Origin of the sequence: Pelomonas aquatica (assembly GCF_026712205.1) — a bacterium.
Classification (GTDB): Bacteria; Pseudomonadota; Gammaproteobacteria; order Burkholderiales; family Burkholderiaceae_C; genus Pelomonas; species Pelomonas aquatica.
The window spans coordinates 109,081-162,782 of sequence record NZ_JAPPUW010000003.1; the positions used below are offsets into that span (position 1 = coordinate 109,081).

General features: G+C 71.1%; 58 protein-coding genes, 1 tRNA gene and 1 riboswitch (2 of these 60 only partly in view). Of the genes, 31 read left to right on the forward strand and 28 right to left on the reverse strand.

The genetic code is table 11. The features are described from left to right. On the reverse strand, positions 1-365 hold the start of the coding sequence (gene hrcA, locus NYP07_RS04220) for a heat-inducible transcriptional repressor HrcA (RefSeq protein ID WP_268147783.1). It extends 643 nt beyond the left edge of the window; only the first 365 of its 1,008 coding nucleotides appear in the window; the start codon lies at positions 363-365; its stop codon lies off the left edge, out of view. Positions 366-545: 180 nt separating this feature from the next. Here hrcA and NYP07_RS04225 point away from each other — a divergent pair, with 180 nt between their 5' ends. The 6 genes from NYP07_RS04225 to NYP07_RS04250 are packed head-to-tail and all read left to right on the forward strand — an operon-like array spanning position 546 to position 7,338. Next, a complete protein-coding gene (locus tag NYP07_RS04225; protein WP_268147785.1) occupies positions 546-1,412 on the forward strand; it encodes an NAD kinase in 867 nt (288 codons plus the stop codon). Positions 1,413-1,430: 18 nt separating this feature from the next. Further along, entirely contained in the window at positions 1,431-3,113 is a 1,683-nt protein-coding gene (recN, locus tag NYP07_RS04230; protein ID WP_268147787.1) for a DNA repair protein RecN, read from the forward strand. Beyond that, positions 3,110-4,027: an RNase adapter RapZ gene (gene rapZ, locus NYP07_RS04235; RefSeq protein WP_378990445.1), complete on the forward strand. Its 918-nt coding sequence runs from the start codon at positions 3,110-3,112 to the stop codon at positions 4,025-4,027. The genes recN and rapZ overlap by 4 nt, the downstream gene beginning before the upstream one ends. Positions 4,028-4,074: 47 nt before the next feature. Beyond that, complete coding sequence (locus tag NYP07_RS04240) at positions 4,075-4,464, forward strand: BlaI/MecI/CopY family transcriptional regulator (RefSeq protein ID WP_268147788.1); 390 nt, start codon at positions 4,075-4,077, stop codon at positions 4,462-4,464. Next, positions 4,461-6,200 (forward strand): M56 family metallopeptidase, encoded by a 1,740-nt coding sequence (locus NYP07_RS04245; protein ID WP_268147790.1) that lies wholly within the window; start codon positions 4,461-4,463, stop codon positions 6,198-6,200. The genes NYP07_RS04240 and NYP07_RS04245 overlap by 4 nt, the downstream gene beginning before the upstream one ends. A 13-nt stretch (positions 6,201-6,213) precedes the next feature. Further along, positions 6,214-7,338 (forward strand): FAD-dependent oxidoreductase, encoded by a 1,125-nt coding sequence (locus NYP07_RS04250; protein WP_268147792.1) that lies wholly within the window; start codon positions 6,214-6,216, stop codon positions 7,336-7,338. On the opposite strand, the gene NYP07_RS04255 is transcribed toward NYP07_RS04250, so the two are convergent. The 4 genes from NYP07_RS04255 to mutM form a co-directional block, all read right to left on the reverse strand. Next, positions 7,335-9,128: a methyl-accepting chemotaxis protein gene (locus tag NYP07_RS04255; RefSeq protein WP_268147794.1), complete on the reverse strand. Its 1,794-nt coding sequence runs from the start codon at positions 9,126-9,128 to the stop codon at positions 7,335-7,337. The two genes, NYP07_RS04250 and NYP07_RS04255, sit on opposite strands and share 4 nt — an antisense overlap. 87 nt (positions 9,129-9,215) lie before the next feature. Next, positions 9,216-9,518, reverse strand: coding sequence for a hypothetical protein (locus NYP07_RS04260; protein ID WP_268147796.1), 303 nt, complete (start codon positions 9,516-9,518; stop codon positions 9,216-9,218). 3 nt (positions 9,519-9,521) lie between these two features. Then, on the reverse strand, positions 9,522-10,553 hold the full coding sequence (mutY, locus tag NYP07_RS04265) for an A/G-specific adenine glycosylase (protein ID WP_268147798.1): 1,032 nt from the start codon (positions 10,551-10,553) through the stop codon (positions 9,522-9,524). After that, positions 10,538-11,356, reverse strand: coding sequence for a bifunctional DNA-formamidopyrimidine glycosylase/DNA-(apurinic or apyrimidinic site) lyase (gene mutM / locus NYP07_RS04270; RefSeq protein WP_268147800.1), 819 nt, complete (start codon positions 11,354-11,356; stop codon positions 10,538-10,540). Before mutM ends, mutY begins: the two co-directional genes overlap by 16 nt. A 206-nt stretch (positions 11,357-11,562) precedes the next feature. Between mutM and NYP07_RS04275 the strand changes: the two genes are divergently transcribed. The 6 genes from NYP07_RS04275 (at position 11,563) to NYP07_RS04300 (ending at position 16,579) form a co-directional block, all read left to right on the forward strand. Beyond that, a complete protein-coding gene (locus NYP07_RS04275) occupies positions 11,563-13,308 on the forward strand; it encodes a tetratricopeptide repeat protein (protein ID WP_268147802.1) in 1,746 nt (581 codons plus the stop codon). Continuing rightward, positions 13,305-13,832, forward strand: coding sequence for an outer membrane lipoprotein LolB (locus tag NYP07_RS04280; protein ID WP_268147804.1), 528 nt, complete (start codon positions 13,305-13,307; stop codon positions 13,830-13,832). The genes NYP07_RS04275 and NYP07_RS04280 overlap by 4 nt, the downstream gene beginning before the upstream one ends. After that, complete coding sequence (gene ispE / locus NYP07_RS04285) at positions 13,816-14,733, forward strand: 4-(cytidine 5'-diphospho)-2-C-methyl-D-erythritol kinase (protein ID WP_268147806.1); 918 nt, start codon at positions 13,816-13,818, stop codon at positions 14,731-14,733. The genes NYP07_RS04280 and ispE overlap by 17 nt, the downstream gene beginning before the upstream one ends. Positions 14,734-14,772: 39 nt before the next feature. Further along, a tRNA-Gln gene (locus NYP07_RS04290) sits at positions 14,773-14,849 on the forward strand. A 61-nt stretch (positions 14,850-14,910) separates the two neighbouring features. Further along, positions 14,911-15,873 carry a ribose-phosphate pyrophosphokinase gene (locus tag NYP07_RS04295; protein WP_277583815.1) on the forward strand — a complete coding sequence of 321 codons (963 nt, stop codon included), beginning with the start codon at positions 14,911-14,913 and terminating at the stop codon, positions 15,871-15,873. Between the two features lie 82 nt (positions 15,874-15,955). Next, positions 15,956-16,579 (forward strand): 50S ribosomal protein L25/general stress protein Ctc, encoded by a 624-nt coding sequence (locus NYP07_RS04300; protein ID WP_268147808.1) that lies wholly within the window; start codon positions 15,956-15,958, stop codon positions 16,577-16,579. A gap of 60 nt (positions 16,580-16,639) precedes the next feature. On the opposite strand, the gene NYP07_RS04305 is transcribed toward NYP07_RS04300, so the two are convergent. Genes NYP07_RS04305 through NYP07_RS04325 form a run of 5 tightly spaced genes read right to left on the reverse strand, consistent with a single transcriptional unit; the run spans position 16,640 to position 25,830 of the window. Next, positions 16,640-16,882 carry a hypothetical protein gene (locus NYP07_RS04305; RefSeq protein ID WP_268147809.1) on the reverse strand — a complete coding sequence of 81 codons (243 nt, stop codon included), beginning with the start codon at positions 16,880-16,882 and terminating at the stop codon, positions 16,640-16,642. 46 nt (positions 16,883-16,928) lie between these two features. Then, entirely contained in the window at positions 16,929-18,320 is a 1,392-nt protein-coding gene (locus tag NYP07_RS04310; RefSeq protein WP_268147811.1) for an efflux transporter outer membrane subunit, read from the reverse strand. A 4-nt stretch (positions 18,321-18,324) separates the two neighbouring features. Continuing rightward, positions 18,325-21,435 carry an efflux RND transporter permease subunit gene (locus tag NYP07_RS04315; protein WP_268147813.1) on the reverse strand — a complete coding sequence of 1,037 codons (3,111 nt, stop codon included), beginning with the start codon at positions 21,433-21,435 and terminating at the stop codon, positions 18,325-18,327. Next, positions 21,432-24,551 carry an MdtB/MuxB family multidrug efflux RND transporter permease subunit gene (locus NYP07_RS04320; protein WP_268147815.1) on the reverse strand — a complete coding sequence of 1,040 codons (3,120 nt, stop codon included), beginning with the start codon at positions 24,549-24,551 and terminating at the stop codon, positions 21,432-21,434. The genes NYP07_RS04315 and NYP07_RS04320 overlap by 4 nt, the downstream gene beginning before the upstream one ends. A gap of 10 nt (positions 24,552-24,561) precedes the next feature. Then, the gene (locus tag NYP07_RS04325) at positions 24,562-25,830 is read right to left on the reverse strand and encodes an MdtA/MuxA family multidrug efflux RND transporter periplasmic adaptor subunit (protein ID WP_268147817.1); all 1,269 of its coding nucleotides are present in this window, start codon (positions 25,828-25,830) and stop codon (positions 24,562-24,564) included. 351 nt (positions 25,831-26,181) lie between these two features. Between NYP07_RS04325 and pth the strand changes: the two genes are divergently transcribed. The 16 genes from pth (at position 26,182) to NYP07_RS04405 (ending at position 40,370) form a co-directional block, all read left to right on the forward strand. After that, positions 26,182-26,814, forward strand: a complete 633-nt coding sequence (pth, locus tag NYP07_RS04330) for an aminoacyl-tRNA hydrolase (RefSeq protein ID WP_268147819.1) — start codon at positions 26,182-26,184, stop codon at positions 26,812-26,814. Further along, a complete protein-coding gene (locus NYP07_RS04335; RefSeq protein WP_268147821.1) occupies positions 26,811-27,227 on the forward strand; it encodes a hypothetical protein in 417 nt (138 codons plus the stop codon). Before pth ends, NYP07_RS04335 begins: the two co-directional genes overlap by 4 nt. Next, a riboswitch (cobalamin riboswitch) is annotated at positions 27,223-27,451 on the forward strand. Its footprint overlaps the gene before it by 5 nt. A gap of 75 nt (positions 27,452-27,526) precedes the next feature. Further along, a complete protein-coding gene (locus NYP07_RS04340; protein ID WP_268147823.1) occupies positions 27,527-29,419 on the forward strand; it encodes a TonB-dependent receptor domain-containing protein in 1,893 nt (630 codons plus the stop codon). Positions 29,420-29,423: 4 nt separating this feature from the next. Further along, entirely contained in the window at positions 29,424-29,981 is a 558-nt protein-coding gene (gene cobU / locus NYP07_RS04345) for a bifunctional adenosylcobinamide kinase/adenosylcobinamide-phosphate guanylyltransferase (protein ID WP_268147825.1), read from the forward strand. Continuing rightward, positions 29,974-30,831, forward strand: coding sequence for an ABC transporter substrate-binding protein (locus NYP07_RS04350; protein ID WP_268147827.1), 858 nt, complete (start codon positions 29,974-29,976; stop codon positions 30,829-30,831). Before cobU ends, NYP07_RS04350 begins: the two co-directional genes overlap by 8 nt. Further along, positions 30,828-31,808 (forward strand): FecCD family ABC transporter permease, encoded by a 981-nt coding sequence (locus tag NYP07_RS04355; RefSeq protein WP_268147829.1) that lies wholly within the window; start codon positions 30,828-30,830, stop codon positions 31,806-31,808. The genes NYP07_RS04350 and NYP07_RS04355 overlap by 4 nt, the downstream gene beginning before the upstream one ends. Continuing rightward, the gene (locus NYP07_RS04360; protein WP_268147831.1) at positions 31,805-32,563 is read left to right on the forward strand and encodes an ABC transporter ATP-binding protein; all 759 of its coding nucleotides are present in this window, start codon (positions 31,805-31,807) and stop codon (positions 32,561-32,563) included. The genes NYP07_RS04355 and NYP07_RS04360 overlap by 4 nt, the downstream gene beginning before the upstream one ends. Continuing rightward, positions 32,560-33,858: a cobyrinic acid a,c-diamide synthase CobB gene (locus NYP07_RS04365; protein ID WP_268147833.1), complete on the forward strand. Its 1,299-nt coding sequence runs from the start codon at positions 32,560-32,562 to the stop codon at positions 33,856-33,858. Before NYP07_RS04360 ends, NYP07_RS04365 begins: the two co-directional genes overlap by 4 nt. Continuing rightward, positions 33,855-34,502 carry a 5,6-dimethylbenzimidazole synthase gene (bluB, locus tag NYP07_RS04370; protein WP_268147835.1) on the forward strand — a complete coding sequence of 216 codons (648 nt, stop codon included), beginning with the start codon at positions 33,855-33,857 and terminating at the stop codon, positions 34,500-34,502. Before NYP07_RS04365 ends, bluB begins: the two co-directional genes overlap by 4 nt. Further along, entirely contained in the window at positions 34,492-35,061 is a 570-nt protein-coding gene (gene cobO, locus NYP07_RS04375; RefSeq protein ID WP_268147837.1) for a cob(I)yrinic acid a,c-diamide adenosyltransferase, read from the forward strand. Before bluB ends, cobO begins: the two co-directional genes overlap by 11 nt. A gap of 204 nt (positions 35,062-35,265) precedes the next feature. Then, complete coding sequence (locus NYP07_RS04380) at positions 35,266-35,625, forward strand: DUF1636 domain-containing protein (RefSeq protein ID WP_268147839.1); 360 nt, start codon at positions 35,266-35,268, stop codon at positions 35,623-35,625. Next, positions 35,625-36,542, forward strand: coding sequence for an adenosylcobinamide-phosphate synthase CbiB (cbiB, locus tag NYP07_RS04385; protein WP_268147841.1), 918 nt, complete (start codon positions 35,625-35,627; stop codon positions 36,540-36,542). The genes NYP07_RS04380 and cbiB overlap by 1 nt, the downstream gene beginning before the upstream one ends. After that, entirely contained in the window at positions 36,539-37,522 is a 984-nt protein-coding gene (locus NYP07_RS04390; RefSeq protein ID WP_268147843.1) for an aminotransferase class I/II-fold pyridoxal phosphate-dependent enzyme, read from the forward strand. The genes cbiB and NYP07_RS04390 overlap by 4 nt, the downstream gene beginning before the upstream one ends. After that, the gene (locus NYP07_RS04395) at positions 37,519-39,051 is read left to right on the forward strand and encodes a cobyric acid synthase (protein ID WP_268147845.1); all 1,533 of its coding nucleotides are present in this window, start codon (positions 37,519-37,521) and stop codon (positions 39,049-39,051) included. Before NYP07_RS04390 ends, NYP07_RS04395 begins: the two co-directional genes overlap by 4 nt. 32 nt (positions 39,052-39,083) lie before the next feature. Beyond that, a complete protein-coding gene (locus NYP07_RS04400; protein WP_268147847.1) occupies positions 39,084-39,311 on the forward strand; it encodes a hypothetical protein in 228 nt (75 codons plus the stop codon). Positions 39,312-39,362: 51 nt separating this feature from the next. Further along, positions 39,363-40,370 carry a S1/P1 nuclease gene (locus NYP07_RS04405; protein WP_268147849.1) on the forward strand — a complete coding sequence of 336 codons (1,008 nt, stop codon included), beginning with the start codon at positions 39,363-39,365 and terminating at the stop codon, positions 40,368-40,370. On the opposite strand, the gene NYP07_RS04410 is transcribed toward NYP07_RS04405, so the two are convergent. The 18 genes from NYP07_RS04410 to NYP07_RS04495 all read right to left on the reverse strand — a co-directional run bounded on the left by NYP07_RS04410 (position 40,300) and on the right by NYP07_RS04495 (position 51,921). After that, positions 40,300-41,205, reverse strand: coding sequence for a hypothetical protein (locus NYP07_RS04410; RefSeq protein WP_268147851.1), 906 nt, complete (start codon positions 41,203-41,205; stop codon positions 40,300-40,302). The two genes, NYP07_RS04405 and NYP07_RS04410, sit on opposite strands and share 71 nt — an antisense overlap. 112 nt (positions 41,206-41,317) lie before the next feature. Next, the gene (locus NYP07_RS04415) at positions 41,318-41,494 is read right to left on the reverse strand and encodes a hypothetical protein (protein WP_268147853.1); all 177 of its coding nucleotides are present in this window, start codon (positions 41,492-41,494) and stop codon (positions 41,318-41,320) included. After that, the gene (locus tag NYP07_RS04420) at positions 41,482-41,655 is read right to left on the reverse strand and encodes a DUF1501 domain-containing protein (protein WP_268147855.1); all 174 of its coding nucleotides are present in this window, start codon (positions 41,653-41,655) and stop codon (positions 41,482-41,484) included. The genes NYP07_RS04415 and NYP07_RS04420 overlap by 13 nt, the downstream gene beginning before the upstream one ends. A 59-nt stretch (positions 41,656-41,714) precedes the next feature. Continuing rightward, positions 41,715-41,969: a YfhL family 4Fe-4S dicluster ferredoxin gene (locus NYP07_RS04425; RefSeq protein ID WP_268147857.1), complete on the reverse strand. Its 255-nt coding sequence runs from the start codon at positions 41,967-41,969 to the stop codon at positions 41,715-41,717. Between the two features lie 2 nt (positions 41,970-41,971). Next, on the reverse strand, positions 41,972-42,481 hold the full coding sequence (coaD, locus tag NYP07_RS04430) for a pantetheine-phosphate adenylyltransferase (protein ID WP_268147859.1): 510 nt from the start codon (positions 42,479-42,481) through the stop codon (positions 41,972-41,974). Between the two features lie 78 nt (positions 42,482-42,559). Further along, a complete protein-coding gene (gene rsmD / locus NYP07_RS04435) occupies positions 42,560-43,111 on the reverse strand; it encodes a 16S rRNA (guanine(966)-N(2))-methyltransferase RsmD (RefSeq protein WP_268147861.1) in 552 nt (183 codons plus the stop codon). Then, on the reverse strand, positions 43,111-43,872 hold the full coding sequence (gene hisF, locus NYP07_RS04440; RefSeq protein WP_268147863.1) for an imidazole glycerol phosphate synthase subunit HisF: 762 nt from the start codon (positions 43,870-43,872) through the stop codon (positions 43,111-43,113). Before hisF ends, rsmD begins: the two co-directional genes overlap by 1 nt. A 163-nt stretch (positions 43,873-44,035) precedes the next feature. Next, positions 44,036-44,785 (reverse strand): 1-(5-phosphoribosyl)-5-[(5-phosphoribosylamino)methylideneamino]imidazole-4-carboxamide isomerase, encoded by a 750-nt coding sequence (gene hisA, locus NYP07_RS04445; protein ID WP_268147865.1) that lies wholly within the window; start codon positions 44,783-44,785, stop codon positions 44,036-44,038. A gap of 45 nt (positions 44,786-44,830) precedes the next feature. Further along, positions 44,831-45,466: an imidazole glycerol phosphate synthase subunit HisH gene (gene hisH / locus NYP07_RS04450; RefSeq protein ID WP_268147867.1), complete on the reverse strand. Its 636-nt coding sequence runs from the start codon at positions 45,464-45,466 to the stop codon at positions 44,831-44,833. 95 nt (positions 45,467-45,561) lie between these two features. Next, the gene (gene hisB, locus NYP07_RS04455; RefSeq protein WP_268147869.1) at positions 45,562-46,176 is read right to left on the reverse strand and encodes an imidazoleglycerol-phosphate dehydratase HisB; all 615 of its coding nucleotides are present in this window, start codon (positions 46,174-46,176) and stop codon (positions 45,562-45,564) included. After that, positions 46,164-47,246, reverse strand: coding sequence for a histidinol-phosphate transaminase (gene hisC / locus NYP07_RS04460; protein ID WP_268147871.1), 1,083 nt, complete (start codon positions 47,244-47,246; stop codon positions 46,164-46,166). Before hisC ends, hisB begins: the two co-directional genes overlap by 13 nt. Beyond that, positions 47,243-47,677 (reverse strand): PIN domain-containing protein, encoded by a 435-nt coding sequence (locus NYP07_RS04465; protein ID WP_268147873.1) that lies wholly within the window; start codon positions 47,675-47,677, stop codon positions 47,243-47,245. The genes hisC and NYP07_RS04465 overlap by 4 nt, the downstream gene beginning before the upstream one ends. Then, positions 47,674-47,892, reverse strand: a complete 219-nt coding sequence (locus tag NYP07_RS04470; protein ID WP_268147875.1) for a CopG family transcriptional regulator — start codon at positions 47,890-47,892, stop codon at positions 47,674-47,676. Before NYP07_RS04470 ends, NYP07_RS04465 begins: the two co-directional genes overlap by 4 nt. 55 nt (positions 47,893-47,947) lie before the next feature. After that, entirely contained in the window at positions 47,948-49,252 is a 1,305-nt protein-coding gene (gene hisD / locus NYP07_RS04475) for a histidinol dehydrogenase (protein WP_268147877.1), read from the reverse strand. Then, complete coding sequence (gene hisG, locus NYP07_RS04480) at positions 49,249-49,905, reverse strand: ATP phosphoribosyltransferase (RefSeq protein WP_268147879.1); 657 nt, start codon at positions 49,903-49,905, stop codon at positions 49,249-49,251. Before hisG ends, hisD begins: the two co-directional genes overlap by 4 nt. After that, entirely contained in the window at positions 49,902-50,141 is a 240-nt protein-coding gene (locus NYP07_RS04485; protein WP_268147881.1) for a BolA family protein, read from the reverse strand. Before NYP07_RS04485 ends, hisG begins: the two co-directional genes overlap by 4 nt. Positions 50,142-50,170: 29 nt before the next feature. After that, positions 50,171-50,935, reverse strand: coding sequence for an ABC transporter permease (locus tag NYP07_RS04490; RefSeq protein WP_268147883.1), 765 nt, complete (start codon positions 50,933-50,935; stop codon positions 50,171-50,173). Positions 50,936-50,997: 62 nt separating this feature from the next. Then, positions 50,998-51,921 carry an ABC transporter ATP-binding protein gene (locus NYP07_RS04495; protein WP_268147885.1) on the reverse strand — a complete coding sequence of 308 codons (924 nt, stop codon included), beginning with the start codon at positions 51,919-51,921 and terminating at the stop codon, positions 50,998-51,000. Between the two features lie 62 nt (positions 51,922-51,983). On the opposite strand from NYP07_RS04495, the gene NYP07_RS04500 reads away from it, so the two are divergent. The 3 genes from NYP07_RS04500 to NYP07_RS04510 all read left to right on the forward strand — a co-directional run. Continuing rightward, the gene (locus NYP07_RS04500; protein WP_268147887.1) at positions 51,984-52,649 is read left to right on the forward strand and encodes a TetR/AcrR family transcriptional regulator; all 666 of its coding nucleotides are present in this window, start codon (positions 51,984-51,986) and stop codon (positions 52,647-52,649) included. Further along, positions 52,649-53,422 carry a tetratricopeptide repeat protein gene (locus tag NYP07_RS04505; protein WP_268147888.1) on the forward strand — a complete coding sequence of 258 codons (774 nt, stop codon included), beginning with the start codon at positions 52,649-52,651 and terminating at the stop codon, positions 53,420-53,422. Before NYP07_RS04500 ends, NYP07_RS04505 begins: the two co-directional genes overlap by 1 nt. A gap of 220 nt (positions 53,423-53,642) precedes the next feature. Beyond that, positions 53,643-53,702, forward strand: the 5' portion of a protein-coding gene (locus NYP07_RS04510; protein WP_268147890.1) for a hypothetical protein. It continues 282 nt past the right edge of the window; the window shows 60 of its 342 coding nt (coding positions 1-60); it begins with the start codon at positions 53,643-53,645; its stop codon lies off the right edge, out of view.

Consider the following 53,702-nt stretch of genomic DNA (forward strand, 5'->3'; position numbering starts at 1 on the left):
GGCGCCGTGACGACGCCGACGAAGTTGGACAGACTGGACAGCAGCTGGGCCGCACTGGCGATGACGCGCTGCGGTTGGTCGGGCTGCAGCGGCACCGCGTCGACGCTGACCAGGCTGGGCTGGGCCGTCAGCATGGTGTCGACGAAGAGGCGGTAGCCGCGCGGCGTCGGGATGCGGCCGGCGCTGGTATGGGGGCTGGCGATGAGGCCGAGTTCCTCCAGGTCGGCCATCACGTTGCGTATGGTGGCCGGGCTGAGCTCCAGGCCCGAGGCCTTGGACAGCGTGCGCGAACCCACGGGCTGGCCGTCGGCGATATAGCGTTCGACCAGGGTTTTCAGCAGGGATTTGGAGCGCTCGTCGAGCATGGCGCAATCTTATGACTTGCGTGCCAGACCGCCCGAGCGTAGCGAGTAGCTCTGGCACCAACTGGCTAAAACTTGCGTGCCAGACCGCCCGAGCGCAGCGAGTAGCTCTGGCACCAACTGGCTGGAAACTGGCCTGGTTTCGCCCATGAAGAGCAAAACCCCTGTGGTGTAATTTGCCTCATGGCCAAGCGCTTCAGTCATGTCGCCATCGTGGGCAAGCATCAGGCGCCTGGCATCAAGCCGGTGCTGCAGGAGATTGCCCAGTTTTTGTGCAGCCAGGGCCTGGACGTCTCGCTGGAGGCGGACACCGCGCTGAACACCGGCCTGGCCGACTACGACGCGCTGCCCCACGACGAACTCGGCCGCGCCTGCGACCTGGCCGTGGTCATCGGCGGCGACGGCACGATGCTGGGCTTTGCCCGCGAAATGGCCCGCCACGGCATCCCGCTGCTGGGCATCAACCAGGGGCGGCTGGGCTTCATCACCGACATCCCGACCGAGCGCTGGCGCGAGTCGCTGGCGCCGGTGCTGGCCGGCGACTACGCGGTCGAGTCTCGCGCCATGCTGGAAGGCGCCGTGCTGCGCGACGGCGAGTCCATCTTCTCGGGCCTGGCGCTCAACGACGTCGTCGTCAGCCGCGGCGCGACGGCGGGCATGGTTGAGCTGAAGATCGAGGTCGGCGAGCAGTTCGTCGCCAATATGCGCGCCGACGGCCTCATCGTCGCCTCGCCCACCGGCTCCACAGCCTATGCGCTGTCGGCCGGCGGCCCGCTGCTGCACCCCAGCATCGCCGGCTGGCTGCTGGTGCCCATCGCGCCGCACACCCTGTCCAACCGGCCCATCGTGCTGCCGGACAGCGAGGAGGTGCGCCTGGAGATCGTCGCCGGCCGCGACGCGTCGGTGAACTTCGACATGCAGAGCCTCGCGAGCCTGCTGCACGGCGACACCATCACCGTGCGGCGCAGCCAGCACCAGGTGCGCTTCCTGCACCCCAAGGGCTGGAGCTATTACGCGACGCTGCGACGCAAGCTCCGCTGGTATCTCTGACCCGATCCGTTGTAGACCATGCTGCGGCACCTGAGCCTCAAGGACTTCGTCATCGTCCCGGCCCTCGAACTCGATTTCGAGGCCGGCTTTGCCGTGCTGACCGGCGAGACCGGCGCCGGCAAGTCCATCCTCATCGACGCGCTGCAGCTGGCGCTCGGCGGCCGCGGCGATGCCGGCGTCGTGCGCGAGGGGGCGGCCCGGGCCGAGATCTGCGCCGAGTTCGACACGCCGCCGCATCTGCGCGCCTGGCTGGACGAAGCCGGCTTCGAGCCGGACGAGGCGCTGCTGCTGCGCCGCGTCATCGACGCCGCCGGCAAGAGCCGCGCCTGGATCAACGGCGGCGCCGCCACTCTGACCCAGCTGCGCGAGCTGGCCGACCACCTGCTCGACATCCACGGCCAGCATGCCTGGCAGGGCCTGACCCGCCCCGCCGCCGTGCGCGAGCTGCTCGACGGCTTCGCCGGCCTCGACAGCGCGCCGCTGGCCCGCGCCCACGCCGCCTGGAAGCAGGCCGCCGACGCCTTGCAGAAGGCGCAGGGCCAGCAGGCCGAGGCCCAGCGCGAACGCGAGCGCCTGACCTGGCAGATCGGCGAGCTGGACGGGCTGGCGCCCGCCGAGGGCGAGTGGGAGGCGCTGAACGCCGAGCATGAGCGCCTGTCGCATGGCCAGTCGCTGATCGACGCGGCCCAGTCGGCGCTGGAGGCGCTGGACGAGGCCGAGCCCAGCGCCCAGTCGCTGGCGGCGCAGGCGCTGGACCAGCTCGAACGCGTGCTCGACCACGACAGCCGGCTGCTGCCCGCCGTGCAGGCCCTGCGCGACGTGCAGGCCCAGCTGCAGGACGCCAGCCACACGCTGGCCGCCTATCTGCACAAGACCGACCTCGACCCGGACCGGCTCGCCGAGCTGGACGAGCGCGTGTCCGCCTGGATGCTGCTCTCGCGCCGCTACCGCCGCCAGCCGCAGGAGCTGCCGGCGCTGCTCGCGCAGTGGCGGGCCGAGCTCGCGGCGCTGGACGCCGCCAGCGACCCGGCCCAGCTCGAAGCCGCGCTGGCCGCCGCGCGCCAGGCCTTCGACGCCCAGGCCCAGGCCGCCAGCCGCGCCCGCCGCAAGGCCGCGCCGCAGCTGGCCGCCGCCGTCACGGCCGCGATGCAGCAGCTCGGCATGGCCGGCGGCCGGTTCGACATCGCGCTGCTGCCGGCCGACGGCCCGCAGAGCTGGGGCGCCGAATCCGCCGAATTCCTCGTCGCCGGCCACGCCGGCAGCACGCCGCGGCCGCTGGCCAAGGTGGCCTCGGGCGGCGAGCTGTCGCGCATCGCGCTGGCCATCGCCGTGACCAGCAGCCAGGCCGCGTCGGCCCAGTCGCCCGGCACGCTGATCTTCGACGAGATCGACGTCGGCATCGGCGGCGCCGTCGCCGAGACCGTGGGCCGGCTGATGAAGCAGCTCGGCCGCGAACGTCAGGTGCTGGCCGTCACCCACCTGCCCCAGGTCGCCGCCTGCGCGGACCGACATCTCGTCGTCGCCAAGAGCTCGGCCGGCGGAGCCACGGCCAGCCGCGTCACGCCGGTGGCCGGCGAGGCCCGCGTGGCCGAGATCGCCCGCATGCTGGGCGGCGAGCACCTGTCCTCCACCAGCCTCGCCCACGCCGAGGAAATGCTGGCCGCGTCCGCCGCCGCCAAGCCCAGGAAGGCCAGGCCGTGAACGCAGAGCATGAACTGCAGGGCGACGTCGTGCTGCTGACCGGCATGTCGGGCGGCGGCAAGTCCGTCGCCATGCACGCGCTGGAGGATGCCGGCTATTTCTGCGTCGACAACCTGCCCGCCGAACTGCTGCTGGACTTCCTGCGCCTGGAGCAGCAGCGCGGCGAGCGCCGCGTCGCCATCGCCGTGGACGTGCGCAGCGCCGGCTCGCTGCCGCTGATGCTGCCGCTGCTGAGGGGCCTGCGCAGCCAGGGCGTGGCCGTGCGCTCCATCTTCCTGGACGCCAGCGACGAGGCGCTGATGCGCCGCTTCTCCGAGACCCGCCGCCCCCATCCGCTGCGCGAGGACCGCGACACCAATTTCGGCGCGCTGGACGGCGGCGCCGACGACGGCCACCGCGTGCTGCTGGACGCCATCCGGCTGGAGCGCGAGCTGCTGGGCGCGCTGAAGGCCGAATCCACCGTCATCGACACCAGCCAGCTGCGCCCGGCCCAGTTGCGCACCTGGCTGGGCGACCTGGTCGGCCCCAACGCCGGCACCAAGCTGACGCTGGTGTTCGAGAGCTTCGCCTTCAAGCACGGCGTGCCCAGCGACGCCGACTTCGTCTTCGACGTGCGCGTGCTGCCCAACCCCTACTACGACCGCGAGCTGCGCCCGCTGACCGGCCGCGACGTGCCCGTGGCGGCCTACCTCGCAGCCCAGCCCGAGGTCGGCCTGATGATGGGCCAGATCGCCGGCTTCCTGTCGCGCTGGCTGCCCAACTTCGCGGCCGACCAGCGCAGCTATCTGACGGTGGCCATCGGCTGCACCGGCGGCCAGCACCGCTCGGTCTATCTCGTCGAGATGCTGGTGCGCCAGTTCAGCCACCACGGCCACGTCGTGCTCAAGCGCCACCGCGAGCTGGACGCAAGATAGAAAAATTGTTCTAGATCAAATGTTCTAGAACGTTTATGCTGCGATGCATGAACACGAGAACCGCCGCCGCGCGGCCCACCGCCGCCGAACTGGACCTGCTGCAGGTGCTGTGGCGCCTCGGCTCCGCCGACGCCAAGGCCGTGCACGAGGCCCTGCTGCCCGGGCGCCCCGAAGCCACCTACGCCACCGTGCTGCGCCAGCTGCAGGTGATGCACGGCAAGGGCCTGCTGGACCGTGACGAGAGCCAGCGCCCGCAGCGCTACGCCCCCGTGCATGCGCAGGACAAGCTGCAGCAGTCCCTCGTCAAGGACTTCATCGCCAAGGCCTTCGCGGGCTCGGGCAAGGCCCTGGTGCTGGCGGCCTTGAAAAACCACGTCAGCGCCAAGGAGCGCGCGGAGATCCGCCAGCTGCTGACCAAGAACGGAGACGGGGCATGAGCCTTGACATCGCAATGAATGCCTGGGGCTGGGCCCTGTTGAACTTCGTCTGGCAGGGCGCCGTCGTCGGCGGCGTGGCCCTGCTGCTGCTGACGCTGCTGCGCGGTGCGCCGGCTCGCTGGCGCTACGCGGTCTGCGCGCTGAGCCTGCTGCTCTGCCTGGCCCTGCCGCTGGCCCAGTGCCTGGACCTCGCCACCCCCGCCGATGGCGACTTCACGACGGAGCTGGAGCCGCTCGCCGCGCAGATGCCGGCCCTCGTCACCGCCTGGGCGCTGGGCACGGCGCTGATGCTCGGCCGCATCGGCCTGGGCCTGGCCTGGGTGGCGCGCGCGCGCCGCCGCAGCACGCCGGCACCCGCCGAGTGGCAGGGCCGGCTGGACGGCCTGGCCCGCCGCCTGGGCCTGCGCCGCGCGGTCGGCCTGCGCCTGCTGCCGGCGCTGGACGGCCCGATCGCGCTGGGCGTGCTCAGGCCCTGCGTGCTGCTGCCCGCCGCGCTGCTGAGCCGCCTGCCGGTGGAGCTGGTCGAAGCCCTGCTGGCCCACGAGCTGGCCCATGTGCGGCGCTGGGACTACCTCGCCAACCTGCTGCAGAGCGCCGTCGAGGCCCTGCTGTTCTTCCATCCGGTGGTGTGGTGGCTGTCGGCCCGCATGCGCGCCGAGCGCGAGCTGGTCGCCGACGAGATCTCGGCCGAACTGCTCGGTGACTCGCGCCGCATGGCCCTGGCCCTGCATGCACTGAGCGAACTGGGCGGGTCGCAAACCCGGCCCGCGGTCGCGCTGGCCGCGCGCGGCGGCGACCTGCTGCGCCGCGTCGAGCGCCTGCTCGCGCCCCGCCCCCAGGCCACCGGCTGGAAGCTCGCGCTGCCGGCGCTGCTGATCGCGGCGACCAGCTTCGTCGTGCAGGCCGGAAGCCGCAACGCGCCGGACACGCCCACGCCGGCCGCCCAGACCGCTCAGGCCGCCACGCCGGCCGAGGCACCGGCGGCGCCCCAGCTGCGCCTGCCCGTCAACGCCAAGCATGTCGTCGTCGTCGACGACGCGACGGGCAAGGTGCTGATGGCCCGCGACGCCGATGCCGTCGTGCCCATCGCGTCGCTCACCAAGCTGCTGACGGCCATGGTGGTGCTGGACGCCAAGCTGGACCCGAACGAGAAGCTGCGCATCACCAGCGACGACGTGGACACCCTCAAGCACAGCCGCTCGCGCGTGCGCGTCGGCACGCAGATGTCGCGCCAGGCCGCGCTGGAGATGGCGCTGATGGAGTCCGAGAACCGCGCGGCCTTCGCGCTGGCGCGCACCTTCCCCGGCGGCGACGCCGGCTTCGAGAAGGCCATGCAGGCCAAGATCCGCGCGCTGGGCCTGAGCCGCACCTCCATCACCGACCCGACCGGGCTGTCGCCGGCCAACACGTCGACGGCCACCGAGATGGCCGCGATCACGGCCGCCGCCGCGCGCTACGGCGAGATCGAGCGCATCACCAGCGTGAAGAAGGCCACCGTGCCGGTGGACGGCCGCACGCGCGAGCTGCACAACACCAACCGGCTGGTGGGCGCCAAGGGCTGGAACATCCTGCTCTCCAAGACCGGCTACACCGAGGAAGCCGGCCGCTGCCTGGCCATGCGGATGATGAACGGCAAACGCCCGGTCACCGTCGTGCTGCTGGACGCCGACGGCTCGGCCCAGCGGCTGCGCGACGCGGCGCTGATCCGCAAGAGCCTGGCCCGCCAGCCCGCCTGAGCCCCAATTCATCATGCAAAGACGCCAGTTGCTCTTGGCGGGCGGCGCCCTGTGCGCGCTGCCCGGCCATGCCCTCGATTTCGCGCCGCCGCGCGCACCGGCCGCGATGCGCGCCAGCGTCGACCGCATCATCGACATCGCCGTCGGCATCCGCCCGTTCCGAGCGCAGGGCCCGCGCATCGAGGCGCAGCGGCTGCACGGCAGGACCGTCGTGCACCACTACGGCCACGGCGGCAGCGGCTGGTCGCTGTCCTGGGGCTCGGCCCAGCGTGCGCTGGCGCTGGTGCAGGCCGGCGGCGCGAAGCCCGGCGAGCGCATCGCCGTCATCGGCTGCGGCGCCATCGGCCTGACCACGGCGCGCACGGCCCAGCAGGCCGGCTACAGGGTGCGCCTCTATGCCAAGGACCGCCCGCCGCAGGTGACCTCGTCGGCCGCCACCGGGCTGTGGACGCCGGACTCGCGCATCGTCACCCGCGAGCATGCCGGCGAGGCCTGGTCGGCCGGCTGGGAGGCGATGGCTCGGGCATCGTTCAAGGTCCACCAGAGCTATCTCGGCCTGCCTTCCGGCCCGGTCGAATGGCATGACGGCTATCTGCTGGCCGATGACTTCGACACGCCCCTGCCCAGCCATGCCGGCGAACCCGACTACCCCGACCTCGCCTCGCGCATCGCCGACCTGCGCCCCCGGGGCGTGGCGCTGGCCGCTGGCGAGCACCCCTTCCGCACGCCGCAGGTGCGCCGCTTCACGCAGCTGGTCTTCAACATCCCGGCCTACCAGCGCCTGCTGCTGGACGACTTCGCGCGCGATGGCGGCGAGCTGGTGCAGCGGGTGTTCCACCGCGCGAGCGACTTTGCACACCTGCCCGAGCGCACCGTCGTGAACTGCAGCGGCGACGGCGCGCGCAGGCTGCTGGCCGACACGACGCTGACGCCCGTGCGCGGCCAGACGGCCCGCCTCATTCCCCAGCCCGAGGTGGACTACGCGCTGATCTGGCGCAGCCACAACCTCGTCGTGCTGCCGCGCCGCGACGGCCTGCTCGTCGCGGCCATGGGCGGGGACGACTTCGGCAACGACGACCCGCGGCCGGACCGGGCGCAGTCGGAGGCCGCGGTGCAGCGGCTGGCCGGTCTGTTCTAGAAGGTCTCCCAGTCGCCCTCGACCGCGCTCGGCGCAGCAGCAGCGCCCTTGGGCGCGGGCACCTGCACCGGCGGGGGCGAGGCCTTGGCCACCGGCCTGGGTGCCAGCTTGGCGGCCACCGGCCTGGGTGCCGCAGGTTTCGATGCGGCAGGCTCGGGCGCCGCGGCAGCAGGCCGGGGCGCGGCAGGCCTGGGTGCCGCGGTGCGCACGGCGGCGGCCATGCCGCCAGCGTCGACGCGGAAGACCGCCACGGCCTCGGTCAGCCTGGTGGTCTGGGCACGCATGCTTTCCGCCGCCGCGGCCGTCTGCTCGACGAGGGCCGCGTTCTGCTGCGTGGCCTGGTCGAGCTGGCTGACGACCACGTTGATCTGGGCCACGCCCTCGCTCTGCTCGCGGCTGGACACGGTGATCTCACCGACGAGGTCGGTCACCTTGCGCACCTCGTTGACCATCTGGCCGATGGTCTCGCGCGCCGTCAGCACCTGGGTGCTGCCGCTCTCGACCTTGCCGACGCTGTCGCCGATCAGGCTCTTGATCTCCTTGGCAGCCTCGGCGCTGCGCTGGGCCAGCAGGCGCACCTCGCCGGCGACGACCGCGAAGCCGCGGCCCTGCTCGCCGGCCCTCGCGGCCTCGACCGCCGCGTTCAGCGCGAGGATATTGGTCTGGAAGGCGATGCCGTCGATGGTGCCGATGATGTCGGAGATCTTGCGGCTGGACGCCGAGATCGCGTCCATGGTCGTCACCACCTCGCCCACGGCCGCGCCACCCGCGCCGGCCACCTCGGAGGCGCGGTTGGCCAACTGGTCGGCCTGACGGGCGTTGTCCGCATTGGCCTTGATCTGCGAGGCCATCTGCTCCACCGACGCCGCCGTTTGCTGCAGGCTGGATGCCTGGCTCTCGGTGCGCGCCGACAGGTCGGCATTGCCCTGGGCGATCTCGGCCGCGGCGACATTGATCTGCTCGCAGCCCTGGCGCACGCCCGACACCATGCGGGCGAGGTTCTGCGTCATCTCGTCGAGGCTGCCCAGCAGCTGGCCGAGCTCGTCGCGCGAATCGGCGTGCAGGCGCTGGGTCAGGTCGCCCGAAGCCACCGCGCGCACCGCCTCGGAAGCCTTGAGCACCGGGCGGGTGATCGAACGCGTGATGATGAGGGCCGCGCCGGCCCCGATGACCAGGCCCACGACGGAGGCGATGGTGAAGGTCCAGAGCACGCGGGTATAGGCCGCGGCGGCGGCCTCGGTGGCGGCCAGGGCGAGCTTTTCGTTGTAGGCCCACCACTTGCCGACGTCGTCGCGCACCGGCCTGAAGGCCGCCTGCGCGGGGCCGAAGGTCAGCTCGCGCGCGGCGGTGCTCTGGGTCGGGTCGGCGACGCCGCCGTTCGAGGCCTTGATGACCTTCTCCTGCACCGCCATATAGGCCGCCGCGCCCTCGGACACCTGCTTCAGCAGCGCGCCATCCTGTGCGTCGGCCACCAGCGGTTCATAGTCCTTGAGGCGCTGCAAGATGCTGGCACGCGCCTTGTCGATGCGCTCGGTGAGGGACTTCTTCTCCTTGTCGTCGTCGGTCAGGATGTGCTGCTGCTCAAGCCGCCGTGCGTCCGACAGCGCACCGTCGAGTTCGTGGATGACCTTCAGCGAAGGCAGGATGTTTGCCGGATAGAACTCGGCGTAGCTGTTGATCGATTTCGCCAGCATTGCGCCGATGCCGGCCATCGCCAGCAGCAACGCCAGCAGCAGCACAAATGCAAGGCCGAGGCGCGTCCCGACGCGCAGGTTCTTCAGGGTGTCCATGACTGTCCCCTTCCGTCGTTGTGCCGGAGACTTTGCCCCTTTCGCCGCGGACAGGCAATGCGCCGGGACGGCGCCGTCCGCGTGCTATCAGGTTTCCGCCGCGTCGGCCTCGCCGAGCAGCAGCGCCAGCAGCACGGCCGTGCCGACGGGCATGAAGACGACGATGGCGACGAACCACGGCCAGAAGCTGCGGCCCGAGCGGCGCACGAGCTGCATCATGAAGACGCAGTGCATCGCGCCGGCCACGATCAGGCCCAGGGCCATGATGACGAGGCGGCCGGGCGCCGGCTCGGCCTCCTGGGCACCGCTGACGAGCTGCCAGAGGCACAGGCCGCCGACGAGCAGGGTGATCAGTGCGTACTCGATGCCACTCTTGAATTGGGCTTGCATGGCTCAGCTTTCCTCGATCAGTTTCTTCAGCGGCGCGGGCAGCGCGTAGCTCGCGAGTTTCTCCCGCGCGACCCAGGTGCCGCCAGGCGTCATACCCTCGGATGCCTGCACGCGCAGCGTGTGCAGCACCCAGTCGAAATGGGTCAGCGCATGCTCGATGCGCGGCAGCGTCTCCGGGCTCGCACCCGGCAGCGCCGCGCGGGCGCCGGCCTCGTCGTCGAACATCGGCAGCGTCCACAGCCCGGCCCAGACGCCCGTGGCCGGCCGCTGCTGCAGCAAGACGTGGCCCCCGGGGTTCTCGACCCACAGCCACCAGTTCTCGCGCCGGCCGCGCTTGAGCTTCTTCGTCTTGACGGGCCAGCGCGTCGGGTCGCCGGCCTGCCGGGCGCGGCACAGCGGCTGCACGGGGCAGAGCAGGCAGTCGGGCGAACGCGCCGTGCAGACGGTGGCGCCCAGGTCCATCAGGCCCTGGGTGTAGCGGTCGACGTCATGCTCGGGCAGCAGCTCGGTGGCGCGGTCCCAGAGCTTCTTCTCGGCGGCGCTGCTGGCAAGGTCGCCGTCGAAGGCCAGCACGCGGCCGAGCACGCGCTTCACATTGCCGTCGAGGATGGCCACGCGCTCGCCGAAGCAGAAGGCCGCGATGGCCGCCGCGGTGGAGCGGCCGATGCCCGGCAGCGTCTGCAGGCCGGCCGCCGTGGCCGGGAATTCGCCGCCATGCTGCGCCGCCACGGCCCGCGCGCAGGCGTGCAGGTTGCGCGCGCGGCTGTAGTAGCCCAGGCCCGCCCACTGCGCCAGCACCTCGTCCAGCGTGGCCGCGGCCAGGTCGGTCACGCGCGGCCAGCGGGCAAGAAAGCGCTCGTAGTAGCCCAGCACCGTCACGACCTGGGTCTGCTGCAGCATGATCTCCGACAGCCAGACGCGATAAGGGTCGCGCGTGTTCTGCCAGGGCAGCGCATGGCGGCCGTGGCGGCGCTGCCAGGCGACCACCGTCTTGCCGAAGTCCTCGATCAGCGCCCCATTCATCGTTTTTGGCATGACGGGCAGAAAAAGGTCGAGCGCTGCCCCTGCACGATGCGGCGGATGGCCGTGCCGCAGCGCCGGCAAGGCTGACCCTCGCGGCCATAGACCTGGGCCTGCATCTGGAAGCTGCCGGCCACGCCGTGAGCATCGCGGAAGTCGCGCAGCGTCGTGCCACCGGCCTCCAGCGCCTGGCCCAGCACGGTGCGCACGGCAACCGCCAGCTTGTCCGCCCGCGGGCGGCTGAGCTTGGCCGAGGGCAGGCGCGGGTCGATGCCGGCCATGAACAGGGCCTCGCAGGCGTAGATGTTGCCGGCGCCGACGACGATGTCGCCGGCCAGCAGGGCCTGCTTGATGGCCACGCGCCGGCCGCCGAGCGCGGCATGCAGGTGGGCGCCGTCGAAGCGCTCGTCGAAAGGCTCCAGGCCCAGGCCGCCGAGCAGCGTCGCCACCGGCTCGGCGTCCAGCGCCGCGGCCCAGACGACGGCGCCGAAGCGCCGCGGGTCGGTCAGGCGCAGCAGGCCGCGGTCGGTGTGCAGATCGAAATGGTCATGCGCGCCGGGCGCCGGCGCCGTGCCCAGAAAGGCCAGCGAGCCCGACATGCCCAGGTGCATCAGCAGCCCGCCGGCGCCCGCCAACGGAAGCCACAAATATTTACCCCGCCTTTGCACATCGCCGACGCGGGCGCCGAGCAGGGCTTCGGGGTCCACGCCGATCGGCCAGCGCAGCGGTTTTCCCAGGCGCAGGCCGGTGACCCGGGCGCCCTGGATGGCGCCCGCAAAGCTGCGGCGCGTGACTTCGACTTCGGGCAACTCGGGCATGGGACGGAAATGATAATTAGGGCGACGCTGAATAAGTCCCCGCGATGCAGCGCGCCCTGGTTTGGGATGGGCTGCAAGGCGCGAACCGCAGCCGTAGCGCGGGCTACGGCGAGGATTTGCAACGCCGCAGACCGCCCAAAGCAGGGATGCGCTGCGCGCGAGGGACTTGTTCAGCGTTGCCTTACGCCCTGTTTGCCGGAGTTCGAATGCCCACCCCCTTCCGCCGCGCCGCCTGCGCCGCCGCCTTGCTGGTCGCCCTGCAGGCCCAGGCCCAGACACCCGATGCCGCCACGGCCGCGCCCGCCAGCCCGCCGGCCAACTCGGCGATGGACGCGCCGCTGTTCTACCAGCTGCTGATCGGCGAACTCGAACTCAACAGCGGCCAGGCCGGCACGGCCTTCCAGGTGCTGCTGGACGCCGCGCGCCGCACCGGCGACGAGGAGCTCTTCAAGCGCGTCGTCAACATCGCGCTGCAGGCCCACGCCGGCGACCAGGCGCTGATGGCGGCCCGCGCCTGGGCCGAGGCCAAGCCCGGCTCGGTGGATGCCCACCAGACCGTCGTGCAGCTGCTGGCCCTGCTGAACAAGCCCGCCGAAGTCCCGCAGCCGCTGACGGCCCTGCTGCGCGTCGCGCCCGACGTGCAGCGCGCCGGCCTGATCGCAGCCCTGCCGCGGCTGTTCCAGCGCTCGCCGGAGCCCAAGTCCGTGCTCGCCGCGCTGGCGCCCGTTCTGCAGGCCCAGGCCGGCCCGCTCAAGCCGGCCGCGCTGTTCGCCGAAGCCCGGCTGTCGCTGCAGGCCGGCGAGAACGCGCGCGCGCTGGCCCTGACCCGCGACCTCGCCGCCGCCCTGCCCGACGGCGACGACGCGATGCAGCTCGCCGTCGACCTGCTGCCCACCGAGCCCCAGGCCGAAGCCCTCGTCACCGCCCGCCTGCAGCAGAAGCCCGACCAGCACGCGCTGCGCCAGGCCTATGCCCGCGCGCTGGTCCAGGCCCAACGCCCGGTCGACGCGGCGCGCGAGTTCCGGCTGCTGACCGAGCAGACGCCCGACAACCCGGCGCCCTGGCTGGCCCTGGGCGCCCTCGAACTGGACCTGAAGCACATCGACGCCGCCGAGGCCGCGCTGCACGAAAGCCTCAGGCGCCTGGACACGCCGGCCGCGGGCAGCGATGCCGAGATCCAGGCCCGCGCGGACGGCCGGCGGAGCGCCTGGCTGCTGCTGTCCCAGGCGGCCGAGCAGCGCGGCGACCTGAAGGCCGCCGAAGCCGCGCTGCACAAGGTCGACGGCGCCGGCCTGGACGTGAAGTTCCGCCATGCCAGCCTGCTCGCCCGGCAGGGCAAGCTGGCCGAAGGCCGCAAGCTGCTGCAGCCCGCCGCCGACGCCGGCGACAAGGACGCCCGCGCCAGCCTGCTGGCCGAGGCCCAGCTGCTGCGCGAGCAGCCGGACTACGCCGCCGCGCTGGCCGTGCTCAAGGCCGCCACGGCGCGCTTCCCCGGCGACACCGACCTGATCTACGAGCAGGCCATGATGGCCGAGAAGCTCGGCCGCTTCGACGAGATGGAGGCGCTGCTGCGCCACGTCATCGAGCTCAAGCCCGACTACCACCACGCCTACAACGCGCTGGGCTACTCGCTGGCCGATCGCAACGTGCGCCTGGCCGAAGCCAAGGAGCTCATCGAGCGCGCGCTCAAGCTCGCGCCCGGCGAGCCCGTCATCGTCGACAGCCTGGGCTGGGTCGAGTTCCGCCTGGGCAACCTGCCGGCGGCCGCCAAGCTGCTGCGCCAGGCCCACAGCGGACGGCCCGACGCCGAGATCGCCGCCCACCTCGGCGAGGTGCTGTGGGCCAGCGGCGCCCAGGACGAGGCCCGCCGCGTCTGGCAGGAGGCCGCCAAGCGCGACCCGCGCAACGAGGCGCTGCGCGAGACGCTGGGGCGGTTGAAGGTCAAGCTTTGAGGTTCGCGTCCGCCCTTGTCCTGACGCTGGCCCTGGCAGGCTGCGCACAGTTGCAGAAGACGCAACCCACGGCCGCCGAGGCGCGGCTCAGCGGCCGCATCAGCGTGACCGTGGCCGGCGACGTGCACAACCGCGGCACCGGCGGCGCGGCCAGCTTCGAGCTCATCGGCGGCCCCGAGTCCGGCCGGCTGGAGCTGAGCGCGCCGCTGGGCGGCCTGGTCGCCCGCGCGAGCTGGCAGCCCGGCCTCGTGCTGCTGCAGACGCCCGACCAGCAGCGCCGCTTCGACGACCTCGACTCGCTGACCCGCGAGATGCTCGGCGAAGCCGTGCCGGTGGCCGCGCTGTTCGACTGGCTGCAGGCCCGCCCCTGGCCGGCCGCGCCCCACCAGAAGACGGACAAGGGCTTCGAGCAGCTCGGCTGGCGCATCGAGCCCCGGCTGCCGGCCCTGGTCGCAACCCGCCTGTCGGAACCCACGGTGACGCTGCGCGCCAGACTGGATGGAGGCGATGAAGGCACTCCATGACCTGGCCGCGCCGGCCAAGCTCAACCTCTTCCTGCACGTCGTCGGCAAGCGCGAGGACGGCTACCACCTGCTGCAATCGGTCTTCGTGCTGATCGACTGGGCGGACACGCTGCACGTCGAGCGGCGCGGCGATGGCTTGCTGCAGCGCCACGACGTGCTCGGCGGCGACCTTCCCGCCGACGACCTCTGCCTGCGCGCCGCCCGCCTGCTGCAGCAGGAAACCGGCTGCACGCTGGGCGCCGACATCCACCTCGAGAAGCGCCTGCCGGCCGGTGCCGGCATGGGCGGCGGCTCATCGGACGCGGCGACCACGCTGCTCGCGCTGAACCGCCTCTGGGATCTGCGCCTGCCGCTAGACAGACTCAAGGCCCTGGGCCTGAAGCTGGGCGCGGACCTGCCCTTCTTCCTCGGCGGCGGCCCGGCCTTCGTCGAGGGCATCGGCGAGATCCTGCACCCGCTGACCTTGCCCGAGCAGCGCTTCGCGGTGCTCAAGGGACCGGCCGGGCTGGCGACAAAGGACATTTTTTCAAGCCCGCACTTGGCAAGGTCCGAAAAGCTGGCTATAGTCGCGGGCTTTCCCGCCCTGGCAGGAACTGCATACGAGTTGATTACGGGCTTCGGTCAAGACTTCGGTCGAAATGACCTCCAGCCCGCAGCCGAGTCGATCAGCAGTGAAGTGCGAGACGCGTTGGCCCTGTTGTCGGAAGTTTTCGGCAACGCCCGGATGACGGGTTCGGGAGCCGCCGTGTTCTCGGTACTCGCCGGAGATGGAAAAGATGGCAAGGACGACCAGTCCCTGGCGACATTGCTTCAAGGGCTTTCGAAAGAAGGGCCTGAAGGGTGGACAGGTCGAATCTGCCGCAGTCTGGCTCAACACCCGCTTAGCGGTTGGGCCGACTGAGAAAGTTGTAGGGCACAGCAGCTTTGCTGTGTCCTGTGTAGGGGAGTCGCCAAGTTGGTCAAGGCATCGGATTTTGATTCCGACATGCGAGGGTTCGAGTCCTTCCTCCCCTGCCAAATTTCTGCTTTTCGCTGAACCGGCTCTGCTTCAGCGGGCCACTGACACCAGAGGCTCCCAGTGCTGCTCAACACGGTTCTCTTCACCGGCAACGCGAACCCGGTTCTCTCCCAGGAAATTGCGACCCATCTCGGCCTCGAGCTGGGCAAGGCCGTCGTCGGCCGCTTCTCGGACGGTGAAGTCACCGTCGAGGTGCAGCAGAACGTCCGCGCCCGCGACGTCTTCGTCGTGCAGCCGACCTGCGCGCCGACGAACGAAAACCTGATGGAGCTGCTCATCATGGTGGACGCGCTCAAGCGCGCCAGCGCCCGCCGCATCACCGCCGTGATCCCCTACTTCGGCTACGCCCGCCAGGACCGCCGCCCGCGCTCCACCCGCGTGCCCATCTCGGCCAAGGTCGTCGCCAACCTGCTGGAGACCGTCGGCGTCGAGCGCGTGCTGACGATGGACCTGCACGCCGACCAGATCCAGGGCTTCTTCGACATCCCGGTCGACAACATCTACGCGTCGCCCGTGCTGCTGTCGGACCTGAAGAGCCGCAACTACAAGGACCTCGTGGTCGTGTCGCCGGACGTCGGCGGCGTCGTGCGCGCCCGTGCGCTGGCCAAGCAGCTCGGCTGCGACCTGGCCATCATCGACAAGCGCCGCCCCGCCGCCAACGTGTCCGAAGTGATGCACGTCATCGGCGAGATCGACGGCCGCAACTGCGTGATCATGGACGACATGATCGACACCGCCGGCACGCTGGTGAAGGCGGCCGAGGTGCTGAAGGAGCGCGGCGCCAAGAGCGTGTTCGCCTACTGCACCCACCCCATCCTGTCGGGCCCGGCCATCGAGCGCATCTCGGGCTCGGCACTGGACGAGGTCGTCATCACCAACACCATCCCGCTGACCGACGCGGCCAAGGCCTGCAAGAAGATCCGCCAGCTGTCGGTGGCCTTCCTGTTCGCCGAGACCATCCGCCGCATCTCCGACGGCGAATCGGTCACGTCGCTTTTCTCGGAACAGAACAACAACTTCTGATCCGGATTCCGTCGCCGTCGCAAGACGGCGTTTTCAACACGGTGCCTGGTCGCGGGTGCCGTTTCTCTTTTGGAGATAAACCATGAAGTTCGTCGCTTTTGAGCGCAAGCTGCAGGGGACCGGAGCGAGCCGCCGCCTGCGCGTGGCCGGCAAGGTGCCCGGTATCGTTTTTGGCGCCGGTGAGCCCGTCATGATCGAACTCGATCACAACGCGCTGTTCCACGCCCTGAAGAAGGAAGCCTTCCACAGCTCGCTGCTGGACATGGAACTGGGAGGCGCCACCACGCAAGTGCTGTTGCGCGACTTCCAGATGCACCCCTACAAGCCGCAAGTCCTGCACTGCGACTTCCAGCGCGTGGACGGCACGACCAAGATCACGAAGAAGGTGCCCCTGCACTTCGTCGGTGAAGAGGCCTCCGTGGCCGTCAAGACCGACCACTGCACGGTCAACCACGTCGTCACCGAGCTGCTGATCACCTGCCTGGCCCAGCAACTGCCCGAGTTCATCGAAGTTGACCTGTCCGGCCTGACCAAGGGTCACTCGCTGCACGTCAACGACGTCAAGCTGCCTGAAGGCATCAAGGTCGTCACCCACGGCAAGCCCAACCCCGTCATCGCGACGCCGGTCGAGCCCAAGACCGAGGAAGTCATCGTCGCCGCGGCTCCGGTCGCCGACGACAAGAAGGGCAAGAAGGGCAAGAAGTAATTCCTGCCGGCATCTGCCAACGACGAAGGGCTCCGCAAGGAGCCCTTTTTCATTCGAGCTTCAGATTCGGAAATCGCAGGGATCGTCCGTGCGCGGCGTGCCGAGGTCGACGACGAAGTCGCCCAAGATCGGCCCCGATGCGCCGCTGGGCAGCGCGACGACGAGGTGCTTGCTGGCCGACGCGTTCAGCACGGCCTGGAAGCCCGCGATGTTGAAGGCGCCGCTGCCCGAGCGCGGCGCCGCCCCCGTCGAGCGGTCGGCCAGGCGCGTCGATGCTGTGCGGGGCGAGGTGGCGGCCGTCACGCCGGCGCGTATCCGAAATGTGTCGACGCGAAACTTTCGCGGTCGGCTATTGCGGCGGCAGGCGCCCGCCGAGGTTCTTCAGCAGCTGGTTGGCGACCGCGAGCTGGCGGTTGCGCGAGCTCAGCACGCTGCCCTCGGCCGACAGCGCCGCCGTCTGCGCGGCGCTGACATTGAGATAGCTGACGGTGCCGGCGCGGTACTGGGCCAGCACGAGGTCGAGGTTGCGCTCGGCGGCCTCGAAGGCGTCGCACTGCAGCGCGAGCTCGACGCCGGACTCGGCCAGCTGCACGAGGTTGTCCTCGACCTCCTGGAAGGCCGTCAGCACGGCCTGGCGGTAGTTGGCCGTGGCCGCGTCGGCCGAGGCGCGGGCCTGGGTCGAGGCCAGGCGGCGCTGGCCGCCGTCGAACAGCGGCGCGGTCACGGCCGCGCCCAGCGACCAGACCAGGTTGGGCGCCGACACCAGATGCGACCAGGAGGCGCCGCGGTAGCCGCCGCTGGCCGACAGGCCCACGGCCGGGAAGAAGGCCGCGTCGGCCACGCCGATCTGCGCATAGGCCGACACCTGGCGCGCGCGCGCAGCCGCCAGGTCGGGCCGCCGGGCCAGCAGCGTGGAGGGCACGAGGTCCGGCACGGGCGGCAGCTCCGGCAGATGGGCGCTGGGCAGCAAGCCGAACTGCCCCGGCAGCTTGCCGACCAGCGTCGCGAGCGCATGTTCGAGCTGGGCGCGCTGGGTGCGCATCTCGCTGAGCTGGGCCTGGGCGCTGCGCAACTGGGTGCGGGCCTGCAGCACGTCGGTCTGCGCGACGACGCCGCCGGCATGGCGGGTCTGGGTCAGCTCCAGCACGCGCTGGTCGGCCGTCACGGTGCGCTCCAGCAGGGCCTGCTGGGCCTCGGCGGTGCGCAGCGCGAAATAGGTCTGCGTCAGCGTGGCCTGGGCCGACAGCCGCAGCGCGGCGAGGTCGGCCTGGCTGGCGCTGTAGTTGGCGCCGGCCACCTTGACGGCCTCGGACAGGCGGCCCCAGAGGTCGATCTCCCAGGCCGCGTTGGCGGTCAGCGAGTCGGTCGTCGACGTGGTGCGCTTGCCGGCGCTCTCGCTGGCCGAGCGGGTCGCGCCGCCGCCGACGGACAGCGTCGGCCAGATCGCGGCACTGCTGGCCGCCAGCACGGCGCGCGTCGAAGCCACCTGGGCCAGGCTGGCCGCCAGGTTCTGGTTGCCGACGACGAGCTCGGCCTGCAGGCCGTCGAGCACCGGGTCGCGGAACGGCGTCCACCAGGCCTCGGGCACGGCCATGTCGGCCGGCACTCGCTGCCATTCGGCGGAGCCCTTGAAGGCCGCGGGCGGCATGGGCTCGGCCGGCGGGCGCTGCGAGGTCACGGCGCAACCCGCCAGCAGCAGGGCCAGGGCCAGGGTCAGGGGGGCCAGGGCGGTCTTGGGCATGGAATCAGATCGTGGCGGGGACAGCGGCTTCGACGGGCGCGGGGGCGCGCTTCTTGCGGCCGAGCCTGTCCATGCAGCAGAACACGACAGGCGTGGTGTAGAGGGTCAGCAGCTGGCTCAGCAGCAGGCCGCCGACGATGGAGATGCCCAGCGGCACGCGCAGCTCGGCGCCTTCCCCCTGGCCCAGGGCCAGCGGCACGGCGCCGAAGACCGCCGCCACCGTCGTCATCAGGATGGGGCGCAGCCGCAGCAGGGCGGCGCGGTAGATGGCCGCGCCCGCCGTCAGCCGCCTGCCGCGCGCCTCGGCCGCGTGGCGGGCCGACAGCGCGAAGTCCAGCATCATGATGGCGTTCTTCTTCACGATGCCGATCAGCAGGATGACGCCGATCAGCGCAATGATGGTGAAGTCGGTCTTGAAGGCCATCAGCGCCAGCAGCGCGCCGACGCCGGCCGAGGGCAGCGTCGACAAGATGGTGATGGGATGGATCAGGCTCTCGTAGAGCATGCCCAGCACCAGGTAGATGGTCACGATGGCCGCGAGGACGAGCAGGGGCTGGGATTTCAGCGAGCTCTGGAAGGCCTGGGCCGTGCCCTGGAAGCTGCCGCGCACCGACACCGGCGCGCCGCTGCGGGCCACCGCATCGTTGACGGCGGCCACCGCGTCCGACAGCGCGACGCCGGCCGCCAGGTTGAAGCTGATGGTGCTGGCCGGCGTGCCGCTCTGGTGGTTGACGGCCAAGGGCGTGCCCGTGGTCTCCACGCGGGCGACGCTCGACAGCGGCACCTGAAGGCCGGCGCCGCTGGTCAGCATCAGCCGGTCCAGGATCTGCGGGTTCTGCAGCCACTGCGGCGCCAGCTCCATGACGACGCGGTACTGGTTCAGCGGGTTGTAGATGACGCCGACCAGGCGCTGGCCGAAGGCGTCGTTGAGCACGCTGTCCAGCGCGTTCATCGTCAGGCCCAGGCGCGCCAGCGCGTCGCGGTCGACGACGAGGGAGGTCTGCAGGCCCTTGTCCTGCTGGTCGCTGTTGACGTCGGCGATCTGGGGCACGTCGGTCAGCACGCGGCGGATGCGCGGCTCCCAGCTGCGCAGGTCCTCGAGGTCGTCGGCCTGCAGCGTGAACTGCCAGGAAGCGTTGGACTGCCGGCCGCCGATGCGGATGTCCTGCACCGGCGCGAGGAAGAGGTTGGCACCAGGCACCTTGGCCAGCTTGCCCCGCAGGCGGTTCATCACGTCGTCCACGCTCTCCTTGCGCTGGTCGCGGCCTTTCAGCGCGATGAACATATTGGCGCTGTTGCGCTGGCCGCCGCCGGTGAAGCCCATCACATTGGCCACGGCCGGGTCGGCGCGCACGATGTCGTGGACGACGCGCAGCTTCTGCTGCATGGACTGGAAGGAGCTGGCCTGGTCGGCCTGCACGCCGCCGAACATCAGCCCCGTGTCCTGCTGCGGGAAGAAGCCCTTGGGCACGCCGATGTAGAGCGACAGGTTCAGCGCGACGACGCCGGCCAGGGCCAGCAGCGCCACGGGCTGGTGGCGCAGCGTCCAGCGCAGCGAGCGGCGGTAGCCGCGCATCAGCGCGCGCTGCCAGCCGGCCAGCAGGCGACCGACGCGGCCGGGCTGGCGCGCGGCGGCATGCGGCTTCAGCAGCGTCGCCGCCATCATCGGCGTCGTGCTCAGCGACACGAGCATGGACACGAGGATGGCCACCGACAGCACGACGGCGAACTCGCGGAACAGCCGCCCGACGATGCCGCCCATCGCCAGGATGGGGATGAAGACGGCGATCAGGCTCAGCGAGATCGACAAGACGGTGAAGCCGATCTCCCGGGCCCCGCGCAGCGCCGCCTCGCGCGGCGCCAGGCCGCGCTCGATGTGGCGGGAGATGTTCTCCAGCACGACGATGGCGTCGTCGACGACGAAGCCCGTGGCCACCGTCATCGCCATCAGCGACAGGTTGTCGATGCTGTAGCCCAGCAGATACATGCAGCCGCAGGTGCCAGCCAGCGAGACCGGCAGGGCCACGGCCGGCAGCAGGGCCGCGCGCAGCCGGCGCAGGAAGACGAAGACGACGACGATGACCAGGCCGAAGGCGATGGCCAGCGTGCGCTGCACCTCGCGGATGCTGGCGCGGATGGTCGTCGTGCGGTCCATCACGACGTCGACGTTGATGGCCGGCGAGATCGACGCGCGCAGCTGCGGCAGCAGGCCGCGCACGGTGTCGACGGTCTTGATGATGTTGGCGCCGGGCGCCTTGTTCAGGATCAGCAGCACGGCGGACTTGCCGTTGGCCAGGCCGTCGTTGCGCACGTCCTGCACGCTGTCCTGGATGTCGGCGACGTCGCGCAGGCGCACGGCGGCGCCGTTGCGGTAGCTCAGCACCAGCGGCGCGTAGTCCCGCGCGCGCATGGCCTGGTCGTTGGCGGCGATCTGCCAGTAGCGGTCCACGCTCTCCAGCGCACCCTTGGGCCGGTTGGCATTGGTGCCGACGACGGCCGCCCTCACCTGCTCCAGCGCGATGCCCTGGGCGGCGAGCTTGTGCGGGTCCAGCTCGATGCGCACGGCCGGCAGCGCGCCGCCGCCGACGTTGACCTGGCCGACGCCGTCCACCTGCGACAGGCGCTGGGCCAGCACGGTGGAGGCGGCGTCGTACATCTGCCCGCGCGTCAGCGTGTCGGACGTCAGGGCCACGATCATGATGGGCGCGTCGGCCGGGTTGACCTTGCGATAGGTCGGGTTGCCCGGCATGCCGGTGGGCAGCAGCGCCCGCGCCGCGTTGATGCCGGCCTGCACGTCGCGGGCGGCGCCGTCGATGTCGCGGCCCAGGTCGAACTGCAGCGTGACGCGCGTGTTGCCCAGCGACGAGGACGAGGTGATCTCGTTGACGCCGGCGATGGTGCCGAGCGTGCGCTCCAGCGGCGTCGCGACCGTGGCCGCCATCGTGTCGGGGCTGGCCCCAGGCAGCGAGGCCTGCACCGAAATCGTCGGGAACTCGACCTGGGGCAGCGGCGCGATCGGCAGCAGCAGATAGGACAGCGCTCCGGCCAGCGCCAGGCCGCAGGTGATCAGCGCCGTGCCGACCGGGCGTTCGATGAAGACGCGCGACAGGTTCACGCCGCGGCCTCCGCTTCACTTCGGCCGCGTTTCAGCCGTGCGGCCAGCGCGCTGAAACCGAGGTAGATAACCGGCGTCGTAAAGAGTGTGAGCAGCTGGCTGACGATGAGGCCGCCGACCATGACGACGCCCAGCGGGTGGCGCAGCTCGCTGCCGACGCCGCTGCCCAGCATCAGCGGCAGCGCGCCGAGCAGTGCGGCAAGAGTCGTCATCAGGATGGGCCGGAAGCGCAGCAGGCAGGCCTGGTGGATGGCCTCGCGCGGGCTCATGCCCAGGTCGCGCTCCGCTTCGAGCGCGAAGTCGATCATCATGATGGCGTTCTTCTTCACGATGCCGATCAGCAGCACGATGCCGATGATGGCGATGATGTCCAGGTCGAGCCTGAAGGCCAGCAGCGCCAGCAGCGCGCCCAGGCCGGCCGAAGGCAGCGTGGACAGGATGGTCAGCGGATGGATGGTGCTCTCGTAGAGCACGCCCAGCACGATGTACATCGTCACGATGGCCGCGAGGATGAGCAGCAGCGTGCTCGTCAGCGAGGCCTGGAAGGCCAGGGCCGCACCCTCGAAATGGGTCTCGACGCTGAGCGGCAGCTGCAGCGCCTCCACCTCGGCCTTGATCGCGCTGACGGCCTCGCCCAGCGAGCCGCCCGGCGCGAGGTTGAAGGAGAGGGTCGCCGCCGGGAACTGGGCCACGTGGTTGACGGCCAGCGGCGCCAGGCGCTCGGCGAAGCGCGCGACGGAACTGAGCGGCACCTGGGCGCCGTTCGCGCCGGGCACGTACAGGCGCTGCAGCCCGTCCAGGCCCTGGCGGTAGCCGGGCGCCACCTCCAGCACGACGCGGTACTGGTTGCTCTGCGTGAAGATGGTGGAGATGAGGCGCTGGCCGAAGGCGCTGTACAGCGCGCTGTCGATGGCCGCCACCGTCAGGCCCAGCCGCCCGGCCGCATCGCGGTCGATGTCGACATAGGCCTGCAGGCCCTGCTCCTGCTGGTCGCTGGCCACGTCCGCGATTGATTTAAGGCCGCGCAGGTGTTCGAGCACGGCGGTGGTCGAACGGCTCAGTTCGGCGGCGTCCGGCGAACTGAGCGTGAACTGGTACTGCGTCTTGGCGACGCGGTCCTCGATGGTCAGGTCCTGCACGGGCTGCAGATAGAGCGAGATGCCGGGCTCGGCCGCGACCGAGTCGCTCAGCCGCCGCGCCACCTCGGCCGCGCTCTCGCCGCGCTCTTGCTTGGGCTTGAGGGCGATCTGCAGCCGCCCCTGGTTCAGCGTCGTGTTGCCGCCGTCCACGCCGATGAAGGACGAGACGCTCTCCACGGCGGGGTCCTGCAGCACGCGTTCGGCGATGCGCTGCTGGTGTTCGGCCATCGCCGCAAAGGAGGTGGACTGGGCCGCCTCGGTGATGCCCTGGATCTGGCCCGTGTCCTGCACCGGGAAGAAGCCCTTGGGCACCAGCAGATAGAGCACGCCGGTCAGGATCAGCGTCGCGATGAAGACGACCAGCGTCGAGGCCGAGCGGTCCAGCACCCAGGTCAGCATGCGGCCGTAGGCGGCGATGGTGTCGTCGAAGGCCTTGCCGACCAAAGCCCATAGCCGGCCGTGGTCTTCCTCGTGCTCATGGTGCAGCAGGCGGGCGCACATCATCGGCGTCAGCGTCAGCGACACGAAGGCCGAGATCAGGATGGACACGGCCAGCGTGATCGCGAACTCGTGGAAGAGCCGGCCGACGACGTCGCCCATGAAGAGCAGCGGGATCAGCACGGCGATCAGCGACACGGTCAGCGAAATGATCGTGAAGCCGATCTGCTTGGAGCCGTCCAGCGCAGCCCTAAAGGGGCTCACACCCTCGCCGCCCTCCTCCATATGCCGCGCGATGTTCTCGATCATGACGATGGCGTCGTCGACGACGAAGCCCGTCGAGATGACGAGGGCCATCAAGGTCAGGTTGTTGATCGAGAACCCGGCCATGTACATGACGCCGAAGGTGCCCACCAGCGACACCGGCACGGCCACGGCCGGGATGATGGTGGCCGGCAGGCTGCGCAGGAACACGAAGATGACGCCGATGACGAGCACGACGGCGAACAGCAGCTCGTGCTGCACGTCGCGCACCGACGCGCGGATCGTCGTCGTGCGGTCCGACAGGATCTGCACGTCGATGGACGCCGGCAGCGCCGCCTGCAGCTGCGGCAGCACGGCGCGCACGCGGTCCACGGTCTCGATGACGTTGGCGCCGGGCTGACGCTGCACGTTCAGGATGACGGCCGCCGCCTGGGCCTTGCCCTGCTGGCCGGCCCAGGCGGCCAGGCGCAGGTTCTCGGCGTCGTCGACGAGCTGGGCCACGTCCTTCAGCCGCACCGCATTGCCTCCTCTGTAGGCGATGACGAGGTTGGCGTACTCGGCCGCGTTGCGCAGCTGGTCGTTGGCGTCCAGCGTGGACGCGCGCAGCGGGCCGTCGAAGCTGCCCTTGGACTGGTTGACGTTGGCCGCCGAGATGGCGCTACGCACGTCGTCGATGGACAGGCCCAGCGTCGTCAGCGCGCCCGGGTTGGCCTGGATGCGCACGGCGGGCCGCCGGCCGCCGGCGATGCCGACGAGGCCGACGCCGGGCACCTGCGAGATCTTCTGCGCGAGCCGGCTCTCGACGAGGTCGTGCACGCGCGGCACGGGCAGCGTCGTCGAGCTGACCGCGATGGTCAGCACCGGCGCATCCGCCGGGTTGACCTTGCTGTAGACCGGCGGCATCGGCAGGTCGGTGGGCAGCAGATTGCTGCCGGCATTGATGGCCGCCTGCACCTCCTGCTCGGCCACGTCCAGCGACAGGCTGAGGTCAAAGCGCAGCGTGATGACCGACGCACCGCCCGAGCTGGTTGACGACATCTGCGCCAGGCCCGGCATCTGGCCGAACTGGCGCTCCAGCGGCGCCGTGACCGAGGAGGTCATCACGTCGGGGCTGGCGCCGGGGTAGAGGGTCGTGACCTGGATGGTCGGGTAGTCGACCTCGGGCAGGGCCGAGACCGGCAGCAGCCGGTAGGCCAGCGCGCCGGCCAGCACGATGGCCAGCATCAGCAGCGAGGTCGCGACCGGCCGCTCGATGAAGAGGCGTGACGGGTTCATCGCAGGCGGCTCACCGCGTCGCGGCCGAGGCGGCGGGCTGGCGGTTGCGCCCCGGCTCGCGGCCGGGCGCCTTGATGACCTCGGCCTTGCCGCCGTCGCGCAGGCGGTCGGCCCCGTCGGTGACGACCTGGTCGCCCGGCTTGAGCTCGCCGCGCACCGCGGTCGATTCGCCGTCGGTCGCCAGCACGCCCAGCTTGCGCAGCGCGACCTGGCCGTCGGCCACGACGTAGACGAAGGTGCCCGGCGCGCCGCGCTGCACGGCGGCCGTCGGCACGACGAGCACGTCCTTCAGCGTGTCCAGCTGCAGGCGCACATTGACGAACTGGTTGGGAAAGAGGGTGTTGTCCTGGTTGGCGAACAGGGCCTTGACCTTGATCGTGCCGGTGCTCGCGTCGATGGCGTTGTCGGTGCTGGCGACGCGGCCCTCGGCCAGCATCTGCTTGTGCTCGCGGTCCCAGGCCTGCACGGGCAGCGGCTGGTTGGCGCCGAGCTGCTGGCGGATGCGCGCCAGCCGCGCGTCCGGCACGGCGAAGACGACCGCGGCCGGCTGCGTCTGCGCGATGCTGAGCAGGCCGTTGGCGTCGGTCGGGCCGACGTTGTTGCCGAGGTCGGCCTGCTTCAGGCCCGCCTGGCCGGCGATGGGCGCCGTGACGCGGGTGTAGGAGAGCTGCAGCCTGGCGTTGTCCAGCGCGGCCTTGTCGGACAGCAGCGTGGCCTCCAGCTGGTGCACCAGGGCCTGCTGCGTGTCGAGCTGCTGGCGCGGCGCGGCCTCCTTGGCGACGAGATCCTGGTAGCGGGTCAGGTCGGCGCGCGCGTTCTCGAGCTGGGCCTGGTCGCGGGCCAGGGCCGCCTGGGCCTGGTCGCGCGCGATCTCGAAGGGCCGCGGGTCGATCAGCGCCAGCGCCTGGCCGGCCTTCACGGCCTGGCCTTCCTTGAAGTAGATGGCCTTGAGCTCGCCGCTGACCTTGGCGCGCACGACGGCCGTGTTGGCCGTGGCGATGCTGCCGATGGCGTCCACCGCCACGGCCAGGTCGCGCCTCTGCACGGCCGCGACCGACACCGGCTGCGGCCGGTTGCCGGCACCGCCGAAGCGGCCGCCACGCGCACCACCGGCTGCGGCGCCGGAAGCGGTCGAGGCCGCCGGGCCTTCGGCGCCCGCGGCGCCATGGCCCTTCCACCACCAGCCCGCCAGCGCGATGCCGGCCACGGCCAGCGCGGCCAGGGGCCAGGTCCTGGCCGCGCCGGCCGAGCCGCTGGGCCTGGAATTCTTGTTCTGCATTCGGGTCCACTCCTGAAGACGGTCGCTGGAGGCTGTCGGGCTTTGGGCTGGGTGCGCGCCGAGGCGAGTTGCGGGGCAAGGCTAGGCGCCGGCGAGGCGTTGGATTCTCCCCAGCAACGAGCCGGCAACGACGAATTGCCCCGCAAATCGCCTCGGCCCTTCGGGTTGGGCCTGCCAGGGGGCTGAGGCGTTGTTGCTCCTCCTCGCGGGCGCGAGCCCGCAGCGTCGTCGCGCCTAGCCCCAGCCCCCTGGCAGGCCCAACGCGCACCCAGCCCAAAGCCCGACAGCCTCCAGTGTCCGGGCCGAATGTAGCTACTGCATTGCTGGCGCGAGCAAAACTAAGATGCCCTCATGATCAAGCTGATGGTCGGCCTGGGCAACCCGGGCCCGGAGTACGAAGACACGCGCCACAACGCCGGTTTCTGGTGGATTGACGGGCTGGCGAGAGGGCTGAAAGTCATGCTCGCGCCGGACAAGGCCTACCACGGCCTCGTCGCGCGCGTGAACCACGCGCCGGGGGCCAGCGGGCCGGTCTGGCTGCTCGAACCCATGACCTATATGAACCTCTCGGGCAAGTCCGTCGCGGCGCTGGCGCGCTTCTTCAAGATCGCGCCGGACGAGATCCTCGCCGTCCACGACGAGCTCGACCTGCCGCCCGGCGAGATGAAGTTCAAGAAGGGCGGCGGCAACGGCGGCCACAACGGGCTGAGGGACATGCAGGCCCAGCTCGGCAGCGGCGACTTCTGGCGGCTGCGATTGGGCATCGGCCACCCGGGTCACAAGGCCGAGGTGGCCGGCTATGTGCTGCGCAAGCCGCCGCTGGCCGAGCGCCAGGCCGTCGAGGACTGCATCGAGAAGAGTTACGCCGCCGTCGAGCTGATGCTGCGCGGCGAGATGGACAAGGCGCTGGCCAGGATTCACGCCAAGCCGCCGCGGCCCAAGCCCCCCAAACCGCAGCCGCCGGTGGACACTCCGAACCCATGAAACCCCTGCTGCTGGCGCTGGCCGCCGTGATCGCCCTGCCCGCCCTCGCGCAAAGCCAGGTGCGCCAGGCCCAGGTCTACCGCTGCGGCCCCGACGGCCGCGACCTGCGCGATTCGCCCTGCCCCGGCAGCCCCGCCACCAGCGGCGGCAGCATCCGCTACGACGAGCCCAGCGCCGCCGACAGCCGCGCCGCGCGCGAACGCCATCTGGCCGACGCCAGGCAGGCCGCGGCCCTGGCCGCCGCGCGCCGCGCCAGCGAGGCCGAGGCCCGCCACCAGCGCGCGCTGTCGCTGGGCCTGCAGCCGCCGCCGGCCGCGGCCAGCGCGCCGCAGGTCGTGCACATCAAGCCGCCCAAGGTGGCAAAACCGGCCAGGCCGCACAGGCCCGAGGCCGCGGCCAGCGCGGCCCGATAGAATGCCCGCCGTTGGTGCTCGCGGCCGCTTTCTCGGCGGCCGCAGTTCAACGGGAATCAGGAGGGCAGACCACCACGTGGCGCGCTTAACCTGAGCTGTCCCCGCAACGGTAAGTGGACGAGGCGCCCGCCTCACTGTTCGACCACAAGCCACTGGTGCGTGCACCGGGAAGGCGTCGAGCAGGGTCCATCAGCCCGGATACCGGCCAACGACGGGGCCTGCGCGCGACCAGCCGCAGGCCGTTTTTCAGCCTTGCTGCGGGGGTCAGCAGGGCTGAGTGATCGTTCGCGACTGCCCTCATGTCTCATTCCTTCCTCGCGGCCCGTCGGCCGCTGCTCGCCCTGTCCGCGCTGGCCCTGGCGGCCTCCGCCCACGCCCAGAACCGGCTCGACACCATCGTCACCACCGCCACGCGCATGCCCCAGCGCGTCAGCGAGGTGCTGGCCGACATCACCGTCCTCACGCGCGAGGACATCTCCGCCCGAGCCTTCGGCGGCCTGGCCGACTTGCTGGCGGCCCAGCCGGGCGTGCAGATCGCCCGCAACGGCGGCCCCGGCAGCACCACGTCGGTCTTCGTCCGCGGTGCCAACACCCAGCACACCGTCGTGCTCGTCGACGGCGTGCGCATGGACACCCAGTCAGGCTCGGGCGGTGCACCCTGGGAGGCCATGGGCCTGGCCCAGGTCGAGCGCATCGAGATCCTGCGCGGCCCGGCCAGCGCGGTCTACGGCTCCGACGCCATCGGCGGCGTGATCCAGATCTTCACGCGCAAGGGCGAGTCCACGCCGCAGCTGGTGCTGCACGGCGCCATCGGCAACCTGGGCACGGCCAAGGGCGACCTGAGCTTCAGCGGCAAGCAGGGCGACTGGGACTACGCACTCGGCGCGGCCCTGGAGACCAGCGACGGCTTCAGCACCATGCCCGACCAGCCCGGCCTGGCGGACCCCGACGGCTGGCGCAACCACAGCCTGCAGGGCCGCCTGGGCTATGCCGTCAACGACCAGCACCGCCTGAGCCTCGCGGCCACGCGCAGCCACGTCAACGCGCAGTACGACTCCACCTTCTCCCCGCCCAACACCGACGACCGCGCCGTCAACGACGCCCGCAGCCTGCGCGCCACCTGGGCGGCGCAATGGACCAGCGCCTGGCAGAGCGAGCTCAGCGCCAGCGAGTCCAACGCGCGCTACGAGACCCTGGCCAACGGCGTCAGCGGCTATCTCACCGAAACTCGCGTGCGCGCCTTTGCCTGGGCCAACCAGGTCGCGCTGCCCGTCGGCCGGCTCAGCGCGACGCTGGAGCGCCGCGAGGACGTGCTCCTCAACTCCTCGCTGCGCCCCTCCACGCATGGCAGCGCCGAGCGCTCGCAGAATGCGCTGGCCCTGGGCTATCTGCTGAACCTGGGCGCCTTCGACGGCCAGGCCCACTGGCGGCACGACAGGGACAGCGACTTCGGCAGCATCAATACCGGCAGCCTCGCCGCCGGCTGGCGCTTCACGCCCGAGTGGCGCGCCTGGGCCAGCGCCGGCACGGCCTTCCGCGCGCCGACGCTCTACCAGAGTTTCAGCCAGTACGGCCCGCTGGACACGCTGCCGGCGCTCAAGCCCGAGCATGGCCGCAACAAGGAAGTGGGCCTGCGCTGGGCCCGCGGCGAGCAGCAGCTCAGCCTGACCGCCTACGACAACCGCATCCGCGACCTCATCAACTACGACAGCCAGTTCGCGTTGAACTGCCCGGCCACCGACCCGCTCAACGTCATGCCCTGGGACGGCTGCTACGGCAACGTCGCGCGCGTGCACCTGCGCGGCGCCACGCTGCAGGGCCAGACCGAGCTCGCCGGCTGGCATCTGCAGGCCTCCTTCGACTGGCAGAACCCGCGCGACGAGATCAGCGGCGGCCGGCTGGGCCGCCGTGCGCCGCGCTACGCCAGCCTGCAGCTGGACAAGGCCGTCGGCGACTGGAGCGGCAGCCTCGGCATGACCGCCACGGCCCAGCGGCCGGACCGCAACGGCGGCAAGCAGTTGCTGGGCGGCTATGCGCTGGTCAACGCCAGCCTCGCCTACCGCATCAACCCGCAGGCCAGGCTGCAGCTCAACGTCGACAACGCCTTCGACCGCGTCTACCAGACGGCCCGCGGCTACGCCCAGCCGCCGCGCACGGTGATGCTGGGCGTGACGCTCACGCCGAAGCTCTGAGCCCATGGCCGCGCACGAACTCATCGTCGGCGGCCAGCGCAGCGGCAAGTCGCGCCGCGCGGAGGGCCTGGCCCTGCGCTGGCAGGCCGCTGGCGGCCGCGTCGCGGTCATCGCCACCGCGCTGGCGGCCGACGACGAGATGCGTGCGCGCATCGCCCATCACCGCGCCACGCGGCCGGCGGGCTTCGGCACCGTCGAAGCCCCGCTGGCACTCGCGGCGGCGCTGCGGCAGGCCGACGGCGCGAACACGCTGATCGTCGTCGACTGCCTGACGCTGTGGCTGGTCAACTGGCTGATGCCGGCCGGCGGTGCGCCCGACGCGCCGGGCTGGCAGGCCGAGCGCGAGGCGCTGCTGGCCCTGCTGCCGCGCCTGCAATCGCCGGTCGTCTTCGTGTCCAACGAGGTCGGCTGGGGCGTGTCGCCGCTGGGCCGCGAGGTGCGCGACTATGTCGACGAACTCGGCCGGCTCAATCAGGATGTGGCGCGCCGCTGCGCGCGCCTGACATTGATGGTCGCGGGCCAGGCCTGGTCCCGCCCCGTCGAGGAGGCTCCCGATGCTTAAGCACCTGTTCTGCGCGCTGCTGCTGGCCCTCGCGCTGCCCGCGTCCGCCATCGAGATCAAGGATGACCTCGGCCACACCGCCACGTTCGCCGCGCCGCCGCAGCGCATCGTCAGCCTGCTGCCCTCGCTGACCGAGACGGTCTGCGAGCTCGGCGCCTGCGCCCGCCTCGTCGGCGTGGACCGCTACTCCAACTTCCCGGCGCAGGTGAACGCGCTGCCCAAGCTCGGCGGCATGGACGACAGCAATGTCGAGCTGATCGCGTCGCTCAAGCCCGACATGGTGCTGCTGGCCGTGTCGTCGCGCGTGTCCGAGCGGCTGCGCGCGCTGGGCCTCAAGGTCGTCGCGCTGGAGCCGCGCAGTTACCGCGATGTGCAGCGCGTGCTGGGCATCGTCGGCCAGGTGCTGGGCGTGGACGATGCGCAGCGCATCTGGCGCCACATCGAGGCCGGCGTGGCCGCGGCGGCCGGCAGCGTGCCGGCGGCGGCGCGCGGCCTGAAGGTCTATTACGAAGTGGCCAGCGGCCTCTACGCGGCCGGCGAATCGTCCTTCATGGGCGAGACGCTGACCAAGCTGGGCACCGGCAACATCATCCCGGCCCGGCTCGGCCCCTTCCCCAAGATCAACCCCGAGTTCGTCGTGAAGGCCAACCCCGGCCTCATCATGATCGGCGCGCGCGGCTCCGAGGGCCTGGCCGAGCGCCCGGGCTGGAACCGCATCGACGCCGTCCGCCACGGCCGCATCTGCGTGTTCAACGCCGAGGACGGCGACATCCTGTCCCGACCCGGCCCGCGCATGGCCGAGGCGGCGCAGATCATGGCTCGTTGCCTCAGAGAAAAGGCCGGCTCGTGAACCTGCGCCCCGGCGTCCTGCTCGCGCTGCTGCTCGCCGCCGGCCTGCTCTGCGTGTTGGCCGGCGTGCTGGTCGGCAGCACCGGCTGGGCCGACCTGCAGGACGAGGGCATGAGCGTCATCCTGTGGGAGATCCGCCTGCCGCGCTCCCTGGGCGCCTGGTGGGCCGGCGCGCTGCTGGGCATGGCCGGCGCCATCTCGCAGGGCCTGTTCCGCAATCCGCTGGCCGACCCCTATCTGCTGGGCAGCGCGTCGGGCGCGCAGTTGGCCGTCGCCATCACGCTGGCCTTCGTCGGCGTATCGGCACAGCACGCATCGCTGCTGGCTGACGTCGGCCTGACCGGCATCGCCTTCGTCGGCACGCTGATCGGCGTGGGCCTGACGCTGGTCCTCGCCCGCGGTGTCGAGCAGACGCTGCGGCTGCTGCTGGCCGGCGTCGTCGTCGGCGTGGTGCTGAACGCGCTGACCGGCCTGGCCACGCTGTGGGCGCCCGACATCCTGCGCGCGATGCAGGCCTTCCTGCTCGGCAACACCGGGCTGCTGGGCTGGAGCAGCGTCAGCGTGATGGCAGCCAGCGGCGCGCTGGCCCTGATCATCGGGCTGCTGGCCAGCCCCGCGCTGGATGCGCTGACGCTGGGCGAAGCCACGGCCGCGTCCCTCGGCGTGCGCATGCCGCTGGTGCGCCTGCTGCTGATCTTCGCGTTCGCGCTGGCCACCGGCGCCGCCGTCGCACAGACCGGCATCGTCGCCTTCGTCGGCCTCGTCGCGCCCCACCTCGTGCGCGCCGCCTGCCCGACGCTGCACGGCCGGCTGATCCTGCTGTCGGCCGCGGCCGGCGGCGCGCTGCTGCTGGCCGCCGACGTGCTGGCCCGCGCGCTGGTCCGCCCGCAGGAGCTGCCGGTCGGCCTCGTCACCGCGCTGCTCGGCGGCGTCTACCTGCTCGTCTTGATGCATCGCCGCGGGACACCCAAACGATGAGCGCGCTGACGGCCCGCATCGAGCGCGTCCGCATCGACGGCCGCGACCTCATCCACGGCATAGCCCTCGCGCTGCCGCGGGGCCGCTGGACGGCCATCGTCGGCCCGAATGGCGCCGGCAAGTCCACGCTGCTGCGCGCCATCGCCGGCCTGCAGCGCTGCGAGGGCGAGGTGCTGCTCGCCGGAAGGCCTCTTCACGACTGGCCTTCGGCCGATCGCGCCCGCCAGCTCGCCTGGATGGGCCAGCAGGAGAGCGGCGCCGACGACCTGACCGCCTGGGACATCGTCATGCTCGGCCGCCTGCCGCACCGCCCCTGGCTGGCGCCGCCCACCGCCGCCGACCACCGCGCCGCCGAGGCCGCGATGCGATCCACGCAGAGCTGGGCCTGGCGCGAACGGCGCCTCGGCTCGCTGTCCGGCGGCGAGCGCCAGCGCGTGCTGCTGGCCCGGGTGCTGGCCGTCGACGCGCCGCTGACGCTGATGGACGAGCCCCTGGCCCACCTCGACCCGCCCCACCAGGCCGAATGGATGGTCCTGGTGCGCGCGCGCGTCGCGGCCGGCCACGGCGTCGCCAGCGTGCTGCACGAGCTGCACCTCGCGCTGCAGGCCGACCACCTCGTGCTGATGGCCGACGGCCGCATCGTGCACAGCGGCGCGCCGGCCGACGCGGCCACGCACGACGCGCTGCGCCGCGTCTTCGGCCCCAGCCTGCACATCGCGCAGATCGAGGGGCGCTGGGTGGCGCTGCCGTTATGAAGGCTTCTTGCCCCGCACTCTTCATCAGCGCGCCGTCCTCGGGCTCGGGCAAGACCAGCGTGACCGCGGCCATCGCGCGCAGCCACTCGCGGCAGGGCCAGCGCGTGCGCGTCTTCAAGACCGGGCCGGACTTTCTCGACCCCACCATCCTCGAACGCGCCAGCGGCCGGCCGGTCTACCAGCTCGACCTCTTCATGGGCGGCTTCGCCCACTGCCAGGCCCTGCTGGCCGAGGCCGCGCGCGAGGCGGACCTGATCCTCGTCGAGGGCGTCATGGGCCTGTTCGACGGCCAGCCCAGCAGCGCCGACCTGGCCGCCGCCTTCGGCCTACCCGTCGTCTGCGTCATCGACGCGTCGGCCATGGCCCAGACCTTCGCCGCGCTGGCCACGGGCCTGGCGCGCTTCCGGCCCGGGCTGCGCCACGGCGGCGTCGTCGCCAACCGGGTCGGCAGCGCCGCGCACGGCCGCATGGTGGGCGAGGGCCTGCCGGACGAGCTGCCGCTGATCGCCGCGCTGCCGCGCGACCCGCAACTCGCCCTGCCCGAGCGCCACCTCGGCCTCGTGCAGGCGCTGGAGCAGCCGCAGCTGAGCGCCCAGCTCGACGCCTGGGCCGATGCCTGGGAGGCCGGCCTGCGCCCCGGCTTCGCGTTCGAGCCCGTCGTGTTCGCGCATGAAGCCGGGCCCGCGCTGCCGCCGCTGCTGGCCGGACGCCGCATCGCCATCGCGCGCGACGCCGCCTTCGGCTTCATCTACGCGGCCAACGTCGACCTGCTGCGCGCGCTGGGCGCCGAGCTGGCCTTCTTCTCGCCGCTGCGCCACGAGGCCCTGCCCGGCTGCGATGCGCTCTGGCTGCCCGGCGGCTACCCGGAGCTGCATGCCGACGCACTGGCCACGCACCCGACGCTGGCGCGCGACCTCGGCAGCCATGTCGCGGCCGGCAAACCCCTGCTCGCCGAATGCGGCGGCATGCTGGCCCTGCTGGACGAACTGACCGACGGCGAGGGCCGCGCCCACCGCATGGCCGGCCTGCTGCCCGGCCGCGCCCGCGTGCAGCCGCGCCTGGCCGCGCTCGGCCTGCAGGCGCTGGACTGGCCCGAGGGCCCGCTGCGCGGCCACAGCTTCCACTACTCGACGCTGGACACCCCGCTCGCGCCCATCGCCACGGCCAGCAACCCCAACGGCGGCAGCACGGCCGAAGCGCTCTACCTGCAGGGCTCGCTGCGCGCGAGCTATGTGCACCACTACTTCCCGTCCAACCCCGAGGCCGTCGCGGCCTTCTTCGGGGCTGGGCCATGAACACGCGCTTCGACGCCGCCGCCCGGGCGGTCCTGCACGACATCCTGGCTGCGCGGCGCGACTGCCGGCATTTCCTGCCCGGCCCGCCGCTGCCCGACGAGCAGCTCGCACGCCTGCTCGGCGCCGCCCACCAGGCACCCTCGGTCGGCCTGATGCAGCCCTGGCGCTTCATGCGCCTGCATGGCCCGCGCTGGCGCGAGCGGCTGGCGCCCCTCGTGGAGGCCGAGCGCCAGGCCACGGCCGCCGCCCTCGGCCCGCGGGCCGGCGAATTCCTGCGGCTCAAGGTCGAGGGCCTGCGCGACTGCGCGGAGCTGCTCGCCCTCATCCTCGCCCCCGATGACGGCACCGTGTTCGGCCGCCGCACCCTGCCGCAGCAGATGGCCCTGTGCTCGGCCGGCGCCGCGGTGCAGAACCTGTGGCTGGCGGCGCGGGCCGAGAACCTCGGCCTGGGCTGGGTGTCGATGTTCGACCCCGCTGCCCTCGCCGCCCTGCTGCGCCTGCCCGCGGGTGCGCAGCCGCTGGGCCTGCTCTGCCTCGGCCCCGTGCCGGCCTTCTACGACCGGCCGATGCTGGAACGGCAAGGCTGGCGCCGGCGCCGCCCCCTGCAAGACCTGTTGATGGAGCCCCCCGACCATGGAGATTGAACAACCGCCCGTCCACCACGAACGCGTCGTGCCCAGCGGCGAGCGGCGCGGCCTCGTGCTCGTGCACACCGGCGACGGCAAGGGCAAGAGCACGGCCGCCCTGGGCCTCGCGCTGCGCGCCCACGGCCGCGGCAAGCCGGTGCTGATCTACCAGTTCATGAAGGTGCCCAGCGCCCGCTTCGGCGAGCACCGCGTCTTCGAGAAGCTGGGCGTGCCCATCGTCGGCCTGGGCGACGGCTTCTCGTGGAAGAGCAAGGACCTGGAGCACTCCGCCGAACTGGCCCGCGAGGGCTGGGCGCGCGCCGAGGCCAGCATCCGCGGCGGCGAGCATTTCCTCGTCGTGCTCGACGAGATCATGTACCCGCTGCGCTACGGCTGGATCGCGCTGGACCAGGTGCTGGCCTGCCTGCGCGAGCGGCCCGCGCATGTGCACGTCGTGCTGACCGGCCGCGCCGCGCCGGCCGAACTGGTCGAGCTGGCCGACACGGTCACCGAGATGACGCTGGTCAAGCACCACTACCAGGCCGGCGTGCCGGCGCAGCGGGGGATCGAGGATTGAGCAGCCTTGATGCGGCAGTTGGGCGCGCCCGAGGGGCCGGCGAGGCGGGTTGCTGGCAAGGCGCGCCGACGCAGTGGGCTCGTGCCCACAAGGAGAAGCAACGCTGCCAGCGGCCCGAAGCGCCGGCCCAGCGGGCGTGCAGCGCCGTTCACCGAAGTGGTGAACATGGCGGTATCACCAAGGGCCTGAAAGCAAGGGACTTCGATGAATAGCGAGCGGTCAACTGCCGGATCAAGGCTAACCATCTGCACGACCTGCGCCGACGGCCAGGGCCAGGCGCTGCTGGAGGCCGTCGAGAACGAAGCCCTGGCGCGCGACTGCACGCTGCCCATCCGCGGCCAGGCCTGCATGGCGGCCTGTAGCCAGAGCTGCACGGCGGCGCTGCAAGGCCAGGGCAAGCACAGCTATCTGTTCGGCCAGCTCGCGCCCGACGCGGCCTGCGTCGATGCGCTGCTCGCCGTGGCCGCCCAGCATGCCGAGCCGGGCGACGGCCTGCTGGCCTGGGAGCGCCGGCCGGAGCGGCTCAAGCGCGGCCTCGTCGCGCGGCTGCCGCCGCTGCGCTGATGCAGGCCCTGCTGCCGTTGGCGATGGGGGTGGCCCTGCTGGTGGACCACCTCGGCGAGCCGCCGGCCTGGGCGCATCCCGTCGTCGGCATGGGCCGCTACCTCGGCCTGTTCCGGCTGGACAAGCTGCCGCCGGCGCCAGGCTTCATCGCCGGCGCACTGGCCTGGCTGGTCGGCGCCGCGGCGGTGGCCTTCATCGCGCTGTGGCTGCAGGGCCATCTGCTGCTGGCGCTGCGACCGTGGAGCTCGCCGCTGCGTCTGCTCGCCACGGCCGCGCTGACCGGCCTGTTGCTCAAGCCGCTGCTGGCCTGGCGCATGCTCGCCGACGAGGCCATGGCCGTGGAGACCGCGCTGGGCAAATCGCTGGACGCCGGCCGCGCGCGGCTGTCGCGCCTCGTCAGCCGCGACACCTCGGCCCTCAGCGAGACCGAGGTGCGCGAGGCCGCCATCGAGACCCTGGCCGAGAACCTGAACGACTCCGTCGTCGCGCCGCTGTTCTGGTTCGCCATCGCCGGCCTGCCCGGCGCGGCGGTCTACCGCTTCGCCAACACGGCGGACGCGATGTGGGGCTACCGCGACGAACGCGAGTGGTGCGGCAAGTGGGCCGCGCGCGCGGACGACCTGCTGTCCTGGCTGCCGGCGCGGCTGACGGCCCTGGTGCTGTTGCCGCCCTCGCTGCTCGGGGTCATGCGAGAGGCCCACCGCACGCCCTCGCCCAACAGCGGCTGGCCGATGGCGGCGATGGCGCTGCGGCTGGACCTCAGACTGTCCAAGCCCAGTGTCTACACGTTGCACGCCGCCGGCCGCAGCGCCACGGCCGCCGACCTGCCCGCCGCACGCGCCGTCGCGCAGCAGGCCGTCGTCGCGGGCACGGTTCTGGCGGCTGCGTTAGCCTGGGCCCTGAGGGGGACGACATGAACCCATTGCAAGCCGAACACGGTGGCCCGGACGGCGGCCAGCCCGTCGACCACGACTTCTCGACCAACGCCAGCCCGATGGGCCCGCCGCCCGCGCTGTGGCGCGCCGTGCAGGCGGCCGACCGGCAGGCCTACCCCGATCCGGCCTACCGCACGCTGCGCCGCCACCTCGCCGGCGCGGGCCAATGGGACCTGGTGCTGCCTACCGCCGGCGGCGCCGAGGGCATCCGCCGGCTGACGCTGGCCGCGATGCTGGCCGGCCGCCGCGAGGCCTGGGTGCCGCAGCCGGGCTTCGGCGACTACGCCCTCGCCGCCCAGGCCCTGGGCCTGGCGGTCAAGCCCTACGCCGAGCCGGCCGACATCCGCCCGACCGCGCCGGCCCTGGTGTGGATCTGCGAACCCTGCAACCCGACGGGCACGAGCGCCAAGACCCGGCCCGACCTGGGCGGCCACCTCGTCGCCGTGGACCACGCCTACGAGCCGCTGCGCCTGCAGGGTGACGCACCGGCGCTGCCGCCCGGCGCCTGGCAGCTCGTCTGCCCCAACAAGGCCCTCGGCCTGACCGGCGTGCGCGCCGGCTATCTCGTCGCGCCCGCGGCCGACGAGACCTGGGCGCGCGCGCTGTCGCTGGCGCCGAGCTGGGTGCTGTCGGCCGAGGGCGTCGCGATGCTGGAGCACTGGCCCTCGGCCGAGACCCGGGCCTGGCTGGCCGAGGCCCGCACCCAGCTGCGCGCCTGGACCGCATCGCAACGCGCACTGCTGGCCGGCGAGGGCTGGCTGCAGAACCCGAGCTGCACCAACTTCTGGCTGGCCCGCCCGCCGCGGCCCGACATCGCGCCCCGGCTGCGCGAGCGCGGCATCCGCCTGCGCGATGCGGCGTCCTTCGGGCTGGACGGCTGGGTGCGCGTGTCGGCCCAGCCGCCGCGCAGCCAGGCCGCGCTGCAGCAGGCGCTGGTCGAGATCGAGGGCGAGGATTCATGAGCCGGGGCAAGGCGGTGATGGTGCTGGGCACGACCAGCGGCGCTGGAAAAAGCTGGCTGGCCACGGCCCTGTGCCGCTGGTATGCCCGCCAGGGGCTGAAGGTCGCGCCCTTCAAGGCCCAGAACATGAGCAACAACGCGCGCGTCGTGCCGGGCTTGCCTGGCCCCTCGCTCCTGCGTACAGGAGCGGTCCCCCGCGGGGACGCCGCTGGGCTTGGGAGCGGCCCGGCGCCCAGCTACGGCCTGATGGGCGAGATCGGCAGCGCGCAGTATTTCCAGGCCCTGGCCGCGCGCCGCGTGCCCGAGGTGCGCATGAACCCCGTGCTGCTCAAGCCCGAGGCCGACACGCGGAGCCAGGTCGTCGTGCTGGGCGAGGTGGACGCGGCGCTGTCCCGCCTGCCCTGGCGCGAGCGCAGCGCGCTGCTCAGGCCGCGCGCGCGTGCCGCGCTGTTCGAGCTGATGAGCGAGAACGACGTCGTCGTCATCGAGGGCGCGGGCTCGCCGGCCGAGATCAACCTGGCGCCGTCCGACTACGTCAACCTCGGCACCGCGCGCGACTCGCGGGCGGCCTGCCTGCTCGTCACCGACATCGACCGCGGCGGCGCCTTCGCCCACCTCTACGGCACCCACCAGCTGATGCCCGAGGACGTGCGCGCCCAGGTCAGGGGCTTCGTGCTGAACCGCTTCCGCGGCGACGCCGGCCTGCTGTCGCCCGGCCCCGAGCTGCTGCAGCGCCTGACCGGCGTGCCCACCATCGCGACGCTGCCGATGTGGCGCGGCCACGGCCTGCCGGAGGAAGACGGCGTGTATGACGACTCGGCGACCGGCCATGGAGGCGGCGGCCTGCACATCGCCATCGTCGCCTACCCGCGCCTGTCCAACCTCGACGAGTTCCAGCCGCTGCGCCAGCTGCCCGGCGTGCGCCTGTCCTGGGCCCGCGAGCCGCGCGACCTGGCAGGGGCGGACTGGATCATCCTGCCCGGCTCCAAGGCCACGGCGGCCGACCTGGCCTGGCTACGCGCACAGAAGCTGGATGCCGCGATCAACAGCCACCGCGGCCGCGTGCTGGGCATCTGCGGCGGCCTGCAGATGCTGGGCGAGGCACTGATCGACACCCACGGCGTCGACGGCAACGCGCCGGGCCTGGGCCTGCTGCCGCTGGTGACCGCCTTCGAGCCCGAGAAGCTGCTGCAGAACACGGCCCTGGGCTTCGACGCCGCGCTGGACGCCCCCTGGGCCGCGCTGGCCGGCGTGCAGGCCCAGGGCTACGAGATCCGCCACGGCCGCACCCAGCCCCACCCCGGCCTGCCGGCGCCGCGCGTGGCGCTGCGCAACGCGGCCGGCGAGGCCATCGGCTGGCAGGCCGGGCGCGTGCTCGGCGTCTACGCCCACGGCCTGTTCGAGCAGCCCGCCGTGCTGCAGGCGCTGTTCGGCCAGTCGGGGCGCTCGCTGGATTCGGTGTTCGACGGGCTGGCGGATTTCGTGGACCTGCACTTCCAGCCCGGCAGCCTGGCCTCGCTGATCCGCTGACCGCGCGCGCCGCCATCGATACTCGCCATCAGATGCCCAAGACCACCACCCTCGCCCTGTCCCTGTGCTGCCTGCTCGGCGGCTGCGCCATGCCCAGGCTGCAGCGCCCGGCCGAGGCCTTCAACGAGTTGAGCAAGACCAACCAGGCGCAGCTGGAAGCGCAGTGCGGCAACGCCGGCCAGCAGGCCGTCGACTGCAGGCGGCGCGTCCGCGAGGAATTCGCGGCGCAGCGCCAGAAGAACGATCAGGCTGGCCGTTAGGCGAGTGCAGGATGCCGCTGCCGTCCTTCCGCATCGCCGTTTGACCGTCCCATGCGCCGCCTCCTTGCCGCCGCATTGACCGCACTGCCGCTGGCCGCCCAGGCCTGGGGTGCCGACGGCCACCAGACCGTCGCCGTCATCGCCGCCGGCCTCCTCAAGGGCACGCCGGCGGAGGCGCGCGTGGCGGCCCTGCTGGGCGACATGCCGCTGCCGCTGGCCGCCATCTGGGCCGATTGCGCCAAGGGCATCTCGCCCGGCCAGGGCTACGCCTACCCGGCACCCGGCAGATACCCGGCCTGCGCGCCGCTTGAGACGCCGGACCGCATCGCCGAGATGGCCGACTATGTGAGGCGCAATGACCGCCAATGCGCCCTCGGCCCGGAAGAGAGCAGCTGCCACGGCCAGACGCATTACGCCGACCTGGCCCTGCAGCGCAGCCGCTACCTGCCCGGCTTCACCGGCACGCGGCCCGACGACGTCGTCGGTGCGCTGCGCCAGGCCGTCCTCGTGCTGCAGGGCCGGCCGACGACGGGCCAGCCCAGCCTCAAGAGCCCGCGCGAGGCCTTGCTGGTGCTGGTGCATCTGGTGGGCGACATCCACCAGCCACTGCACGTCGCCGGGCCCTATCTCGACGCCCGGGGCCAGCGCATCGACCCCGATCAGACCGGGCTGGACCCGGCCAGCTTCACGGTCGGCGGCAACAGCTTCCCGCTGCCGCAGGCCGCGCCGACCGGGCCGAAGAATTTCCACGCCTACTGGGACGGCGTGCCCGCCGCCTTCAGGCCGCCCCGCGTCGACGCCGCCTGGCTGGCCGAGGCGCGCCGGGTCGATGTAGACGCGGGCGATGCGGTGGACTGGCCCGCCCGCTGGGCCACGCAGTCGCTGGAGCAGGCGGCCCTGGCCTACGAGGGCCTGCTGTTCTCGCCCCGCGAGGGCCAGCAGTGGAACGTCCGCCTGCCCCGCGGCTACGACGCGAGGGCGGATGCGATCAAGCAGCAGCAGCTGACGCGGGCGGGGGCAAGGCTGGCGTGGGTGTTGAAGGCGGTGTTTGCGAACTGACAGCTGGCAATTCACCTTCGAGCTGCGCAATAAGAGCGTTGAACCGCTCCTCCATTCGCTGCATTTGCCGACGCATCTGTCCTTCCAACTCGTCCAGTTCTCCATCCAATCCGAGATCGCGGCGGAGTTCAATCATCACAGGCAACTGCCGCGGAGCAAGGTCTCGAAGGTTGGCAAGGAGCGTACGCTGGAAAGCAATGTTGGTTTCGTTGAAGCGCGCCCAAGCATCGCTGCGCTCCGCAGCGAACTTATCGCTCTGCCCGGAATGAAATTTGAAACCAGCCTGAAGAGCGCGGAAGACTGCTGGATCAGGCTTCCCTGATTCATTGAGCTTCGCCATCTCGGCCAGGATTCGAGTGTTCTCTGCCTGCGCCAGCGTGTAGTGACGGTCGGCGATTTGAATGTCCGAGTTCGCGGCATGAACTGATCGCAACGCCCCGAACAGATCAAAGACCAACTCGACGTACTCACCAACCAACTTATTGACGAGCAGTGCCGTCTTCGACTCGGCCACCAACTGGAGACGCGCTGCAGCTGCGAAGAAACCTTGTAGACCATCGCCGATGTTGACCTTTGTGGGGTCAAGATTCGGGAGTCCAGCCAAATGTGAATTGGCTTTCGTGAGCTCCTCGATAGCGCGAAGGTACACGTCTCGCCGCAGTGCTGCTGTTCGCTCCTTGGCCTTCTCGGCTGCGTCATGTCGGAGCTGAATACGCAGGCGTGCGGTATTCCCGTGGTTGGAGAGAAAAACGCCACTCAGCGCAAGGATGGCACCAATGATCCCCGACCAAACAGTGGCGGGGATAGATGCCAAGAACGATGCAAAGGCTTGCATGGGAGACGACGAACCCGTTCCAGGGCGACATCCGCTGCTACCGCAATTGGCGCACCCCTCGGCATGTCCCTGTCTGCCTCCGACTATGCCAACAAACTCAGCACAGCAGACCCTATGCCCAGCCCCGAATCCGATCAAACGCACCCGCATGCGGCCACACCGCCGTCAGCGTCGTCGCATCCGCGCCGAACCACTTCGCCAGTTCGGCGTCGACCTGATCCGTTGCCGCCGTCGGCAGCCACACGCCCCGGCCGACGTCGTAAGGCCCGCCCAGCGTCAGGTCGGGCATGCGACCCAGGAGCTTGCCGACGTTCGCGCCGCGCCGCCGACGACAACGAAGTGATGGTTGCCCCAGCCATGGTCGGTGTCGCTGCCATTGCTGGCAAAGGTGCGGCCGCAGTCGCTGGCGTTGAACAGCGTGACGCTGTCGGCCAGACCCAGGCTGGCCATGGCGGCGTTTGCGGATTGACTGCGCACAGGCCAGGCATGCGCAAGCCGCAAGACGATCGCTATGCCGTCGCCGAGGTGAGGCGCTGGTATTTCTGCATCAGCGTCTCGCGGCTTTCGATATGGGCCGGGTTGATCGGGATGCAGGCCACGGGGCAGAGCATCACGCACTGCGGCTCGTCGAAGTGGCCGACGCACTCGGTGCATTTGGCCGGGTCGATCTTGTAGAACTCCTCGCCCATCGAGATCGCGTTGTTCGGGCAGGCGGGCTCGCAGACGTCGCAGTTGATGCACTCATCGGTAATCATCAAGGCCATCGTCAGCCCCCCTTCCTGCAGCGCTCGTTCAGGCGCGCCAGCACGCCGGGCGACACGAACTCGGCCACGTCGCCGCCCAGCGTCGCGATCTCGCGCACGAAGGTGCTGGACGTGTACTGGTGGTGCTCGCCGGGGGTCAGGAAGATGGTCTCGACCTCGGGCATGAGCTTGCGGTTCATGCCGGCCATCTGGAACTCGTATTCGAAGTCGCCGCCGGTGCGCAGGCCGCGCACGACGACGCGGCCCGCATGCGTGCGCACGAAGTCGCGCAGCAGGCCGTCGAAGGCGATGACCTCGACGTTGCCTTGCGGGCAGCACTGCGCCGCCACTTCCTGTGCCATCGCCAGCCGCTCATCGAGCGTGAACATGGTCTTCTTGTGATGGCCCACGGCCACCGCCAGCACCAGGCGCTCGAACATTCCGGCGGCGCGGCGCATCAGGTCTTCGTGGCCCAAGGTGATCGGGTCGAAGGTGCCGGGATAGATGGCCGTGATCTGCGTGCGGGAGGTCATCTCAGTGCCGCCCGGCCGCCCGAAGGCACTTAGGCGCCCCCTCGGGGGGCAGCGAGCGAAGCGAACGTGTGGGCGTGATCATGAAGCCGGATTGTCCTCGCGTCGCAGCAACTGGTAGTGCACGGCGCCGGCACGCCCCTGCCGCAGCACAAAGAATCCGGCCGGCGCCGGGATCTCGCGCGGCGCCTCGACGTAGATCAGGCCGCCCTCGCCCACCAGCGGCATCGCGGCGGCGAGCGCGGCGTCGAACAGGTCGGCGGCGAACGGCGGGTCCAGCATGACGAGGTCGAAGGCGCCACGCGGCGCGGCCTTCATCCAGACGAGCGCATCGGCCGCGTGCACGGTCAGCGTCGTCGCCTTCAGCCGCTGCACGCTGGCGCGCAGGCCGGCGACGAGCCTGGCGTCGCGCTCGACGAGCACGACCTCGGCGGCCTCGCGCGACGCGGCCTCGAAGCCCAGCGCGCCGCTGCCGGCAAAGGCGTCCAGCACGCGCCAGCCGGTCAGCGTCTGGCCCAGCCAGTTGAACAGCGTCTCGCGGATGCGGTCGGACGTGGGGCGCAGGCCGGGGGCGTCGGGCACGGGCAGCTTGGAGCGCTTCCATTGGCCGCCGATGATGCGGACTTCACCCATCAGATGCGGACTGGAATCCCGCGCGCGGCCATCAGGGCCTTGGCCTCTCCGACCGTGTGCTCGCCGAAGTGGAAGATGCTGGCGGCCAGCACCGCGTCGGCGCCGCCCTGAGTGATGCCGTCGGCCAGGTCGCTCAGCGAGCCGACGCCGCCCGACGCGATGACGGGCACGGGCACGGCGTCGCTGACGGCGCGGGTCAGTTCCAGGTCGAAGCCGCTCCTGGTGCCGTCGCGGTCCATGCTGGTCAGCAGGATCTCGCCGGCGCCGAACTCGGCCATCTGTTTCGCCCAGGCGACGGCATCGAGGCCGACGTTCTTGCGGCCGCCGTGGGTGTAGACGTCCCAGCCCGAGCCATCGGGGCGGCGCTTCGCGTCGATGGCGACGACGATGCACTGGGCGCCGTATCTGTCGCTGGCGGCACGAATCAGCCCGGGGTCGGCCACGGCCGCGGAGTTGAAGCTCACCTTGTCGGCGCCGGCATTCAGCAGCCGGCGCACGTCGGCCACCGAGCGCACGCCGCCGCCCACGGTCAGCGGGATGAAGACCTGGCTGGCCACCGACTCGATGATGTGCAGGATGAGGTCGCGGCCGTCGCTCGTCGCGGTAATGTCGAGGAAGGTGATCTCGTCGGCGCCCTGCTCGTTGTAGCGGGCGGCGATGTCCACCGGATCGCCCGCGTCACGCAGGCCGACGAAGTTGACGCCCTTGACGACGCGGCCGGCCGTGACGTCCAGGCAGGGGATGATGCGTTTGGCGAGCACTTGTCAGCGGCGCGTGGCCGTCCAGAGCCGCTGACGCGCCCCCGCGGGGGGCTGAGCCCGCACACGGAGCGCCCAGTGGGCGATTCGTGGCTGGCGAAGAACTGCGCCACTGGCGCAGTGCGGCCTGCAAGGCAGTGAACGGAGTGAGCGTGGGGGCTGCATGTCAGGCCTGCGCCGCCATCAGTGCGTCGGCGCGCACCTGGGCCGCGGTGAAGTCCAGCGCGCCGGTGTAGATCGAGCGGCCGCAGATGACGCCCTCCACGCCGTCGCCGAACACGGCGCACAGGCGCTCGATGTCGGCGATGTCCGAGAGGCCGCCCGAGGCGATGACGGGAATGGTCAGCGCCTGCGCCAGCTTGACGGTGGCCTCGATGTTGATGCCGGTCAGCATGCCGTCGCGGCCGATGTCGGTGTAGATGACGCCTTCGACGCCGTAGTCCTCGAACTTCTTGGCCAGGTCGACGACCTCGTGGCCGGTCAGCTTGCTCCAGCCGTCGGTGGCGACCTTGCCGTCCTTGGCATCCAGGCCGACGATGATGTGGCCGCCGAAGGCGCTGCAGGCGTCCTTCAGGAAGCCGGGGTTCTTGACCGCGGCCGTGCCGATGATGACGTAGCCGAGGCCGTCGTCCAGGTAGCGCTCGATGGTGTCGAGGTCGCGGATGCCGCCGCCGAGCTGGATGGGGATCTGGTCGCCCACCTCCTTGATGATGGCCTTGATGGCGGATTCGTTGACCGGCTTGCCCGCGAAGGCGCCGTTCAGGTCCACCAGGTGCAGGCGCCGCGCGCCGGCGTCGAGCCAGCGGCGCGCCATCGCGGCGGGGTCTTCGCCGAAGGTGGTGGAGTCGTTCATGTCGCCTTGCTTGAGGCGGACGCAGCGACCGTCTTTCAGGTCGATGGCAGGGATCAGCAGCATGGCCGAGGGCAGCGTGGGGAAGTGGGTGAGAAAGCGCGGACCGGCTTATGGTTTCCAGTGCAGGAAATTGCGGTAGAGGGCGAGGCCCAGCGCGGCACTTTTCTCGGGGTGGAATTGCGTCGCAAAAATGTTATCCCGCGCCACTGCGCAGGTAAAGCGCAGGCCGTAGTCGGTCTCGCCGGCGCTGTGTTCGGGCAGCGACGTGGTCGCGTAGAAGCTGTGCACGAAGTAGAACCAGCTCTGGTCCGGAATGCCGGCCCAGACCGGGTGGGGGCGCGGCTGGTGCACGCGGTTCCAGCCCATCTGCGGCACCTTGAAGCGGCTGCCGTCCTCCTGCAGCCGGCCCTCCAGCCGGAAGCGCTGCACGCGGCCCGGGATGAGCCCGAGGCCCGGCGTGTCCTGCTCCTCGCTGTGGTCCAGCAGCATCTGCATGCCGACGCAGACGCCGAGCAGCGGCTTGGTGGCGGCGGCCTCCAGCACGGCTTCCTTCACGCCGGAGTCGGCCAGCTCGCGCATGCAGTCGCGCATGGCGCCCTGGCCGGGCAGCACGACGCGTTCGGCAGCCCGCACGACCTCGGGGTCGCAGGTGATGGCGACGGCCAAGCCCTGGCCCTCGGCGGCATGGATGACGGCCTGCGACACCGAGCGCAGATTGCCCATGCCGTAGTCGACGACGGCCACAACGCGAGCCCCTCGTCGAACGGGTACGTTCGCCGATCCCCCGAGGGGATGCGGGCCGGCTTGGGGCGGCCCGGCGCTCGGCCCTTGGTCCGCGCTCACAGCGAACCCTTGGTCGACGGGATCACGCCGGCCGAGCGCGGGTCCGGCGTCGTGGCCATGCGCAGCGCGCGGCCGAAGGCCTTGAACATGGTCTCGGCCTGGTGGTGGGCGTTGTGCCCCTTCAGGTTGTCGATGTGCACGGTGGCCAGCGCATGGTTGACGAAGCCCTGGAAGAACTCGAAGGTCAGCTGGGTGTCGAAGGCCCCGATGCTGCCGGCCGTGAAACTGACGTCCATATGCAGGCCGGGGCGGCCGGACAGGTCGATGACGACGCGCGACAGCGCCTCGTCCAGCGGCACATAGCTGTGGCCGTAGCGCGTCAGGCCGGCCTTGTCGCCGACGGCCTTGGCCACGGCCAGGCCGAGCGTGATGCCGACGTCTTCCACCGTGTGGTGGCCGTCGATGTGCAGGTCGCCCTCGCAGTGGATGTCCAGGTCGATCAGGCCGTGGCGGGCGATCTGGTCCAGCATGTGGTCGAAGAAGCCGATGCCGGTGTGCAGCTTGGACTGGCCCGTGCCGTCGAGGTTGATGCGCACCGTGATGCGCGTCTCGCGGGTGTTGCGGGTGACTTCGGCGATGCGCGAAGTTGCGGTGGCGTTCAGTTCAGACATGCTTGGAGCGCTTGGAGCAGCAAGGTGTTTTCTTCGGGGGTCCCGACCGTGATGCGCAGGCAGTTCGCGAGCAGCGGGTGCATGGCCGAGACGTTCTTGATCAGCACGCCACGGGCCTTCAGCGCCGCGAAGGTGGCGGCCGCGTCCTGGACCCTGGCCAGGATCATATTGCCCTGGCTGGGCCAGGGCGCAATGCCGGGCATGGCCTGCAGGGCCGCCAGCAGGCGCTCGCGCTGCCGGCGCAGCTCGGCCGCCTGGGCGGCGTAGACCCCGGCATGCTCCAGCGCGAACAGCGCGGCCTCGGCGTTCAGCACGCTGATGTTGTAGGGCGGGCGCAGCTTCTCGACCTGCTCGACCAGCTCGGCCGCGCCGAGCAGATAGCCGATGCGCACGCCGGCGAGGCCGAACTTGCTCATCGTGCGCATGACCAGCACATTGGGCTGGCGGGCCATCAGCGCCAGGCTGTCGGCGCTCGCGAAGGGCTGGTAGGCCTCGTCCATGACGACCAGGCCCGGCGCAGCCTGGGCGATGCGCTCGATGACGGCGGCGTCCCACAACGTGCCGGTCGGGTTGTTCGGGTAGGCCAGATAGACCAGCGCCGGCTGGTGCTCGCGGATGGCGGCCAGCATTGCGGCCTCGTCGAGCTGGAAGTCGCTGGCCCGCAGCGGCACGCCGACGAAGTCCAGCCGCTGCTGGCGCGCCAGCGCCTCGTACATGACGAAGCCGGGCAGGGGCGCGAGCACCTTGGCGCCGGGCCTGGCGACGGCCAAAGTCAGCAGGCCGATCAGTTCGTCCGAGCCATTGCCGAGCGTGACGCCCACGGCGTCGCCCACGCCGGCATGGCGGGCCAGCGCCCGGGCCAGCTCGGCCGTGCGTTCGGCCGGATAGCGGTTCAGCGCGACCGCGCCGAGGCGCTCGCCCAGGGCCTGCTGCAGCTCGGGCGGCAGGCGGTAGGGGTTCTCCATCGCGTCCAGCTTCAGCAGGCCGGTGCTGGGCTGCACGATATAGGCATGGGCCACGCGCACGTCGGGGCGGATGCGGTCCAGGGCTCGTTGGAGCGGTTCGGTCATGGCGCGGCGACGAGGGGGTTGAGGACCTGCACGCTGTCGTAGGCGGCATCGTGAGGCAGGGCGAGGCTGAGCAGGCGGGTGCAGCCCTGGGCCTTGGCGCTGGCGACGACGAGGGCGTCGGCAAACGGCAGGCCGAAGCGGCTTTCCAGCGACCAGGCGGATTCGACCGTGGCCTGGTCGGTCTGCCAGGGCCGCCAGTGCTGGTAGCGGCGCACCTCGGCGCGCACGTCGCCCTGCGGCATGGCCGGGCCGACCTGGCGGGTGGCCAGCAGGTAGAAGTCGTTCAGCACCTGCACCGACACGCGGCCGGTGCGGGTGGACCACAGCATACGCAGCCAGGCGAGCACCTGCTCGCGCTCGGCCGGGCGCGCGCCGTCCTCGCTGAACAGCAGCACGGAGGTGTCGACGAAGACGGGTTCGGTGGCGCTCACAGCACACCCCGGCTCGGATAGGGCTGGCCGTCGGACGACCAGCTGCGCTCGCGGTGCAGCCAGTCCTGCAGCGCGCGCTCGTAGGCGTCGTCGTGCCGCATCTTCTCGGCCAGCAGCTCGCCGAGCAGGCGCGACACGCTGGTGTTGCGCCGTGCGGCCTCCAGCCGGGCCCACTCGGCCACGGCGTCGTCCATGGACACGGTGACGTTCTTCATGGGCCGCAGGGTATCACGAAGTTCGTGTTGCACGAACTTCGTGTCGCATCGAGGTCTAGCGCAGCCGCAGTTCCGCCGCCCGCGCGTGCGCCTGCAGGCCCTCGCCGTGGGCCAGCACGGACGCGATGCGGCCCAGGCCCTGGGCGCCCTCGGCGCTGACCTCGATGAGGCTGCTGCGCTTCTGGAAGTCGTAGACGCCCAGCGGCGACGAGAAGCGCGCGGTGCCGGCCGTGGGCAGCACATGGTTGGGGCCGGCGCAGTAGTCGCCCAGCGACTCGCTGGTGTAGGCGCCCAGGAAGATCGCGCCGGCGTGGCGCAGCAGCGGCTCCCAGCGCTGCGGCTCGGCGGCGCTGATCTCCAGGTGCTCCGGTGCGATGGCGTTGCTGATCTCGCAGGCCTCTTCCATCGAGCGCGTCAGGATCAGCGCACCGCGCCCCTCCAGCGATGCGCGGACGACGGCCTCGCGCGGCAAGGTCGGCAGCAGGCGCTCCATGCTGGCGCGCACGGCGTCGAGGTAGGCGGCGTCGGGGCTGAGCAGGATGCTCTGCGCCAGCTCGTCGTGCTCGGCCTGGCTGAACAGGTCCATGGCCACCCAGTCGGGCGGCGTCGTGCCGTCGGCGATGACGAGAATCTCGCTGGGGCCGGCGATCATGTCGATGCCGACCTGGCCGAACACATGCTTCTTGGCCGACGCGACATAGGCGTTGCCGGGACCGGTGATTTTGTCGACGCGCGGGATGGTGGCCGTGCCGAAGGCCAGCGCTGCCACGGCCTGGGCGCCGCCGATCGTGAACACGCGGTGCACGCCGGCCACGGCCGCGGCCGCCAGCACCAGCGGATTGCGCACGCCGTCCGGCGTGGGCACCACCATGACGATCTCCTGCACGCCGGCGACGTGGGCCGGGATGGCGTTCATCAGCACGCTGCTCGGGTAGGCCGCCTTGCCGCCGGGCACGTAGAGGCCGACGCGGTCCAGCGGCGTGACCTTCTGGCCGAGCAGGTTGCCGTCCTCGTCGCGGTAGCTCCAGGAGAGGCCGCAGGCTTCGAGCTGGCGCTCGTGATAGGCCCGCACGCGCTCGGCCGCGGCCTGCAGCGCATCGCGCTGGGCGGGCGTGATGGAAGCGAGCGCGGCCTGCAGTTCGGCCTGCGTGATTTCGAGCGCGGCGACGCTGTCGGCCGCCAGGCGGTCGAAGCGCTGCGTGTAGGCCAGCACGGCGGCGTCGCCGCGCCTTTGCACGTCGGCCAGGATCTCGGCGACGCGGTCTTCGATGGCCGCATCGGTCTCCGCCGACCAATGGCGCAGGCGCTCGAACTCGGCGGCGAAGTCGGCGGCGGCGGTCGAGAGTTGGCGGAGCTTCATGCGATGGCAGACGCGAAGGCGTCGATCAGCGGGCGCAGCGTGTCTCGCTTGAGCTTGAGCGCGGCCTGGTTGACGACGAGGCGGGAGGAGATGTCCATGATCTGCTCCACCTCCACCAGCTTGTTGGCGCGCAGCGTGCCGCCGGTGGAGACGAGGTCGACGATGGCATCGGCCAGGCCCGTCAGCGGCGCCAACTCCATCGAGCCGTAGAGCTTGATGAGGTCGACGTGCACGCCCTTGTCGGCAAAGTGCTGGCGTGCGATCTCGGTGTATTTGGTGGCCACGCGGATGCGCGAGCCCTGCTTCACGGCGGCGGCGTAGTCGAAGTCGGCGCGCGTGGCGACGCTCATGCGGCAGCGGGCGATCTTCAGGTCCAGCGGCTGGTAGAGGCCGTGCGAGCCGCCCTGGGCCAGCGCCTGCTCGTGCAGCACGTCGCGGCCGGCCACGCCGAGGTCGGCGCCGCCGTATTGCACATAGGTCGGCACGTCGCTGGCGCGCACCAGCACGACGCGCACGCCTTCGCGGTTGGTCGGCAGGATGAGCTTGCGCGAGGTTTCGGGGTCTTCCAGCACCTCGATGCCGGCGGCGCGCAGCAGCGGCAGCGTCTCCTCGAAGATGCGGCCCTTGGACAGGGCGAGGGTCAGGCCGCTCATTGCCGCCACTCCTCGGGCGTCAGCGTCTTCATCGACAGCGCATGGATTTCCTCGCGCATGCGTTCGCCCAGCGCCGCGTAGACGCGCTGGTGGCGCCTGATGCGCGTGAGGCCGGCGAACTCGCTTGAGACGATGGTGGCGAAGAAATGGCGGCCGTCGCCCTCGACTTCCAGATGCGCGCAGGGCAGGCCTGCGGCGATGAAGTCGCGCACTTGTTGCGGAGTCGGGTCGGCCATCACGGGGTCCTCGGTGGAAACCCCAGATTCTAAGAACGGATCTTGTAGCCCTTCTTCAGCAGCGACAAAGCCAGGCCCGCCGTGACCACGAAGCTGACTGCGACGACCACGAAACTCAGCCACGGCGACACGTCGCTGACGCCGAAGAAGCCGCGACGGAAGCCGTCGATCATGTAGAAGAAGGGGTTCAGGTGGCTGATGGCCTGCCAGAACCCGGGCAGCGAATGCACCGAATAGAACACGCCGGACAAAAAGGTCATCGGCATGACGATGAAGTTCTGGAAGGCCGCGAGCTGGTCGAACTTCTCGGCCCACAGGCCGGCGATCAGGCCCAGCGTGCCCATCAGCCCGGCGCCCAGCACCGTGAAGACCAGCACCCACAGCAGGTTGTCCAGGCCCGGCGGCGCGAACCAGGCCGTCACCAGCAGCACGCCCGCGCCCACGGCCAGGCCGCGCACGATGGCCGCGCCGACATAGGCGACGAACCAGGCCGCGGGCGACAGCGGCGTCAGCAGCAGGAAGACGAGGTTGCCGGTGATTTTGCTCTGGATCAGGCTGGACGAGCTGTTGGCGAACGCGTTCTGCAGCACGCTCATCATCACGAGGCCGGGGATCAGGAACTGCGTGTAGCCCACCGTGTCGTAGACCTTCACGTGGTTCTCCAGCGTGTGGCCGAACACCAGCAGGTACATCACCGCCGTCAGCACCGGCGCCGCGACGGTCTGGAAGCTGACCTTCCAGAAACGCAGCACTTCCTTCTTGAAAAGGGTGGAGGCGCCGCTGAATGTGTGCACCCTTCGCGCTTCGCGCTGTCCCGCCAAGCGGGAATGAGCCCCTTCGGGCGGCCGTGCGGGGCTCATGCCGCGGCTCCATTCATGATTTCCAGGAACACGTCCTCGAGGTCGGCGCGGCCGATCTCGAGGTCTTCGACCGGACAGCCGACCTTCCTCAGCTCGGCCAGCGTCGACTCCACCTCCGCGGCGTCATGCGCCGTGACCTGCACGATGCGGCCCGTCACGCGGGCACGCGCGGCAATGTCGGCCGGCAGCGGCGCATCGGTCTTGAAGCGCAGCATCGTCGAGTGCGTTCCGGCCAGCAGCTGAGAGGTGCGGTCCAGCGCGACGATGCGGCCGGCCTTCAGCATGCCGATGCGCTGGCACAGGGCCTCGGCCTCTTCGAGGTAATGCGTCGTCAGCAGCACCGTGTGGCCCTCCTTGTTCAGGCGGGCGATGAACTGCCACAGCGTCTGGCGCAGCTCCACGTCGACCCCGGCCGTCGGCTCGTCCAGCACGATGACCGGCGGGCGGTGCACCAGGGCCTGGGCCACCAGCACGCGGCGCTTCATGCCGCCGGAAAGCTGGCGCATGTTCGCGTTGGCCTTGTCGGCCAGGCCGAGGTGGTGCAGCAGCTCGTCGATCCAGTCGTCGTTGCCGTGCACGCCGAAATAGCCGCTCTGGATGCGCAGCGACTCGCGCACGCTGAAGAAGGGGTCGAAGACCAGCTCCTGCGGCACGACGCCCAGGGCCCTGCGCGCCGCGGCGTAGTCGTCGACGACGTCGTGGCCCATCACGCGCACCCGGCCTTCGGTGGCCTTGGCCAGGCCGGCCAGCACGCTGATCAGCGTGGTCTTGCCGGCACCGTTGGGACCGAGCAGGCCGAAGAATTCGCCGCAGGGGATGTCGAAGCTGACGCCCCCAAGGGCCTTGACCTGCCCTCCCCGATAGGTTTTCTTGACGTTCTCGAAGGAGATGGCGGGTGGCGATGAGGTCGGGCTCGGCATAAGCGCGCGATTCTAAAAGTCGCCCCTCCCTGCGCGCTGATCGCTGCCAGAATCTCCCGCGCATGCCTACGCCCAAACGCCCCCGCCGCACCGCCGAGCGCATCCTGGAGGTCACGCTGGATCTGTTCAACGCCTTCGGCGAGCCGAATGTGTCGACGACGCTGATCTCGGCCGAGCTGAAGATCAGCCCGGGCAACCTCTACTACCACTACCCGGCCAAGGACGAGCTGGTCAATGCCCTCTTTGGCCGCTACGAGGCCGAGCTGGGCGAGCTGCTGGCCGCGGCCGACAGCGTCCGCAATGTCGAGGACGCCTGGCTGTTCTTCCACATGCTGTTCGAGCTGATCTGGAAGCACCGCTTCCTCTACCGCGACCTGAACGACCTGCTGTTCAAGAACCGCCGGCTGGAGACCCATTTCCAGGCCCTGCTCGCCGCCAAGGAGCAGGCCATGCGCCAGGTGCTGTCGGGCCTGCACCTGGGCGGCGCGCTGAAGATGGAGCTGCGCGAGGCCGCGCCGACGGCCAACGCAATGGTCGTCGTCGTCAGCTACTGGCTGAGCTATGAATACGTGCGCGACCCGCGCCATGCGCTGGAGCCGGACCGCGCCGGCAGCGCGCTGATGCGCGGCGCCTTCCACACGCTGAGCCTGCTGCTACCCTATCTTGAGCCAGCATCGCGGGACCACCTCTTCAAGCTCGCCGGCAATTACCAACAAGGAGACAAGTGATGGCCAAGTGGAGCGCCTTCCCCTACGACAACAGCGCCTTCGTCTACACGCCGGCCACGCTGAAGAAGCACTGGGCCCGGCTGCACGCCGGCGACGCCGAGCCCTTCCCCAAGGACGCCGCCGTCCAGCAGGCCTGGGTCCATTTCCACGCCGGTGACTTCCAGGCCGCCCACGACGCCGGCCTGGCCGCGGGCGGCGCCGGCATCACGGTCGCCAACAAGGCCCAGGCCATCTACGCCAACTACCTCGAGAAGAAGGAGAAGCTGAAGCTGGAGATGTTCCTGGAGATCGCCGAGCGCGCCGAAGCCCGGCAGGCCGAGGAGCCCTCGGACGCCAACGCCTGGTACTGGCAGGCCTATGCGCTGGGCCGCTACGGCCAGGGCATCAGCGTGGCCAAGGCGCTGGCCCAGGGCCTGGGCAGCAAGGTCAAGAACGCGCTGGAGACGACGATCAAGCTCGCACCCAAGCATGCCGATGCCCACATCGCGCTGGGCGCCTTCCATGCCGAGGTCATCGACAAGGTCGGCAAGCTGCTGGGCAAGACCCAAGGCGCCGACACGGCCACCGGGCTGAAGATGTTCGAGCAGGCCCTGAAGCTCAACCCGGCCAGCGCCATCGCGATGATCGAGCGCGCCAACGGCCTCGTCATGCTGGAGGGCGACAAGCGCATGCAGGAGGCCGAGAAGCTCTACGCCGACGCGGCCGCCTGCGAGGCCATGGACGCGATGGAGCTGCTGGACATCGAGCTGGCGCGCGAGGAGCTGGAAGACTGAACAAGGACCGAGGACAGGGCCTGCGTCCTGTCCGACGCCTTGTGAAGGCCTTGCCGCATGCAGGCGGCAAGGCATGAGGTGCGAAACCGGTGGAAACCCGGAAGCCCTCGGCCATCCGTGATGGATGTCACGGCGCCGTCACCCGTGCTTCCGGGGATGCATGCCGGCACGCTGCGGCGTAAGCTGCGTCCCGTCGTCACCCCCTGAACGAGACCGCGCCATGAAGTTCCTGATCCCCGCCCTCGCTGCTTTCACGGCCTTCGCCGCCCAGGCCGCCAAC

Bases quoted from the DNA above. Each gene is read 5' to 3' on its own strand.
- NYP07_RS04395 (WP_268147845.1), top strand. From the start codon at position 37,519: ATGAGCCGGGGCAAGGCGGTGATGGTGCTGGGCACGACCAGCGGCGCT.
- cobO (WP_268147837.1), top strand. From the start codon at position 34,492: ATGGAGATTGAACAACCGCCCGTCCACCACGAACGCGTCGTGCCCAGC.
- NYP07_RS04470 (WP_268147875.1), bottom strand. From the start codon at position 47,892: ATGAAGAACGTCACCGTGTCCATGGACGACGCCGTGGCCGAGTGGGCC.
- NYP07_RS04405 (WP_268147849.1), top strand. From the start codon at position 39,363: ATGCGCCGCCTCCTTGCCGCCGCATTGACCGCACTGCCGCTGGCCGCC.
- NYP07_RS04260 (WP_268147796.1), bottom strand. From the start codon at position 9,518: ATGCAAGCCCAATTCAAGAGTGGCATCGAGTACGCACTGATCACCCTG.
- NYP07_RS04360 (WP_268147831.1), top strand. From the start codon at position 31,805: ATGAGCGCGCTGACGGCCCGCATCGAGCGCGTCCGCATCGACGGCCGC.
- NYP07_RS04505 (WP_268147888.1), top strand. From the start codon at position 52,649: ATGGCCAAGTGGAGCGCCTTCCCCTACGACAACAGCGCCTTCGTCTAC.
- cbiB (WP_268147841.1), top strand. From the start codon at position 35,625: ATGCAGGCCCTGCTGCCGTTGGCGATGGGGGTGGCCCTGCTGGTGGAC.
- NYP07_RS04310 (WP_268147811.1), bottom strand. From the start codon at position 18,320: ATGCCCAAGACCGCCCTGGCCCCCCTGACCCTGGCCCTGGCCCTGCTG.
- rsmD (WP_268147861.1), bottom strand. From the start codon at position 43,111: ATGGGTGAAGTCCGCATCATCGGCGGCCAATGGAAGCGCTCCAAGCTG.
- NYP07_RS04365 (WP_268147833.1), top strand. From the start codon at position 32,560: ATGAAGGCTTCTTGCCCCGCACTCTTCATCAGCGCGCCGTCCTCGGGC.
- NYP07_RS04350 (WP_268147827.1), top strand. From the start codon at position 29,974: ATGCTTAAGCACCTGTTCTGCGCGCTGCTGCTGGCCCTCGCGCTGCCC.
- hisA (WP_268147865.1), bottom strand. From the start codon at position 44,785: ATGCTGCTGATCCCTGCCATCGACCTGAAAGACGGTCGCTGCGTCCGC.
- recN (WP_268147787.1), top strand. From the start codon at position 1,431: ATGCTGCGGCACCTGAGCCTCAAGGACTTCGTCATCGTCCCGGCCCTC.
- hisD (WP_268147877.1), bottom strand. From the start codon at position 49,252: ATGAAGCTCCGCCAACTCTCGACCGCCGCCGCCGACTTCGCCGCCGAG.
- mutM (WP_268147800.1), bottom strand. From the start codon at position 11,356: ATGCCCGAGTTGCCCGAAGTCGAAGTCACGCGCCGCAGCTTTGCGGGC.
- NYP07_RS04410 (WP_268147851.1), bottom strand. From the start codon at position 41,205: ATGCAAGCCTTTGCATCGTTCTTGGCATCTATCCCCGCCACTGTTTGG.
- pth (WP_268147819.1), top strand. From the start codon at position 26,182: ATGATCAAGCTGATGGTCGGCCTGGGCAACCCGGGCCCGGAGTACGAA.
- NYP07_RS04325 (WP_268147817.1), bottom strand. From the start codon at position 25,830: ATGCAGAACAAGAATTCCAGGCCCAGCGGCTCGGCCGGCGCGGCCAGG.
- NYP07_RS04320 (WP_268147815.1), bottom strand. From the start codon at position 24,551: ATGAACCCGTCACGCCTCTTCATCGAGCGGCCGGTCGCGACCTCGCTG.
- NYP07_RS04300 (WP_268147808.1), top strand. From the start codon at position 15,956: ATGAAGTTCGTCGCTTTTGAGCGCAAGCTGCAGGGGACCGGAGCGAGC.
- NYP07_RS04245 (WP_268147790.1), top strand. From the start codon at position 4,461: ATGAGCCTTGACATCGCAATGAATGCCTGGGGCTGGGCCCTGTTGAAC.
- NYP07_RS04400 (WP_268147847.1), top strand. From the start codon at position 39,084: ATGCCCAAGACCACCACCCTCGCCCTGTCCCTGTGCTGCCTGCTCGGC.
- NYP07_RS04500 (WP_268147887.1), top strand. From the start codon at position 51,984: ATGCCTACGCCCAAACGCCCCCGCCGCACCGCCGAGCGCATCCTGGAG.
- mutY (WP_268147798.1), bottom strand. From the start codon at position 10,553: ATGCCAAAAACGATGAATGGGGCGCTGATCGAGGACTTCGGCAAGACG.
- ispE (WP_268147806.1), top strand. From the start codon at position 13,816: ATGAAGGCACTCCATGACCTGGCCGCGCCGGCCAAGCTCAACCTCTTC.
- NYP07_RS04485 (WP_268147881.1), bottom strand. From the start codon at position 50,141: ATGGCCGACCCGACTCCGCAACAAGTGCGCGACTTCATCGCCGCAGGC.
- bluB (WP_268147835.1), top strand. From the start codon at position 33,855: ATGAACACGCGCTTCGACGCCGCCGCCCGGGCGGTCCTGCACGACATC.
- NYP07_RS04340 (WP_268147823.1), top strand. From the start codon at position 27,527: ATGTCTCATTCCTTCCTCGCGGCCCGTCGGCCGCTGCTCGCCCTGTCC.
- NYP07_RS04240 (WP_268147788.1), top strand. From the start codon at position 4,075: ATGAACACGAGAACCGCCGCCGCGCGGCCCACCGCCGCCGAACTGGAC.
- NYP07_RS04225 (WP_268147785.1), top strand. From the start codon at position 546: ATGGCCAAGCGCTTCAGTCATGTCGCCATCGTGGGCAAGCATCAGGCG.
- NYP07_RS04335 (WP_268147821.1), top strand. From the start codon at position 26,811: ATGAAACCCCTGCTGCTGGCGCTGGCCGCCGTGATCGCCCTGCCCGCC.
- cobU (WP_268147825.1), top strand. From the start codon at position 29,424: ATGGCCGCGCACGAACTCATCGTCGGCGGCCAGCGCAGCGGCAAGTCG.
- NYP07_RS04495 (WP_268147885.1), bottom strand. From the start codon at position 51,921: ATGCCGAGCCCGACCTCATCGCCACCCGCCATCTCCTTCGAGAACGTC.
- NYP07_RS04275 (WP_268147802.1), top strand. From the start codon at position 11,563: ATGCCCACCCCCTTCCGCCGCGCCGCCTGCGCCGCCGCCTTGCTGGTC.
- hisC (WP_268147871.1), bottom strand. From the start codon at position 47,246: ATGACCGAACCGCTCCAACGAGCCCTGGACCGCATCCGCCCCGACGTG.
- NYP07_RS04420 (WP_268147855.1), bottom strand. From the start codon at position 41,655: ATGGCCAGCCTGGGTCTGGCCGACAGCGTCACGCTGTTCAACGCCAGC.
- NYP07_RS04380 (WP_268147839.1), top strand. From the start codon at position 35,266: ATGAATAGCGAGCGGTCAACTGCCGGATCAAGGCTAACCATCTGCACG.
- coaD (WP_268147859.1), bottom strand. From the start codon at position 42,481: ATGACCTCCCGCACGCAGATCACGGCCATCTATCCCGGCACCTTCGAC.
- NYP07_RS04425 (WP_268147857.1), bottom strand. From the start codon at position 41,969: ATGGCCTTGATGATTACCGATGAGTGCATCAACTGCGACGTCTGCGAG.
- NYP07_RS04255 (WP_268147794.1), bottom strand. From the start codon at position 9,128: ATGGACACCCTGAAGAACCTGCGCGTCGGGACGCGCCTCGGCCTTGCA.
- NYP07_RS04415 (WP_268147853.1), bottom strand. From the start codon at position 41,494: ATGCCCGACCTGACGCTGGGCGGGCCTTACGACGTCGGCCGGGGCGTG.
- hisG (WP_268147879.1), bottom strand. From the start codon at position 49,905: ATGAGCGGCCTGACCCTCGCCCTGTCCAAGGGCCGCATCTTCGAGGAG.
- hisB (WP_268147869.1), bottom strand. From the start codon at position 46,176: ATGTCTGAACTGAACGCCACCGCAACTTCGCGCATCGCCGAAGTCACC.
- NYP07_RS04390 (WP_268147843.1), top strand. From the start codon at position 36,539: ATGAACCCATTGCAAGCCGAACACGGTGGCCCGGACGGCGGCCAGCCC.
- NYP07_RS04250 (WP_268147792.1), top strand. From the start codon at position 6,214: ATGCAAAGACGCCAGTTGCTCTTGGCGGGCGGCGCCCTGTGCGCGCTG.